61 protein-coding genes and 1 tRNA gene (1 of these 62 running past the window's edge) are annotated in these 57,671 nt (G+C 35.3%); 29 read left to right on the forward strand and 33 right to left on the reverse strand.

Going from position 1 to position 57,671, the window contains the following annotated elements; genetic code table 11:
• Positions 1-344: 344 nt before the first annotated feature.
• The gene (locus EZJ43_RS17195) at positions 345-653 is read right to left on the reverse strand and encodes a hypothetical protein (RefSeq protein ID WP_165953161.1); all 309 of its coding nucleotides are present in this window, start codon (positions 651-653) and stop codon (positions 345-347) included.
• A 578-nt stretch (positions 654-1,231) separates the two neighbouring features.
• Complete coding sequence (gene hemA / locus EZJ43_RS12395) at positions 1,232-2,461, reverse strand: glutamyl-tRNA reductase (RefSeq protein ID WP_133263039.1); 1,230 nt, start codon at positions 2,459-2,461, stop codon at positions 1,232-1,234.
• 148 nt (positions 2,462-2,609) lie between these two features.
• Here hemA and EZJ43_RS12400 point away from each other — a divergent pair, with 148 nt between their 5' ends.
• From EZJ43_RS12400 to EZJ43_RS12410, 3 genes are all read left to right on the forward strand, one after another.
• Positions 2,610-3,005, forward strand: coding sequence for a DoxX family protein (locus EZJ43_RS12400; RefSeq protein ID WP_133263040.1), 396 nt, complete (start codon positions 2,610-2,612; stop codon positions 3,003-3,005).
• Between the two features lie 346 nt (positions 3,006-3,351).
• Positions 3,352-4,179, forward strand: coding sequence for an alpha/beta hydrolase family protein (locus EZJ43_RS12405; protein ID WP_133263041.1), 828 nt, complete (start codon positions 3,352-3,354; stop codon positions 4,177-4,179).
• A gap of 102 nt (positions 4,180-4,281) precedes the next feature.
• A complete protein-coding gene (locus EZJ43_RS12410; protein WP_133263042.1) occupies positions 4,282-4,704 on the forward strand; it encodes a secondary thiamine-phosphate synthase enzyme YjbQ in 423 nt (140 codons plus the stop codon).
• 46 nt (positions 4,705-4,750) lie between these two features.
• Here EZJ43_RS12410 and ispG read toward each other — a convergent pair whose 3' ends face one another.
• The 5 genes from ispG to EZJ43_RS12435 all read right to left on the reverse strand — a co-directional run bounded on the left by ispG (position 4,751) and on the right by EZJ43_RS12435 (position 10,014).
• Positions 4,751-6,739, reverse strand: coding sequence for a (E)-4-hydroxy-3-methylbut-2-enyl-diphosphate synthase (ispG, locus tag EZJ43_RS12415; protein ID WP_133263043.1), 1,989 nt, complete (start codon positions 6,737-6,739; stop codon positions 4,751-4,753).
• A 289-nt stretch (positions 6,740-7,028) separates the two neighbouring features.
• Positions 7,029-7,631 (reverse strand): RDD family protein, encoded by a 603-nt coding sequence (locus EZJ43_RS12420; RefSeq protein ID WP_133263044.1) that lies wholly within the window; start codon positions 7,629-7,631, stop codon positions 7,029-7,031.
• A gap of 73 nt (positions 7,632-7,704) precedes the next feature.
• A complete protein-coding gene (locus EZJ43_RS12425) occupies positions 7,705-8,658 on the reverse strand; it encodes a LiaF transmembrane domain-containing protein (protein WP_133263045.1) in 954 nt (317 codons plus the stop codon).
• A 4-nt stretch (positions 8,659-8,662) separates the two neighbouring features.
• Positions 8,663-9,322, reverse strand: coding sequence for a PspC domain-containing protein (locus tag EZJ43_RS12430; RefSeq protein WP_133263046.1), 660 nt, complete (start codon positions 9,320-9,322; stop codon positions 8,663-8,665).
• Between the two features lie 2 nt (positions 9,323-9,324).
• Positions 9,325-10,014, reverse strand: a complete 690-nt coding sequence (locus tag EZJ43_RS12435) for an SDR family oxidoreductase (protein WP_133263047.1) — start codon at positions 10,012-10,014, stop codon at positions 9,325-9,327.
• A 146-nt stretch (positions 10,015-10,160) separates the two neighbouring features.
• On the opposite strand from EZJ43_RS12435, the gene EZJ43_RS12440 reads away from it, so the two are divergent.
• The 20 genes from EZJ43_RS12440 to EZJ43_RS12535 all read left to right on the forward strand — a co-directional run bounded on the left by EZJ43_RS12440 (position 10,161) and on the right by EZJ43_RS12535 (position 27,767).
• Entirely contained in the window at positions 10,161-10,895 is a 735-nt protein-coding gene (locus EZJ43_RS12440) for an MlaE family ABC transporter permease (protein ID WP_133263048.1), read from the forward strand.
• Positions 10,895-11,647, forward strand: coding sequence for an ABC transporter ATP-binding protein (locus EZJ43_RS12445; protein WP_133263049.1), 753 nt, complete (start codon positions 10,895-10,897; stop codon positions 11,645-11,647). Before EZJ43_RS12440 ends, EZJ43_RS12445 begins: the two co-directional genes overlap by 1 nt.
• 20 nt (positions 11,648-11,667) lie before the next feature.
• A complete protein-coding gene (gene vapB / locus EZJ43_RS12450) occupies positions 11,668-11,913 on the forward strand; it encodes a type II toxin-antitoxin system VapB family antitoxin (RefSeq protein ID WP_133263050.1) in 246 nt (81 codons plus the stop codon).
• Positions 11,913-12,296, forward strand: coding sequence for a type II toxin-antitoxin system VapC family toxin (locus EZJ43_RS12455; RefSeq protein WP_243718095.1), 384 nt, complete (start codon positions 11,913-11,915; stop codon positions 12,294-12,296). Before vapB ends, EZJ43_RS12455 begins: the two co-directional genes overlap by 1 nt.
• A 3-nt stretch (positions 12,297-12,299) precedes the next feature.
• Positions 12,300-13,181 (forward strand): class I SAM-dependent methyltransferase, encoded by an 882-nt coding sequence (locus tag EZJ43_RS12460; RefSeq protein WP_133263052.1) that lies wholly within the window; start codon positions 12,300-12,302, stop codon positions 13,179-13,181.
• Between the two features lie 99 nt (positions 13,182-13,280).
• Entirely contained in the window at positions 13,281-14,321 is a 1,041-nt protein-coding gene (locus EZJ43_RS12465; RefSeq protein ID WP_133263053.1) for a hypothetical protein, read from the forward strand.
• A gap of 189 nt (positions 14,322-14,510) precedes the next feature.
• Positions 14,511-16,088 carry a hydroxymethylbilane synthase gene (gene hemC, locus EZJ43_RS12470; RefSeq protein ID WP_133263054.1) on the forward strand — a complete coding sequence of 526 codons (1,578 nt, stop codon included), beginning with the start codon at positions 14,511-14,513 and terminating at the stop codon, positions 16,086-16,088.
• Positions 16,089-16,415: 327 nt separating this feature from the next.
• Complete coding sequence (hemB, locus tag EZJ43_RS12475) at positions 16,416-17,387, forward strand: porphobilinogen synthase (RefSeq protein WP_133263055.1); 972 nt, start codon at positions 16,416-16,418, stop codon at positions 17,385-17,387.
• 168 nt (positions 17,388-17,555) lie between these two features.
• Entirely contained in the window at positions 17,556-18,926 is a 1,371-nt protein-coding gene (hemL, locus tag EZJ43_RS12480; RefSeq protein WP_133263056.1) for a glutamate-1-semialdehyde 2,1-aminomutase, read from the forward strand.
• A gap of 413 nt (positions 18,927-19,339) precedes the next feature.
• Positions 19,340-20,206 carry a sensor histidine kinase gene (locus EZJ43_RS12485; protein WP_133263057.1) on the forward strand — a complete coding sequence of 289 codons (867 nt, stop codon included), beginning with the start codon at positions 19,340-19,342 and terminating at the stop codon, positions 20,204-20,206.
• Between the two features lie 8 nt (positions 20,207-20,214).
• Positions 20,215-20,919 (forward strand): response regulator transcription factor, encoded by a 705-nt coding sequence (locus tag EZJ43_RS12490; protein WP_133263058.1) that lies wholly within the window; start codon positions 20,215-20,217, stop codon positions 20,917-20,919.
• Positions 20,919-21,434 carry a hypothetical protein gene (locus tag EZJ43_RS12495; protein WP_133263059.1) on the forward strand — a complete coding sequence of 172 codons (516 nt, stop codon included), beginning with the start codon at positions 20,919-20,921 and terminating at the stop codon, positions 21,432-21,434. Before EZJ43_RS12490 ends, EZJ43_RS12495 begins: the two co-directional genes overlap by 1 nt.
• A gap of 177 nt (positions 21,435-21,611) precedes the next feature.
• Positions 21,612-22,637: a uroporphyrinogen decarboxylase gene (gene hemE / locus EZJ43_RS12500; protein WP_133263060.1), complete on the forward strand. Its 1,026-nt coding sequence runs from the start codon at positions 21,612-21,614 to the stop codon at positions 22,635-22,637.
• 94 nt (positions 22,638-22,731) lie between these two features.
• Entirely contained in the window at positions 22,732-22,911 is a 180-nt protein-coding gene (locus EZJ43_RS12505) for a hypothetical protein (protein ID WP_133263061.1), read from the forward strand.
• On the forward strand, positions 22,899-23,186 hold the full coding sequence (locus tag EZJ43_RS12510; protein WP_133263062.1) for a type II toxin-antitoxin system RelE/ParE family toxin: 288 nt from the start codon (positions 22,899-22,901) through the stop codon (positions 23,184-23,186). Before EZJ43_RS12505 ends, EZJ43_RS12510 begins: the two co-directional genes overlap by 13 nt.
• A 29-nt stretch (positions 23,187-23,215) precedes the next feature.
• Positions 23,216-23,770 (forward strand): CopD family protein, encoded by a 555-nt coding sequence (locus tag EZJ43_RS12515; protein ID WP_133263063.1) that lies wholly within the window; start codon positions 23,216-23,218, stop codon positions 23,768-23,770.
• A gap of 281 nt (positions 23,771-24,051) precedes the next feature.
• A complete protein-coding gene (locus EZJ43_RS12520) occupies positions 24,052-25,200 on the forward strand; it encodes a hypothetical protein (RefSeq protein WP_133263064.1) in 1,149 nt (382 codons plus the stop codon).
• Between the two features lie 345 nt (positions 25,201-25,545).
• Positions 25,546-26,130, forward strand: coding sequence for an RNA polymerase sigma factor (locus EZJ43_RS12525; RefSeq protein ID WP_133263065.1), 585 nt, complete (start codon positions 25,546-25,548; stop codon positions 26,128-26,130).
• The gene (locus tag EZJ43_RS12530; protein ID WP_133263066.1) at positions 26,111-26,839 is read left to right on the forward strand and encodes a hypothetical protein; all 729 of its coding nucleotides are present in this window, start codon (positions 26,111-26,113) and stop codon (positions 26,837-26,839) included. The genes EZJ43_RS12525 and EZJ43_RS12530 overlap by 20 nt, the downstream gene beginning before the upstream one ends.
• 112 nt (positions 26,840-26,951) lie before the next feature.
• Positions 26,952-27,767, forward strand: a complete 816-nt coding sequence (locus EZJ43_RS12535; RefSeq protein WP_133263067.1) for an outer membrane beta-barrel protein — start codon at positions 26,952-26,954, stop codon at positions 27,765-27,767.
• 93 nt (positions 27,768-27,860) lie between these two features.
• Here the strand turns inward: EZJ43_RS12535 and EZJ43_RS12540 are convergent, their stop codons facing one another.
• Together EZJ43_RS12540 and EZJ43_RS12545 are read right to left on the reverse strand one after the other, a co-directional pair.
• Positions 27,861-28,274: a type II toxin-antitoxin system VapC family toxin gene (locus tag EZJ43_RS12540; RefSeq protein ID WP_133263068.1), complete on the reverse strand. Its 414-nt coding sequence runs from the start codon at positions 28,272-28,274 to the stop codon at positions 27,861-27,863.
• Positions 28,267-28,548: a DUF6364 family protein gene (locus EZJ43_RS12545; protein ID WP_133263069.1), complete on the reverse strand. Its 282-nt coding sequence runs from the start codon at positions 28,546-28,548 to the stop codon at positions 28,267-28,269. The genes EZJ43_RS12540 and EZJ43_RS12545 overlap by 8 nt, the downstream gene beginning before the upstream one ends.
• Before the next feature lie 205 nt (positions 28,549-28,753).
• Here EZJ43_RS12545 and EZJ43_RS12550 point away from each other — a divergent pair, with 205 nt between their 5' ends.
• On the forward strand, positions 28,754-29,746 hold the full coding sequence (locus tag EZJ43_RS12550) for an ABC transporter ATP-binding protein (protein WP_133263070.1): 993 nt from the start codon (positions 28,754-28,756) through the stop codon (positions 29,744-29,746).
• Between the two features lie 7 nt (positions 29,747-29,753).
• Here the strand turns inward: EZJ43_RS12550 and EZJ43_RS12555 are convergent, their stop codons facing one another.
• A complete protein-coding gene (locus tag EZJ43_RS12555; protein WP_133263071.1) occupies positions 29,754-30,191 on the reverse strand; it encodes a hypothetical protein in 438 nt (145 codons plus the stop codon).
• Positions 30,192-30,324: 133 nt separating this feature from the next.
• On the opposite strand from EZJ43_RS12555, the gene EZJ43_RS12560 reads away from it, so the two are divergent.
• Positions 30,325-30,888 carry a DUF4230 domain-containing protein gene (locus EZJ43_RS12560; RefSeq protein WP_133263072.1) on the forward strand — a complete coding sequence of 188 codons (564 nt, stop codon included), beginning with the start codon at positions 30,325-30,327 and terminating at the stop codon, positions 30,886-30,888.
• A 140-nt stretch (positions 30,889-31,028) separates the two neighbouring features.
• On the opposite strand, the gene EZJ43_RS12565 is transcribed toward EZJ43_RS12560, so the two are convergent.
• The 23 genes from EZJ43_RS12565 to EZJ43_RS12675 all read right to left on the reverse strand — a co-directional run bounded on the left by EZJ43_RS12565 (position 31,029) and on the right by EZJ43_RS12675 (position 55,539).
• Positions 31,029-31,379: a cupin domain-containing protein gene (locus EZJ43_RS12565; RefSeq protein WP_133263073.1), complete on the reverse strand. Its 351-nt coding sequence runs from the start codon at positions 31,377-31,379 to the stop codon at positions 31,029-31,031.
• A gap of 132 nt (positions 31,380-31,511) precedes the next feature.
• Entirely contained in the window at positions 31,512-32,762 is a 1,251-nt protein-coding gene (gene ilvA / locus EZJ43_RS12570; RefSeq protein WP_133263074.1) for a threonine ammonia-lyase IlvA, read from the reverse strand.
• Positions 32,763-33,004: 242 nt separating this feature from the next.
• The gene (locus EZJ43_RS12575; RefSeq protein ID WP_133263075.1) at positions 33,005-34,510 is read right to left on the reverse strand and encodes a 2-isopropylmalate synthase; all 1,506 of its coding nucleotides are present in this window, start codon (positions 34,508-34,510) and stop codon (positions 33,005-33,007) included.
• Positions 34,511-34,519: 9 nt separating this feature from the next.
• Positions 34,520-35,611, reverse strand: a complete 1,092-nt coding sequence (gene leuB / locus EZJ43_RS12580) for a 3-isopropylmalate dehydrogenase (RefSeq protein WP_133263076.1) — start codon at positions 35,609-35,611, stop codon at positions 34,520-34,522.
• A gap of 4 nt (positions 35,612-35,615) precedes the next feature.
• Complete coding sequence (locus EZJ43_RS12585; protein WP_133263077.1) at positions 35,616-37,187, reverse strand: ATP-binding cassette domain-containing protein; 1,572 nt, start codon at positions 37,185-37,187, stop codon at positions 35,616-35,618.
• A 48-nt stretch (positions 37,188-37,235) separates the two neighbouring features.
• Positions 37,236-37,817 (reverse strand): 3-isopropylmalate dehydratase small subunit, encoded by a 582-nt coding sequence (gene leuD / locus EZJ43_RS12590; RefSeq protein ID WP_133263078.1) that lies wholly within the window; start codon positions 37,815-37,817, stop codon positions 37,236-37,238.
• Between the two features lie 78 nt (positions 37,818-37,895).
• Entirely contained in the window at positions 37,896-38,657 is a 762-nt protein-coding gene (locus tag EZJ43_RS12595) for a class I SAM-dependent methyltransferase (RefSeq protein WP_133263079.1), read from the reverse strand.
• An 80-nt stretch (positions 38,658-38,737) separates the two neighbouring features.
• The gene (locus EZJ43_RS12600) at positions 38,738-39,031 is read right to left on the reverse strand and encodes an antibiotic biosynthesis monooxygenase family protein (protein WP_133263080.1); all 294 of its coding nucleotides are present in this window, start codon (positions 39,029-39,031) and stop codon (positions 38,738-38,740) included.
• Between the two features lie 29 nt (positions 39,032-39,060).
• Complete coding sequence (gene leuC, locus EZJ43_RS12605; protein WP_133263244.1) at positions 39,061-40,467, reverse strand: 3-isopropylmalate dehydratase large subunit; 1,407 nt, start codon at positions 40,465-40,467, stop codon at positions 39,061-39,063.
• 115 nt (positions 40,468-40,582) lie between these two features.
• Entirely contained in the window at positions 40,583-42,064 is a 1,482-nt protein-coding gene (ilvC, locus tag EZJ43_RS12610) for a ketol-acid reductoisomerase (RefSeq protein WP_133263081.1), read from the reverse strand.
• A gap of 222 nt (positions 42,065-42,286) precedes the next feature.
• The gene (locus tag EZJ43_RS12615; RefSeq protein WP_243718087.1) at positions 42,287-42,748 is read right to left on the reverse strand and encodes a DinB family protein; all 462 of its coding nucleotides are present in this window, start codon (positions 42,746-42,748) and stop codon (positions 42,287-42,289) included.
• A 50-nt stretch (positions 42,749-42,798) separates the two neighbouring features.
• Complete coding sequence (gene ilvN, locus EZJ43_RS12620) at positions 42,799-43,437, reverse strand: acetolactate synthase small subunit (RefSeq protein WP_133263083.1); 639 nt, start codon at positions 43,435-43,437, stop codon at positions 42,799-42,801.
• A gap of 86 nt (positions 43,438-43,523) precedes the next feature.
• A complete protein-coding gene (gene ilvB / locus EZJ43_RS12625) occupies positions 43,524-45,281 on the reverse strand; it encodes a biosynthetic-type acetolactate synthase large subunit (protein ID WP_133263084.1) in 1,758 nt (585 codons plus the stop codon).
• A gap of 83 nt (positions 45,282-45,364) precedes the next feature.
• On the reverse strand, positions 45,365-45,934 hold the full coding sequence (locus tag EZJ43_RS12630) for an ORF6N domain-containing protein (protein ID WP_133263085.1): 570 nt from the start codon (positions 45,932-45,934) through the stop codon (positions 45,365-45,367).
• Between the two features lie 60 nt (positions 45,935-45,994).
• Positions 45,995-47,677, reverse strand: coding sequence for a dihydroxy-acid dehydratase (ilvD, locus tag EZJ43_RS12635; protein ID WP_133263086.1), 1,683 nt, complete (start codon positions 47,675-47,677; stop codon positions 45,995-45,997).
• Between the two features lie 92 nt (positions 47,678-47,769).
• On the reverse strand, positions 47,770-48,660 hold the full coding sequence (ilvE, locus tag EZJ43_RS12640) for a branched-chain-amino-acid transaminase (RefSeq protein WP_133263087.1): 891 nt from the start codon (positions 48,658-48,660) through the stop codon (positions 47,770-47,772).
• Positions 48,661-49,705: 1,045 nt separating this feature from the next.
• Positions 49,706-49,951, reverse strand: a complete 246-nt coding sequence (gene atpC, locus EZJ43_RS12645) for an ATP synthase F1 subunit epsilon (protein ID WP_133263088.1) — start codon at positions 49,949-49,951, stop codon at positions 49,706-49,708.
• Between the two features lie 80 nt (positions 49,952-50,031).
• On the reverse strand, positions 50,032-51,534 hold the full coding sequence (gene atpD / locus EZJ43_RS12650) for a F0F1 ATP synthase subunit beta (protein WP_133263089.1): 1,503 nt from the start codon (positions 51,532-51,534) through the stop codon (positions 50,032-50,034).
• Positions 51,535-51,733: 199 nt separating this feature from the next.
• Positions 51,734-52,246, reverse strand: a complete 513-nt coding sequence (locus EZJ43_RS12655) for a hypothetical protein (protein WP_133263090.1) — start codon at positions 52,244-52,246, stop codon at positions 51,734-51,736.
• A 168-nt stretch (positions 52,247-52,414) separates the two neighbouring features.
• Complete coding sequence (locus EZJ43_RS12660; RefSeq protein WP_133263091.1) at positions 52,415-52,864, reverse strand: hypothetical protein; 450 nt, start codon at positions 52,862-52,864, stop codon at positions 52,415-52,417.
• Between the two features lie 275 nt (positions 52,865-53,139).
• Entirely contained in the window at positions 53,140-53,592 is a 453-nt protein-coding gene (locus EZJ43_RS12665) for a hypothetical protein (protein WP_133263092.1), read from the reverse strand.
• 57 nt (positions 53,593-53,649) lie between these two features.
• Positions 53,650-54,201, reverse strand: a complete 552-nt coding sequence (locus EZJ43_RS12670) for a hypothetical protein (RefSeq protein WP_133263093.1) — start codon at positions 54,199-54,201, stop codon at positions 53,650-53,652.
• A 3-nt stretch (positions 54,202-54,204) separates the two neighbouring features.
• On the reverse strand, positions 54,205-55,539 hold the full coding sequence (locus EZJ43_RS12675; protein WP_133263094.1) for a hypothetical protein: 1,335 nt from the start codon (positions 55,537-55,539) through the stop codon (positions 54,205-54,207).
• 342 nt (positions 55,540-55,881) lie between these two features.
• Here EZJ43_RS12675 and EZJ43_RS12680 point away from each other — a divergent pair, with 342 nt between their 5' ends.
• From EZJ43_RS12680 to EZJ43_RS12695, 4 genes are all read left to right on the forward strand, one after another.
• Positions 55,882-56,796: an SDR family oxidoreductase gene (locus EZJ43_RS12680; protein ID WP_133263095.1), complete on the forward strand. Its 915-nt coding sequence runs from the start codon at positions 55,882-55,884 to the stop codon at positions 56,794-56,796.
• Between the two features lie 119 nt (positions 56,797-56,915).
• Positions 56,916-57,380, forward strand: a complete 465-nt coding sequence (locus EZJ43_RS12685) for a redoxin domain-containing protein (protein ID WP_133263096.1) — start codon at positions 56,916-56,918, stop codon at positions 57,378-57,380.
• A gap of 134 nt (positions 57,381-57,514) precedes the next feature.
• Positions 57,515-57,591 (forward strand) — tRNA-Arg (locus EZJ43_RS12690).
• Between the two features lie 74 nt (positions 57,592-57,665).
• Positions 57,666-57,671 carry the beginning of an adenylate kinase gene (locus tag EZJ43_RS12695; protein ID WP_133263097.1) on the forward strand. 564 nt of this gene lie beyond the right edge of the window, so only the first 6 of its 570 coding nucleotides appear in the window; it begins with the start codon at positions 57,666-57,668; its stop codon lies beyond the right edge, outside the window.

Here is a 57,671-nt window from a genome sequence, read left to right on the forward strand (position 1 = left end):
CCGATCCATAATTGGGGCTTGGCATTTTCACAACTTTATATTAAATTTGGTGAGCGAATACTGAAAGAAAACAGTAGCTCCTGAGAAGCATTAATTTAGATAATGACACAGTTCAAGTTACACTCCCCATGCTCCAATTACTAATTTGATTCTTTAACAAAAATTTCTTTGCCCAAAATGAAGTCATTGGATGAATCTAACCAAAGCGCAGATATTCATCCAACAACAAATTTGAAAAATCTATTTGGCCAAAATCAAAATAAATTTCTCACGAATTATCCTTTAATTTATCTAACTAATATGTAAGAAATAGAGCGGTAGTTGCCATTCGCCCTAACGGTTTTTTAGTCGGTTTTTTTCTTCCATTTATTAGATGAAATTTCAAAGCATGCCTCGAGATTTATGATGCTGTCTATTTTACAATTTTTAAATTGATCATTATCTGCCATGATTATTTTATAAGTTGTTTTATTCTCTAATACAGTAAACCAATAAAAGCCCTTATTAAAATATTTATCTATTAGTTTTCCTTTTAGTTTGATAGAACCAGGTCTTAAACTTTGCTCACTAAACGCACCACATTGATAAATTTTTTGACTGTAACATGTATAAATTAGCAATAGAAGGGAGAGTGTTAAAATTGTCTTTTTCAAATTTTTATGATTAAAATTTTAGTTAATTTATGTTTTCAAATGTATTTTAATAACATCGGCGAAAGTATAAAATCATAAGTTTTAATCTTTAGGGGCAACCGTAAGTTTATATCATTTATTTTGTTATGTAAATTTAAATCACGTAATAAAAATTACAATACATCAACTTATCTGTATGATTAAGTAGTAGTTTATCTAAATTATTGTAAAAAAAGAGTGGTATTCGTCAGATGACTACTGGTACAAAACGGGTCATCCGATTAAACGTGCAAAGCGTATATATTTATCCGTTGACTGAACGAAAATTAAAAGTATTAAGTTGCTTTGTTTAAAGTCGTCGGATGAATACTCTAATATGTGTGGGGATTTGCTCGTTGACTGAACAATGACTATGTATTCGAAATTTTATAAAAAGTAATGGATCATTTATTTATCTGCTGATAAATAAAAGTTTTTAATAGATTATTTGTTGTAATAAGGACAGGTTTAAATATTTATCTACTGATCGATCTGTATTACACGAATACTTTAGTGTGCAACGGGGCTAACCAAAGTATAACTAATTATTACCCCGATTGCTAATTTGATTCTTTAACCAAAATTTCTTTGGCCATAATCATCGGCACGCCAATACATTTTTTTTCCATGTAATTCATTACACGTTCCAAAACATCACGAGAGGCATCATCTAAATGACTAATTTCTTCTGCAAAAACAGCGTTGATTGCCTTATTTTTGATTTCTTTAATTTTCCTAGGTACTTCCCGCATTGCAATTTCGATACGGCGTTGCTTTAACACAGTAAAAAATTCTGCAATATTATTATCTATAATTTCCTCGGCGTGTACCAATTCATCGTAGCGCTCTTGTATATTTTTACGGGCAATTTCTTTTAAAGATTCTACCTCGATATAGTGAATAAGATTATTGTGCACAACAGCAGGGTCAACATCATTCGGGATGGCCAAATCAACAATAACTTTTTTTCCTGTCTCGCCGTTTAACAAACTGTTATACAACTCTTCGGTTATAATTGGCGTAGTAGAACCAGTACAAGTTATAATTACATCGAAACCATCTTTAAAAGTTGCTAATTCTTCTAAATTGTAAGCTTTTCCATTCAAATCTTTGGCTAAAACTTCAGCTTTTGATAGCGTGCGGTTAAAAATAGAAAAATTAGAATATTTATGTTTGTTTAAATATTTGGCAATATTTTGGTTAGTTTCTCCAGCGCCAATAATCAAAATACGTGAATTGCTACACATATTTAATTCTTTTAACTTGCGGTAAGCCAAAGAAACTACCGATACAGGGTTTTTTGAAATGTTGGTTTGCGTATAAACCTCTTTAGCAGTTTTAACAACCCTGTCCATAATCATACGCATATAATCACCTGTAAAACCTGCATCTCTACAGTTTTCATAAGCTTTGCGTAATTGTGCTAGAATTTGTTTTTCGCCAACAATTAAGCTCTCTAAAGAGCAAGATGTTCTCAATAAATGATTAAAAGCCTGTTCATTTTCGTAAACAGATACTTGATCAAGAAAACGTTCTAAAAATTCTTCTGGTAAACCTGTGTTTAAGGCCCTTAAAAAATTAGTAACAAACGCTTTGTCTGTTTTCTCTTTTGTGAGAAATACGAATTCTACCCGGTTACAGGTTCCAATATAAAAAATCTCGCTTACAGGAAGAAGTGATTGAATATTTTTCAGTCTATCATCCAAACTTTCGTCACAAATAACTAACTTACCTAACGATTTTAGGTCAATCTGGTGATGCGTAAAAGCTATAACTTTTAAATATTCCAATGTGCTTTGTTTGTTATCTATTATCGGGACACAAAAGTAACAATGTGGACGTGCCCCACTGTCATTAACCTGTAATTTACACTAATTTAGAACGGTTTTAAATAACCGTGAATACAACTACAATGTTTAATGTGCTATAAATAAAGTTATGAAAATTAAAACTCAAAATACCATTTTTAAGGTTTTCCTTATTATTTACAGCGTTTTTTATGTAATGGCTGGTATAAATCATTTTAGGGCCACACCTGCTTATTTAGCCATAATGCCCAGTTGGATTCCCTTTCATCTATCTATGGTGTATTTATCTGGCGTAATTGAAATTTTATTGGGTTTAGGGCTGCTATTGAGAAAAACGAGAGTATTTGCTGCTTGGTTAATTATTTTGATGCTCTTGGCATTTTTGCCGGTTCATATCGATATGATTCAGAAGGCTCCCTTTATGATGGGCGAAAAAGAAATTACGCCATTTATAGCTTGGATCCGCTTGCCAATTCAAGCCATATTGATTTTTTGGGCTTGGCTTTATACCAAGAAAGCAAAGTAGAATTTACGCCAATCCTTTTCATTTGAATAGAAATTGAAGGTGGCACTGAAATTTTTGCTTTGAAAGAAGATAATTTGTTCCTACATGTTTTTCTAACGCCCGTTTCATATTTTATATCATCCTTTTGCTGGAGAAGGGCTATCAGTTTTGAGGCGAAGAGCTATTAGTTGTTGCACTGCTTTCGGTTTTAACCGACGGTTATCTAATAAAAATGCCGTTGGCTTTAGCAAAAATGTTTAAAAGCATTTGCCTAGTAAGCTGGTTAGTTTTACTTGGCCAAACAATAAACTTCACAACAAAACGCTATTTATAAAGTCTATATTATGAATAACAATTTCTATAAATTATGATTAAGCAAAACGAATTTAGCCTTTTTGGTGCAGATGGTAAATTAATTATTGGCGATGTAACTTTTGATGAACGAAAATCAAATCTGCCAATTTTACTTTTCGTGCATGGTTTTAAAGGCTTTAAAGATTGGGGCGCACACAATTTTGTGGCAAATTACTTTGCAAGTAATGGTTATCGGTACATAAAATTTAATTTTTCGCACGGAGGCGTTCCTACCGATCACCCAACAGATGTTACTGATTTTGAGTCTTTTGCAAACAACACGATTTCTAAAGAACTATTTGATTTAAATGCAGTGCTCGATTTTATCGAAAAAGCGTACGGTAAGGAGATGCCTATAAATTTAATCGGGCACAGTAGGGGTGGTGGCGTTTCTATTGTAGAAGCTGGATTTGATTTGCGGATTAAAAAGCTGATTACTTGGAGTGCCATTTCGGATTTTAGTAGTTTATGGAAGAAAGAACAGGAGGCCGATTGGTTAAATACTGGCAAAATATATGTAACCAACGCACGTACAAAAGAGCAGATGCCATTGAATAAAACTTTGTTAGAAGATTTTCAAAATAATAAAGAAACACTAAATATTTTAAGTGCCGCAAAGCGGATTAATGTACCTTGGTTAATTATACAGGGTGATGAGGATGTGAATGTACCTTTTGAGCATGCTCAGAAATTGGCCGATGCAGACCCAAATAGTCGATTGGTTAAAATAGAAGGCGCAAATCATGTTTACGGAGCTTCGCATCCATTTATTGCAAATACATTGCCTCCATTGCTGTTTAAAGTTTGCGAGAAATGTTTGAGGTTTTTGGAAGAAGAATAATTTTATGAAATTTAAGTTTCTACAGCTTTTATTTTGATTAAATTAGGGCAATGTTTGTATTTATCGATGTTAAAAAATAACTGACTAAATTATTGATCTTACATGCAAATACTTCAAAAAAATATAAATCTTAAAGCACGAAGTAGGGGTTTTCATTTAATTACTGATGAAATTCTAAATGCTTTTCCAGAAATTAGGAATTTAAAAACGGGAATGATGCAAGTTTTCATCCAACACACTTCCGCCTCGCTTACCGTAAATGAAAATGCTGATCCAACGGTGCGTAAAGATTTCGAAATGTGGTTTAATAAAGCTGTGCCAGAAAATGATCCTGACTATGAACACGATTATGAAGAATCAGATGATATGCCGGCACATTTAAAAGCCTCATTACTTGGGGCATCGGTTTTAATTCCAATAAGCAACGGCAAACCTGCTTTTGGTACATGGCAAGGAATTTATTTATGCGAACATAGAAATTATGGCGGAAACCGAAAAGTTATAATTACGGCTTGGGGAGTTTAGTTCCTACGTTAATGAACGAAAAACGACAGACGAAAAAAGTCAAAAGCTAATTCAACTCTTTCTCCACCCAATTTCCATCACCTTTTATAATATTAATTAACTCATCTAAAGCTAAAGCTGTTTTAACATTTTTCTTAACCACTTCTTGTCCACGGTAAAGCGTAATTTTATCGGGTCCTGTACCCACATAACCGTAATCAGCATCGGCCATTTCGCCGGGCCCGTTCACAATGCAACCCATTATGCCAATTTTTAGCCCTTTTAGATGATCGGTACGTGAACGGATTAATTGTGTGGTTTCTTGCAAATCGAAAAGTGTTCGGCCACAACTCGGACAAGAAATATATTCCGTTTTGCTAATTCGAGTACGTGTTGCCTGTAAAATACCGAAACTTGTAGAAATTAACAAAGCTAAATTTTGATCTTTAGCATCTATCCAAATCCCATCTCCAAAACCATCAGTAAAAAGTGCACCAATATCTGTGGCAGCGTATAAAGTTAAGTTATCAGCATCTAAATTTTCGTAAGTTCTTTTAATGATTACTGGAATCTGTATATTTTTCTCTTGCAGCGCGATAAAAAACGCCCTTTGTTGTGCCATTCCGTGAGACGCCGAAGTTTTGAGTATTAAAATTGTTGTATTGTTAAATTTTTGAATTGCTGAGGTATCAAATTGTGTAGCATCAATTTCTACAAAATTTATAGCTTCATCTTTTACCTCGGCTGTGTCAAATTCTTCAAAAGTATAAAGTGGATGACAATTCTTTTTATCTCTTAAGCCCAACCACGTTTTATAGTTGTAAACTTGTTTTAAATTCCCTGGGAAAGAGAATGAAGGTAAATTATCGCCCATAAAAGCAATATCACAAGCTTGGTCTGCAAGGCTATATTTATCTAAACCAGCACTATAATTATAACCAACTGCACTTAAAAAATAAGGGTCTTTTAAGTTTTCTTTCGATACATCAATCATCACCACTGGGTGAAAATGACCACCAATATGCTGTACAGGATTCGTAATTCTACGACTATATTGGTAAGGTGAGTAAGTTCGAGGTTGTCCTTCGACAGGCTCAGGATGACAGATTGAAACAATGCTTTGGTCTTTCAGCTTTAAGCTTTCTGCTTTCTGGTACCGATCTGCCAAAGCTTTAGCAACTGGCGCTTCAAACTCGGGGTCTTCTGTTAACGAAACACGAATGGTATCGCCTAAACCATCTTCCAATAAAGTACCAATGCCAACAGCCGATTTTATACGACCATCTTCGCCATCGCCAGCTTCGGTAACGCCTAAATGGAGCGGATAATTCATGCCTTCATTAGTCATGGTTTCTACCAAAAGTCTGTACGCTTGTACCATAACCTGCGTGTTACTGGCTTTCATCGAAATTACCAAATTGTAGTAATTTTCTGCCTCGCACATGCGGATAAACTCCATGGCCGATTCAACCATTCCTCTCGGTGTATCGCCATAATGGCTCATTATCCTATCCGAAAGAGAACCATGATTAGTGCCAATACGCATTGCTGTGCCATATTCTTTGCAGATTTTTACTAACGGAAGAAACTTCTTGTTAATCCTTTCCAACTCTGAATTGTAAGAGTTTTGGGTATATTCTATATTTTCGAATTTCTTTTTATCGGCATAATTACCAGGATTTACACGTACTTTTTCTACAATTCTTGCGGCCATTTCTGCAGCATTTGGCGTAAAATGAATATCCGCAATTAATGGAACGTTGTATCCGCGGTTGCGAAGTTCTTTCTTAATATTGGCTAAATTTTCGGCCTCTTTAATGCTTGGCGCAGTAATACGAACATATTCACAGCCCGACTCTACCATTCTAATGGTTTGTTCCACTGTACCGATGGTGTCCATGGTGTCGGTGGTCGTCATAGATTGGATGCGGATTGGATTTAAACCACCCAAAGCGATATCTCCAATGTTTACTTCACGCGTTAAATACCTAGAATATTGCGTTAAACTATTACAATATCCTCCTTTTAATTTATGCTTTGCCGATATATTTTCCATGATAAGCAAAGATATGCTAAAGGTTTTGAATGTTATATTGTTGGATTGTTAAATTGTTTCAAAATTGTAACGCTACAATTGAATAAACCGTAGTTTTGCTATAAATTTATAGCAATTTTTTGTTATTTTGGCATGAAAATAAAGCAAAATATACAAGTTGGAATTGGGAATAAAATTCCGTTATGGATGTTAGGTCTGCTTTATTGAGTTAACAAATAGTATCTAAAAAGCAACTGCAATAAGATGATCGGTAAAAGCTGATCCTTTTAAAACCAACATCAATTTAAGTTTATACCAATCTATCTTTTATAACCAATGTATTAGTAATCATATCGTGCCAGCATTGTTTTTTTGAGTTTAAAAAGCTATAGAAATAGCCAAAACAAAATGGAAGAAATGATAGTATTTTTGTGAAATTTCTGGCTAATGATTTTTTAAATGATATTCTATTACCGATCAAATCACTAACCTTTATGCCAACAAGTCTTTTGCCTAAAGTTGCTTGTTTTATGCTTGATTCTGCTATACTGCCATATATCAGTTTTATGATGCCGATGAAAGGTAGAGGCAATAAGAAAACGATTAACCGTTGTGTCTGCGCATCGATAAAAATAAAACTCGATAAAGTAATTACCGCAACAGTGGTAAATATAATAAAGTGATCTATAACGGAAGCCAGTAATCGTAAATCGAAACCTGCAAAATATTGCGGTGCTGTTTTTTGATGGGTAAAGCCAAAAAGCTCACGCAATTCTTCAATCTCGTGAGCTTCTTTATAATCGTCCATGCCCGGTTTTCGAACAAAGGTATCGGGCGTAATGTTTAAACCTTCTAATTCGGTTAAAGTATATGGGCCTTGAGATTTGCCATTTACAACTACTGTATAATTCATAAAGTTTTACGTTCTAAATAGTAAGTTGAAGAAGTAAAGCCTTTAACCTTCTGCCCCTAAATCTTCAACCTTTTTAATATCTATTCACTTCAAAACTACTTAAACCGCCATCAAGATTTATAAAAATTTTATTTTTTGATGTCGCATAATTTGGTGTTTCTGATGTGGTTGCATTTATTTTGTCGAAGCCATCAAAGCTTTTGGATGATAATCCTGTTTTAGAAATAATCCGGCAACCAGAGTTTTTTGGAATATTAATCTCAACACTTGCCACTCCCGATTTTACATTAACGTCTGTAATTGGCAATAAATCTCCAAATTTAAGTTCTAAGCTTGCTGCGCCACCATTAAAATTAAACGTGCGAACTTTGTACTGCGATAAATCAAAATCGGCTTCGCCTGCACCCAGTTTCATGTTTATATCCCAAAGTGGAACCTTATTTAACTTTAGGTTAATGTCATTTCCGTCACTACCAAAATTCCACGAACTTTTTTTACTTGGCATTTTTAGTGTTAATACTGTAGCACTATCGGTAACCTCTTTATCTAAAGTAAATGTTGTTCCTTTTTGCTCAATGTCAGCATTAATCAAATCGTTAGTTTCGCCATTTAAGTTAAACGAAAGTCCACCGCCAGAAATATTTAAAATCACTTTCTTCGTACTATCTGCAACTGTAAAAGGCTGTTTTAAATCTACTTTTTTTAAGCTATCTTCGTCGTTCTCATCATCTTTATAAGTAATTATACTGTCTTTATGGCTACTCCACCACGACTTATTCTTTGGTTCTTGCTGCCCTTTGTAGAAGAGAAAACCCAATGCAAGTACTAAAACGCCAAGCGAAATGATACTTCCTGTTTGAGAATTGTTGCGTTTAAATAATATGTTTATTCCTGCAATTATCAAAAATACTGGCCAAAATTCCCATACATTTCTCCAGTAGAAGTTAATAACGTTAAAGTTATCCAAAAGCAACACTACGCCAATAAATAATAAAACTATTCCCCAAATTAATCTGTCTATTTTCATGTTTTTAAGCTTGAGGATTATTTAAATTTGAATCTTTTTCATTTGTATTTTCGTCCATGGTGGTGGGTTGATTGAAAGTCTCCGTTGTAGGTGGCGTATTATCGTGCAGGTTATGCCATTCCTTCCATTCGTTTTTTCTTTTCGATTTAGCGATTACACTAATACCTAGCGCAATAAAAATCACTGGCCAAAAATTTCGAAATCTAAACCAATCGGGGATAAAGTCCAACTGCTTCATCAGTAGAAAACAGCCTATCACCACCAATAGTAAACCAATGGTTGTTTTTCCAGCATCGTTAGGCTTTTTTAGGTTAAAATTTGGTTGCGTTTCAAACGGTGTTTTTGTTGCGCTATCGTTTACAGGTTGTGTCCAATTCGGGTTGCTTTGGCCACTTTCGAAAGGTGGCGTATTAAAATTATTATTTTGAAAGTATTCGTTAAACTTCGAAAACCTTGCTGCAGGATCGTTATTAACGGGCACAATAATCCACATCACAACATAAGCAATTAATCCAGCGCCTGCTAAAAACGGCACCGATATTACAAACAGCAACCTAATTATAGTTACATCAACCTGCATATATGCTGCAAGTCCGCTGGCTACACCAGCAATCATTTTATCGTGTTCGTTTCTAAAAAGTTTCTTTTCCATTGTAATATCCATTTTTAAAAATTTAGAGGTGTAATTTGTACCTCATCAACATTCACCCCTTTACTTAAATTTAAAATCGTAAATAATGTTGCTGCAATATCTTCTGGCTGTACAAATTTTTCATCTGGTATTGTTGTTCCTTCCCATGATGAAGTTTTTGTAGAACCTGGCAAAAATGCAGTAACTTTAACATTGTAAGGCGCTAGTTCCTGCCTAAGTACATCATTAAGACTTAACATAGCCGCTTTTGTTACACTATAACTTCCACCATCTTTTACAGGCGCTTTGCTGGCAATAGAACATATATTAAATATGTGCCCTTTATTCGCTTCTCGCATTTTTTTACCAAAAAACTTACTAAAATAATAAGTAGCGTTTATATTTATATTTTGCTGTTTTTCAAATGTTTCATCATCTTCATCAAGCATGCTGCCCGGTAAAAATACACCTACGTTGTTTACTAAAACATCTACAAATCCAAAACCTTTTTCGGCGATATTTATAAATTCATACACATCTTCTTTTATGGCGCAGTCTGTCGCATAAATTTGCACCTTGCTACCGCTGCTCGATAATTCATCGCGAAGCTTGGTTAGTTCTTCTAAATTTCTGGCTATAAGAACTACATCATAACCTGCTTCGCAAAGTTTAATTGTAATCGCTTTCCCAATGCCTTTGGTGGCGCCTGTAATTACTGCTTTCATTTAATTGGTGTGTTAATAATTGTAAACAAAAAACCATAATAATAATTAAAAGCGAGAATATTTTTATAATTAACAAAATGGAACAACTTTTTTGTTGTTTCTTTGTATATTAAAGATTAGTCATTTAATCAATCAAAATAATAAGAATGAACTTTACCAATTTCGGCAGATACATCCTGCTCCTAAAGTCTGTATTTAGAAAGCCGGAAAAATTTAAGATATATTTAAAAGAAATATCCAAACAAATGGATTATGTTGGCGTAGGCTCTTTGGGGCTTATAGCCATAATTTCTACTTTTATTGGGGCGGTTATGACTTTGCAAATTGCTTTCCAGTTGGTGAGTGATTTTATTCCAAAAACGATTATTGGTTCTGTTAACCGAGATTCGAGTATTTTGGAGCTTAGCCCAACCATAAGTGCCATTGTTTTGGCGGGTAAAATTGGTTCGGCAATTTCTTCTGAAATTGGTTCGATGCGGGTTACCGAACAAATTGATGCATTAGAGATTATGGGCATTAACGCCCCAGGTTATTTAATTTTACCAAAAATTATTTCGGGCATTACCATGGTGCCAATTTTGGTTATTATTTCTATGTTTTTGAGTATTACAGGTGGTTATTTAGGTGGTTCGCTATCGGGCGCGGTTACACCTGCAGAATATATGCAAGGCATTACCACCGATTTTAACCCATATACGATTGTTGTAGCTTTAGTTAAAGCATTCGTTTTCGGTTTCATTATAACATCAGTGCCTGCGTACGAAGGTTTTTATGTTCGTGGTGGTGCTTTAGAAGTTTCTCAGGCCAGTACAAGAGCGGTTGTAATTAGCTGTATATCTATTTTGGTTTGTGATTATTTAGTAACTCAACTTTTATTATAATGATTGAAGTAAAAGATATTGATAAGTCGTTCGGAGATAATGACGTTTTGATGGGGATTTCGGCAAAGTTTGAGGCTGGGGTAACCAATCTAATTATCGGCGCATCAGGTTCTGGAAAATCAACTTTGTTAAAATGCATGGTTGGCTTACAAAAACCAGATAACGGACTGGTTTCTTACGATGAAAGAGAATTTACCACAATGGATTATGGAGAGCGAATCGATATTCGTAAGGAAATCGGAATGCTTTTTCAAGGTTCGGCGTTGTTTGATAGCATGACCGTGGAGGAAAACATTATGTTTCCGCTAAATATGTTTACCGAGCAATCTAAAGAAGAAAAACTGGAGCGGGTAAATTTTTGCTTAAAGCGTGTAAATTTAGAAAATACGAATAAACTATTTCCAGCAGAGCTTTCGGGTGGCATGATGAAACGTGTAGGTATTGCCCGCGCAATTTCAATGAATCCAAAATATTTGTTCTGCGATGAGCCAAACTCGGGCTTAGACCCAAAAACATCGATTGTAATTGATGAGTTGATTAAAGAAATTACTGAGGAATATAAAACAACTACAATTGTGGTTACACACGATATGAACTCGGTTATGGGTATTGGCGATTATATTTTATTTTTGCACGAGGGTAAAAAATTCTGGGAAGGAAGTAACAAGGAAATTGCTCATACCGATATTAAAGAACTTAATGATTTTGTTTTTGCGAGCCGATTTATGAAAGCTGCGAAAGATAAATTTTAAGAAAATTAGTATATTTGATTATGACGACTGCAACAAAAAATATTATTGATAAACTAGAAACCTTACCAAAAAATATGGTAAATGAGGTTGAAAATTTCATCGATTTTTTGAAAGCGAAGCATGTCGAAAAAGCATGTAACACTGCAGAAAACAAAATAAATAGTGTTGAAGAGCCGAAAAGTTTATATGGAGCTGCAGAAGGTTTAATACTTTACATAGCTGATGATTTTAATGAGCCATTAGATGATTTAAAGGAATATATGTGATGCGTTTTTTGCTAGATACTCATATATTTCTATTTTTTATTAATGGTGATTTACAAATATCAAAGGAAACAGTTAATGTTATTAACAATCCTAAATCAGAAAAATATATTAGTGTAGTTAGTATATGGGAGATAGTTATTAAAATGAATATTGGCAAACTTAAATTAAGAGATAATATCGAATCAATTTATTATTTGCTTGAAAATTATAATATTAAAATCATTCATCCAAGAAAACGTGATTTTGAAATTTATCTAACGCTACCATTAATCCACAAAGATCCTTTTGATAGAGTAATTATCTCGCAAGCAATTGCCGATGATTTAACATTAATAACCGACGATCAATACACAAAAAACTATCCTAATTTAAAGTTATTTTAATACATGATACAATTATTGGCCCCAACCCATTGGAAAGATTATGAACTGATTGATTGTGGGGATTTTGAAAAATTAGAACGCTTCGGCACAGCGATATTAATCCGTCCGGAGCCTCAAGCGGTTTGGAAAAAAACCTTATCGGAGCAAGAGTGGAAAAAGATCGCGAATATTACCTTTAGAGGTCGTTCTGCAACTTCTGGCGAATGGGTTAAAAAAAACCAAACCATTCCTGATCGTTGGCATATCGATTATAAAAATGATGATGTGGCGATAAAACTTCGCTTGGCGTTAACTTCGTTTAAACATGTTGGGGTATTTCCGGAGCAAGCCGTAAACTGGGATTTTATATCTTCATCTATTAAAAAATTTAAAACGCCACAGCCAAAGGTCTTAAATCTTTTCGCATACACAGGCGCTGCATCATTAATTGCAAATGCAGCAGGTGCAGAAACTACGCATGTTGATTCGATAAAGCAGGTAATTACTTGGGCGAATGAAAATCAAGAGCTTTCTGGACTTAAAAATACCAGGTGGATGGTAGAAGATGCTTTGAAATTCGTGAAAAAGGAATTTAAAAGAGGTAAAAAATACAACGGTATTATTTTAGATCCGCCCGCTTATGGCCATGGTCCAAATGGCGAAAAATGGAAATTGGAAGACCATATTCAAGAAATGATGCAAGATGTGGTACAGCTTTTGGATGAAAAGGAACATTTCTTAATTCTTAATACCTATTCTTTAGGCTTTTCTTCGGTAATTGTAGAGAATTTAATTCGCACTTCGTTCCCATCAGTAGCAAATTTGGAAACAGGAGAACTTTACTTACAGGCAACTTCGGGCATTAAACTTCCGTTAGGTGTTTTTGGGAAATTCTGCAATGTATAAATGTTAATTACTTTATTTTGAACTCTCAGTTTTCTGTTCTACTTTCATAGCCTACAGATTCGGAAAAACTGGCTAAAACTTTAATCAATAAAATCATCTATGAAATTACCACAAATAGCAGGCACATTAATTCTTGGCTTCGCTGCGATTACGCTTTTCGCCAACTGCCAATCAAACGGCAAAGGAGCTGGCGCTAAAAACTCTTCAACCGATACAACTAAAAAAGAAGTTGCTGTTGAAAACACAATGAAGCCAGTTGATCACAAATTATACGATTCTTTGATGGTGAAATTGGCCAATGGAGATACCACCGGAAGATGGCCAGTTAAAAGTAATGTTTATCCACTTGCAGGTGCGATTTTGCCTTTTAAACGTGTTGTAGTTTATTACGGTAACTTACATTCAAAAAAAATGGGTGCTTTGGGCGAGTATGCGCCTAAAGAAATGTGGCAACGTTTAAATGCAGAAATTAAACATTGGGAAAAAGCAGATCCATCTACACCTGTTCAAGCAGGGTTACATTATATTGCTGCGGTAGCAAGCGGTACGCCTGGTAAAGATGGTAAATACATCAACAGGATGGCAAACAAGCAAATAGATTCGGTACTTGCAATTGCAAAAATGAGACCCGGAACTATCGTGTTTTTAGATTTGCAAGTTGCATTGAGTACTATAAAAGCAGAATTGCCACATATAGAAAAATATTTGGAATTACCTTACGTTCACTTGGGTATAGATCCAGAATTTTCTATGAAAGATGGTACTTTGCCAGGGAAAAAAATAGGGACTTATGATGCTGCAGATGTTAATTACGTAACGCAGTATTTGGCTGATATGGTTAAAAAATACAATTTGCCTCCAAAAATATTTGTGGTACATCGTTTTACTAAAAAAATGGTAACCAATTATAAAAACATAAAATTAAGACCAGAAGTACAAATTGTAATGCACATGGATGGATGGGGCGAACCAGATTTGAAATTAGGTACCTACCGTCACTTTATACAGGGTGAGCCTGTGCAATTTACAGGCTTTAAATTGTTTTATAAGAATGATTTAAAGAAAGCGCCAAACCGATTAATGACGCCAGAAGAACTGCTTAAGCTAAAGCCTAAGCCGATTTATATTCAATATCAATAAAATACGAGAAACCCCTTAAGTAATTTTGGGGTTTTTTAGTTTTTGGGTAGTGTATATTAAAATACAGCATAATGTTATTTGAGTTAGGTGTTGAAATTTCCTCTTTTTGTAACCTCACTGTCTCATTTTTAAACATTTTAGCGTTTCAACAGTATTTACATTAAATTTGCTAATCATTAAAAGCTTACAGTGAAAAAATTAACCATCGGAACCCGCGGTAGCGAACTGGCATTATGGCAAGCCAACCACATTAAAGATGAATTGGCATTGATTGGTATTGAGGCAGAGATTAAAATAATCAAAACCCAAGGCGATAAAATTCTAAATTTACGATTAGATAAGTTAGAAGGAAAAGGTTTTTTTACCAAAGAATTGGAAGAGGAACTTTTAGGCGGATCAATAGATTTAGCCGTTCATTGTCTAAAAGATTTACCTACCGCTCATCCAGAGGGATTAACTATTGCCGCAATTCCACCAAGGGAAGAGGCAACTGAATATCTGCTTATTTTGAAAGATTGTGTAGATGTAACGCAGAAACTCTCCTTAAAAAAGGGTGCAATGGTGGGTACATCATCCAACAGGAGAAAAGCACAACTTTTGGGGTTACGATCTGATTTAGAAATTGAAGATTTGCGTGGTAATGTTTTAACGCGGATACAAAAACTTAGAGACGAGAATTACGATGCGATTATGTTGGCTAAGGCTGGTATAAAACGGTTGGGTTTAGATGTAAGTGAGTTTCATGTTGAAGAATTGGAGCCTACAGAATTTGTACCCGCGCCAGCTCAAGGTGCTTTGGCGATTCAAATTAGACAAAAAGATACAGCACTTTTTGATGCTTTGCAAAATCTTCATCATACAGCTACAGCTGAAGAAGTTGGCGTAGAGCGAAAGGTATTAAGTTTATTTGAAGGTGGTTGCCACATGCCTTTAGGGTGTTTTTGTAAGAAAGAAAACGATACATTCTTGGTGTGGACATCAAAAGCAGAGACTGCAGATGATTTTCCAGAACGTTTGTTTTTAAAATCAGAAACTACTGAGGGATTAGCAGAAAAAATTGTTGCCAAATTTAATCAATCAAGAATTAAACCAGCTAAAGTTTTTATTTCTAGAGAGGTTGGCGCGCATAGTTATTTTCGCAAGGCTTTAGAGCATCAAAATATAGAGGTAGAAGGTAGATCATTAATTCGTACACTACCAATTGTAACCGTTTTAGATCAATTTATTTTAAAAAATATCGATTGGATTTTCTTTAGCAGTAGAAACTGTGTGGATTATTTTTTTAATCTAAAACCTCAATTATCTAAAAAAACAAAGTTTGCTGCCGTTGGCAGTGGATCGGAAGAGGCCTTACGTAAGTTTGGATATTTTGCAGATTTTGTAGGAAAAGGTGGTGATGTGCCTACAATTGCCGGTGAGTTTGGTAAACTTGCGTCTGCCCAAAATGTATTGTTCCCTCGAGCACAAGATTCACTACAATCTGTACAAAAAGCATTGCCAGAGGATGTTAAAGTAATTAATTTGCCTATTTACGAAACGGTGTTAATTGATGATATTGATCCGACTTTTGCAGAAGTTTTGATTTTTACCAGCCCATCAAACGTTGATGCATATTTTTCTAGCAATTTATTAGCGCCTGGCCAGAAAGTAATTGCTATCGGCAATTCTACAGGTCAAAAGTTTGAAGAAATGGGCGTTAGTTATAAATTGCCATACTCGCCTGATGAAATTGGATTAGCAGAAGCCGTTTTTGGAATAGAAATATAAGTTTTGAAAGCTGTAGGTTTTAAGTTATAGGTTTGGATGCTTTAACAAGTAAAAGACTAAAGTTGTGCCTTATTCATCCCTTTGGGAAAAGACCAAAGCGCATAGCTAATTCGCCAAACCCTGGGTTATTGGACGCTGAGGGACGTCTCCCCTTTGGAGGGGGCAAATTTTGTTTTGAAATAATGAACTATGTTTTCTAAACCCAATTGTATGAGAATTACAGATTTTGCTTTTCAAATACTAAATGCTTTTTAAATGATAAAATAGAACATCAGGTCTTGATACTTGATACTAAATACTTGCTACTATATTGTTGCTGCTAAAAATATGTTACACCGTCCGAGAAGATTACGAAAAAACCCGTTAGTTAGGGAAATGGTTGCCGAAACTCGACTATCAAAAGATATGTTTGTTTACCCATATTTTGTGGTACCGGGCACAAATGTTACACACCCAATTGATGCAATGCCGGGAGTAAATCATTATTCGGTTGATGCTTTAGTTAAAGATGTAGAGGCTGGCTTGAAAAAAGGTTTAAATAAAATTATGCTTTTTGGTGTTGGCGATGAAAAATCTGAGGATGCTAAATCGGCATATCATGATCATTCACTCGTGCCGACAGCCGTGCGCGCGCTCAAAAAAGAATTTGGCGAAGATTTATATATCGTAACTGATGTTTGCGTTTGTTCATACACCACTCACGGCCATTGTGGAATTATGGAGAGCGATTATGTTCAAAATGATAAAACAATTGATCTGATTGCCAAAATGGCTTTAACGCATGCAGAAGCGGGTGCCGATATGTTTGCGCCATCGGATATGATGGACGGTAGAATTGAAGCCATGCGAAATTTGTTGGATAAGAATGGCTTTGTAAATGCTGCAATAATGAGTCATGCGACCAAGTTTGCGTCTGCTTATTACGGTCCATTTAGAGAAGCAGCAGATTGTGCGCCAAGTAAAGGTGATAGAAAAACTTATCAAATGGATTTTAGAAATCCATCGGAAGCATTACGCGAAGCACTTTTAGATGAACAACAAGGTGCTGATGTTTTAATGGTGAAACCCGGATTAGCTTACTTGGATATTATTCATAAATTAAAACAAGAAACGAATTTGCCGATTGCTGTTTACAACGTTTCTGGTGAATATTCGATGGTTAAAGCTGCCGCCCAAAAAGGCTGGATAGACGAACAAAAAGTAGTAATGGAAACCATGCATGCCTTTGCAAGAGCAGGTGCAAGTATTATTACCACTTACCATATTAAAGATATTTTAAATCACGAATGGATGCCTTAGAAAGGTATAAGGTTAAAAGGCGGAAGGTAGAGGGTTAAAACGCCTAACCTCCTTGCCTCATGACGTCTTTCTAATAAATATATAGGTGTAAGGTAGAAGATTTGCTGGTTAAGGGTTTATATGCCCCAACCTTTTGCCTTCTACCTTCCATCCTTCAACCTTAATAAAATGTTAGATCAATTAAAGAAAATGTTTTCAGGCAACGAAGCCGATATTCCTGTAAATACGGGGAGCAAGCCTGATATTTCGAGGGTAAAATCAGCGGAATTATATGAAAAATCAAAAACATACTTTCCGGGTGGCGTTAACTCGCCAGTAAGAGCTTTTAAATCTGTTTACGGTACGCCACTTTTTATCGAAAAGGGTGATGGATGCTATATTTGGGATGCAGACGGGAATCAATTTATAGATTTTTGTGGCAGTTGGGGGCCATTAATTCTTGGACACAATAACCCTAAAATTAGAGAAAAGGTTATTGAGACTATGCAACATGGCATGAGCTTTGGCGCACCTACGGCTTTAGAAAATGAATTGGCAGAACTGATTATAAAAAATAACCGTTTTGTAGAGAAAATTCGTTTTACAAGTTCGGGTACAGAGGCGGTAATGTCGGCAATTCGGTTAGCCCGTGGTTTTACTGGCCGAGATAAGATTATTAAATTTGAAGGTTGTTACCATGGTCATAGCGATTCACTTTTAGTTAAAGCTGGCTCTGGTTTAGTTACTTTTGGAGAAACTTCTTCAGCAGGTGTTCCAAAATCTTTTGCTGAGGAAACCATTGTGATTCCCTTAAATGATACATCAGCCATTGAGCAGGCATTTGCGCAATTTAAAGATCAGGTTGCTGCGGTAATTATCGAAGGTATTCCAGCTAATAATGGTTTAATTATTCAAGATGAAGAATACATTCATTTTTTAAGGAAAATTTGTACTGAAAATAAAGCTTTATTAATTTTTGATGAGGTAATTACGGGTTTTCGGGTTGGTTTTGAAGGCGCTGCCGCTTATTATGGCGTTACGCCCGATATTGTAACTTATGGTAAAATTATAGGCGGAGGTTTGCCTGTTGGCATGTACGGTGCTTCTGCAGAAATTATGTCGAATATTTCGCCTGATGGAAGTGTTTACCAAGCAGGTACTTTGTCTGGCAATCCTGTTGCAATGGCAGCGGGTATTGCCACTTTAACCGAACTTAATAAGTCGAGTTTTTATAAAGATTTAAACCAAAAAACGAAAGAATTTACAGATAGTATTCAGCGTTTTGCTACAGCTAGAAATTATAAGTTTAAGGTGTTTACAGTAGGCTCAATTTTTTGGCTAGCTTTTACAGAGAAAGAAAAGATTCAATGTGCCGATGATATTGATGCAAGTAGCATGGAGAAATTTAAAGTGATGCATCGTGAGTTGTTAAACAGAGGAATTTATTTGGGTCCATCGGGCTATGAAGTAGGGTTTGTTTCTGCTGCGCATACCAAGATAGAGTTGGAGAAAGCAAAGCGTGCGATTTTTGAAGCGTTGGATTTGGTGTTTAAGAAGTAGGGTTGTTTTACCACCGAGCGAACAGCGTTTTTCACAGAGAACGCAGCGATTTTTATATACTTTAGACAATTAAGCATTAACTGCGTAAATTTTTAAAAAACTTTGAGGGGCAAATGCGCTCCTTTTTTAAGGAGGGGTGCCCGTAGGGCGGGGTGGTTTTATATTTTTGAAACACAAACCCTAAGTTATCTAAACCCCAGCCTGAGGCAGACAGGCGATTGTAGTGGAAATACTTTTACCAAGTTCCCTTCTAACGGATTTAGGGGTAAAAGATTGCAACGTAAAGCGGGACTGAACTGACCGACAAAGCACAGAAACCTGATTTTCAAAATAATAATGTTTCTGTAATGATACGGACCATGCCAGTAGATAAATCAAATAATTAACTTAGAGGCTCTTTATGGGTTAAGTTTATGAAAAAATCAATTATTATATTTTACGCGTTGTTATTTTATGCGCTCATTCAGCTCATATCGTGGGGTACTTTGGTGGTGAGGTTGCAACCCAGTCGGATGACTATGATTATGGGCGAAGGCGCAGTTTTCTTATTTTTACTATTTATAGGTGGCTATTTTTTGCATCAATCTTTAAAAAGTGAGGATAAATTAAGAGAGCAACAGCAAAATTTTTTGATGTCGATTACGCACGAATTGAAATCGCCTTTGGCAGCAATAAAACTTTCTATCCAAACGATTGTTAAAAGAGATTTAGATAAGGCTCGCCAAACATCATTGTTAAATAATTCTTTAAAAGATATAGAGCGATTGGATGATTTGGTTGAGAATATGTTGTTGGCTACTAAAATAGAAAACCGTTCTTACACTTTCCCGAAAGAGGAATTCAATTTTTCTGAATTGGTTTATAAGATAACAGATAGATTACAAGTGCACTCTTGTGGGAATGAACAATTGATAAATGCTCAAATTCAGCCAAATTTGCAGATAATGGGTGACAGATTTGCCTTATCGTCAGTTGTAACGAACTTGATAGAGAATGCAGTGAAGTATTCTAGTCCGTGCGACGAGATAAACGTTGTTTTGAGTGAATTAGAAGGGCATATTCACTTAAGTGTAATTGATAAAGGGCCGGGTATTTCAGATTCGGAAAAAATGTTGATATTTGATAAGTTTTACCGCGTTGGTAATGAGAATGTCAGGAAAGCGAAAGGAACAGGTTTAGGCTTGTTTATTGTGAAAGAGGTTTTACAGTACCATGATGCAGATATTACAGTAAAGGATAATTTGCCTCAAGGAAGTATTTTTGAAGTAACATTTAGTTAATCTCATTTATGTCACAAAAATTAAGAATTCTATTGGTTGAAGACGAGGATCACTTGTTAGATGCCATTAAATTAAACCTCGAGTTAGAGGGTTATAAAGTACATGCCGTTAAAGATGGCAAGACTGCGTTAAAAATATTTAAGGAAGAACGTTTTAATCTAATTGTTTTAGATGTAATGCTACCCGAAATGGATGGTTTCCAAGTTTGTGAAACGATACGTTTAGAGAATGCAGAAGTTCCGATTATGTTTTTAACAGCTAAAAATACATCAGAAGACCGTGTTTTAGGTTTGAAAAAAGGTGCTGATGATTATTTGGTTAAGCCATTTAACTTAGAAGAACTGATACTTCGTGTTGGTATTTTAGTTAAACGTAGTTTAAAGCCCGATGATTTAAAGGAGCTTAACTCTTACAAAATTGGTGATAAAACCATTTATTTCAACTCGTTTGAATTGAAGCACGATGATGGAACAGTTACCCCATTAACCAAAAAGGAAACGATGTTGTTGAAGCTTTTAATTGAGCGTAAAAACGATGCCGTATCTCGTGAACAAATTTTGGAAACAGTTTGGAATTATGACGTTTATCCATCAACCCGTACAATTGATAATTTTATTTTAACTTTTAGAAAGTATTTCGAACCAGATCAAAAAAATCCGGTTTATTTTCATTCTATTAGAGGTGTAGGTTATAAATTTACAGATATACATTAATGTACAATAATAGGGGCAGGTATGCTCTGCTTATTGCTTTCGGACTTACCGCTTTGGTTTCTGTTTATTACACACAGTACGAACTAGCTTCTATTTTAGGCTTTTTCTTTTGTTTTGTAATTTGGAGTCATTTTAAGCACAGTTCTGTTTTAATGGCGTCTAAATACTATCAAAATAACGATTTTGTAAAAGCAAGAGCGTTATTGGCCGAGGTGAGCAAGCCAGAGCAATTGGCAAAAAATAGGCGAGGTTATTATGAATTTATGCAGGGAAATATTGCCCTTAAAGATGAGAATTTTGACAAGGCAGAATATCATTTCCAATTAGCGAGTAGATATACTGTTGGGGGCAAAAACCAAAAAGCGTACGTACTAATTCATTTAGCAAATTTATCGCTAAGAAAAAAGAATAAAGAAAGAGCCGAGGCATACACTAAACTTGCAAAAGAACTTGCCGTAACTTCGAGGTCGAAAGATATTATAAATAAATTAGAGCAAGAAATAAGTAGATTATAACAGCATAATTGTCATTTTGAAATAACGAAGCATCTGTTTAGCGATAAAAAGAGGTTTCGTTTTTTTTTATTTATACCTTTGTAAAGTTAAAATATTAGAGGTTTAACTTTATTTAATTTCGATAATGATTTGGTCTTTTTTAGGCAACAATCATTAATTACACATCAATAACAAAACATGGAGAATAATTTATTTTTAGACGCAGCATTTTCAAAACAAACAGAACGACCACCCGTGTGGATGATGCGCCAAGCTGGTAGGTTTATGCCAGAATATTGGGAAATTAAAAACAAATATTCGTTTTTAGAGATGTGCAAAACTCCAGAAATTGCGGCCGACGTAACCATGTTGCCTGTTAATTTATTGGATATTGATGCAGCAATTTTATTCTGCGATATTTTAGTAACCGGCGAGGCTATGGGTGGCGATTTGAGTTTTACTCAAGGTATTGGTCCAAAATTTGCAAACCCTGTACGTACAGTTAAAGACATAGAAAACCTTAATGTTGATTGTTTGGGTGAGTTACAATATGTGGCTGATGCGATTAAAGTGATTCAACAACGCTTAAATAACAAAATACCACTTATTGGGTTTGCGGGTGCGCCGTTTACGGTAATGAGTTATTTGGTAGAAGGTGGTTCATCAAAAGATTTTAAGCTAACGAAATTGATGTTACACAATGAGCCCGAAATGGCACATCAGCTTTTGGCTAAAATTGCGAAAGTAACTGCTGCATATTTAAATTTACAGATTGAAGCCGGTGTAAATGCTGTGCAGATTTTTGATAGTTGGGCGCTCGCATTATCATGGAATGATTACCAAGAATTTTCTCACCGTTATATCCAAGAAATTATTGCTAACTTAAACAGAAAAGACATTCCAGTAATCTCTTTTTGTAAGGGAAGTTCGGTTTTTGCGCCAATTATGGCAGAAGCGAAACCTGATGTAGTTTCGGTTGATTGGAATGCGGATTTATTGAATATTAAAAATGCGCTACCAAAGGGCATTGCTGTGCAGGGAAACTTAGATCCACATATTTTATATGCCAATAAGCCAGTAATTAAAAAGGAAATTCACAGACTTTTTGAACGTATGCGTGGTACAGATGGTTTTATTTTTAATTTAGGTCATGGTATAATGCCCGATATTCCTTTCGACAATGTGAAGTATGCTATTGAGGTGGTTAAAGAGTTTAGGTATTAGAACCTCTAAGTCCCCTAAAAGAGACTTTGCGCAACGAATGCAAATTGTTATATTTGGATAGGTAATTTTACATTGTTAATCATAGATTTTACAAATGAAGAAGACAGAAATCATAGACTCATTGGATAGCATGCCAGATGAATTTTCGGCCGACGAACTGATCGAGCGAATTTTATTGCTTCAAAAAATTGATTTGGGAATGCAACAAGTTGAAGATGGAACGATCTTTTCTGAAAAAGAAGCTGAAAAAAGATTAGAAAAATGGCTAAAGTAGTCTGGACTGAAATTGCCATTGACGACTTAAGTAATATAGCTAATTTTCATAGTCAGTATTCAAATAATTTTGCTTCTGCTATAATTAGACAGTTATTTGATAAGCCAAAAGTGCTTAAGAAGATGCCTCAAATAGGCAGAGTGGTCCCCGAAAGAGCGGATGAATCGATTAGGGAATTGATCCATGGTAATTTTCGAATTATATATCATTTTGATAAAGAAAACGACACCGTAGAAATAATTACCGTTCATCATTCATCACAGAAGTTTATTTAATGAATTTAAGATTTGCATAAACTTAAATTATGATAGAAATTCTACTTCCATATTATGCTTATTTTAAAGCTGTTCACATTGTATTTGTGATTAGCTGGATGGCTGGATTGTTTTATATTTTGAGTCTTTTTATCTACCATACAGAGGCTAACGATAAGCCTGAACCCGAAAAAAGTATTCTGCAACAACAGTTTATTAAAATGGAAGCTACGTTGTGGAAAATTATTGCCACACCAGCAATGGTCATTTCGCTTTTGGCCGGAATTTGTATGCTCGATTTAAATAGAGCGCTATTACAAATGGATTGGATGTGGGTAAAACTGAGTTTCGTAGTCGGCTTACTTATTTACCATTTTATTTGTCAGAAAATAGTTAAACAGCTTAAAAATGGTCAGTTTAAAATGACAAGTTTTCAATTGCGTTTATGGCGAGAATTGGCGACTATTTTTATGATTGCAATTGTTTTTGTAGTGATCTTGAAAAATGCACTAAATTGGGTTTACGGTTTAGTAGGTATTATGGGTGTGGCTTTGGTGATTATGATTGCCGTGAAAATGTACAAAAGTTATCGTTTACGGAAATAGCTGAAGAATAAATTTTCGAGAATAAGGAGTAATATATGAAAATGCTCAACTTTGAAAGTTCATTAAAAGAAGGCAACAATTTAATCCAATAAGTTATTTTTTACAGTACAAAAATCGTCTTTCCAAGTTCGGCGTTATTAAGCATAAATTGGGTAATCATGATAAATTTATTTGTTAAAAGAATAAAATATTTTTTGATTCTGGCCAACTTATATTCAATTGTTAATACTCGGTATTTTACCAAAAAACTATCTTACATTTGGGCGATAAAATTCAAACACATGTTTACAGATTTAGGTTTAAAGAAAACTTTACTTTTTTTAGCTGCTCTTTTTATCTCTCACCTCGCTTCAGCACAATTTAACCAATCAGCATTCGAAAATAGAATTCGGCCTGATAGTAGCTTAACAAATGAGGTTCATTTAAGCTTTTACAATTTAAATTACGTTCGTAATTATGAATATACCAACGATTTTCACGATGGTTATACCATGTACGGAACGCAATTACAACCCCAAATTGTGTATTACGCTCATCCAAATTTAGCAATAACCGCAGGTGCATTTATCCGTAAAGATTTTGGTCGGAATGGAATTAGTGATGCTAAACCATTGTTTAGTTTAAAATATCATAAACGAAATTTAACTTTAATTTTCGGAAGTTTAGAAGGTGGCATTCAACATAAATATATAGAACCACTTTACGATTTTGAAAGAATTATAACCACACCAATAGAATATGGTACGCAATTATTGGTGGAACGTAAAAAATTCAATTTAGATGCTTGGATTGCTTGGCAGAAGATGATTTATCTCGGTGAAGCCGCAAAAGAAGAAATAATCGGTGGTTTATCAACCGAGAGTTTTTTAGTTAAAACTGATGATTGGAAATTGAGCATACCCGCACAGTTTTTGGCTTTTCATCAGGGCGGACAAATTGATATTTTAAAAGAAATTCCGATTAGTACCCTTTTTAATGGCGCTACAGGTTTTAAAGTACACAGAACATTTGCGGGTAATGTTAAGCGGGTTTACACCGATAATTACATAGCGGTTTATAAAGATTTTTCGCCCGATAAACGTAGGGCTTACCAAGGCGGTTTTGGCCTTTGGTTAAATGCTGGTGTAGAAAGTAAATGGGGAAGTTTAGTGGCTTCTTATTGGAAAGGAAATAATTTTATTTCGATTAAAGGGATGCCACTTTATGAATCTGTTTCGAGCAATTTATATACCAATGGATTAAAACAGAGTAGCAGAAATATCTTATCATTACGTTACGCATATCAAAATGAATTGGTTCCGAATTTGTATCTTGATGTCCGTTTCGAACCACATATAGATCTCGACCATACCGATAAACAGCTGCAGTTTAACCATTCTTTCTTTTTAACTTATAAGCAGAATTTTAAGTTGTTTAAGGTTAAGAAGTAGAGGTTGAGGTTGAGATTAAGGTTGAGGTTGAGATTAAGATTAAGGTTGAAATGAGATTGAGGATTATGCAAACTGAGGTTTAAAAAGCTGGTCTGACTTTCTAAACCCGATAAAAGTGGAAATACTTTTACCAAAGTCCCCTTTAGGGGTCTTTGGTAAAAGATTGGAACGAATAGCGGGACTGCACTTCCGAAAGAGCTAATTCCGTTCGTTTTCAAATAAAAAATCTATATTTATTTTAACTTATTCTATTGATTATCAAGAAGCAGCGAATTATTTTATTTTTTTTTATCATCACATGCAACCTTTTCTGGTAATCCGTCATCTTCTAGGTACAAACACACAATGAAATTGATGCATCCTTATACTTTAGATGATTTGATGACAGGCTGTAAAGCCGGCGACCGAAAGATGCAGGAATTGCTTTATAAGCAAACAGCGCCTAAAATGTTGGCTATTTGCATGCGTTATGCAAAGGATAGGATGGAAGCTGAAGACGTTTTACAGATGGGATATATTAAAATTTTTCAGAAAATTGAAGATTTTAGAGGCGATGGATCTTTTGAAGGCTGGATGCGAAGGATTATGGTGCACACCGCAATTGAGAGCTACCGTAAAAATTCGCGCGCGCTAAAAATTGTTGAAATTGATGCTGGTTATGAACAAATACCGGCAGATAGCGGTAATTATTTAGAGGCTTTTAGCACTTTGGGTATGAAGGATTTGATGAAGATTATACAGAAATTAGCTGATGGTTACCGAATAGTTTTTAATATGTACGTAATTGAGGGCTACACGCACAAAGAAATTGCAACAGAACTTGGTATTGCTGAAAATACGAGTAAAACTCAATTGTTTAGGGCAAGGGCAATTTTAAAACAGGAAATTATAAAAATGGAGGGATTTGGTTATGCAACCTATACAGGATAAGGATTTTGATCAGCTTTTTGAAAATGTTTTTGATGAGGCGGAGGTTGCCCCTTCGAGAGATTTATGGAGTACAATTGAAAGTGAAATTACACCAAAGAAAAAGCGAATAATTCCGATTTACTGGTTATCGGCAGCTGCTGTGTTATTAATGGTTGGCATAGGTGTTTTAATATATCAAAAACAAGTTGTTAAACCTACACGGTATGCCACTTATATTGCGCCTAAAAATGAACCGGTGGATGTGCAACAAGAAACTTCGCCATCGGTTAATGTGCCTAACGAAGTGGTAAAGGAAACTGTAAAAATTGAAGTTAAATCTGTTGCTAGGTTTGTGAATACAAAAGCAAAAGTAAAATCTGTAGCAAATGAAAAAGTGGAGGATTTAATTGATGTGCCTACAGTAATTATTGCGAAAACTAAAATCCCTGAAAGTAATGTGGAATCGAAAATTGAATATGTGATACCTAATCCAAAGGAAGTTATAGTCTTGGCATCCAATGCAAGTTCTCATGATGATAATTTAACGGTAAGTGAGCCAAAACAAAAGGGAAATAAAGGCATTCGCAATGTAGGCGATGTGGTTAACCTTATTGTAAACACGGTTGATAAAAGAAAGGACAAATTTATTCAGTTTAAAACTACTGATGATGAATCGTCATTGTCATCGATAAATATTGGGCCTTTTAAGATAGGCAGGGGAGATAGATAGGGAGTTAAGGTTGAGGACGAGGTTGAGGACGAGGGTAAGGTTGAGGTTGAGGTTGAGGACGAGGTTGAGGTTAAGAATGAAATTGAGATTTGAAAATAAACACACAAGCTATATGAAAAAACTAATTTTTACAACACTTTTGGTAAGCGGGCTTGCCAGTGTTATGGCGTTAAAAGTAAACGCCCAAACAGATTCTTTGCAGACAGATACTGTGATTATAAAGAAGAAAACAACCTACACAATCAAAATTGGCGATGGGAACTTGATTTCTAAAGGCGAGGCAAAACCAGACTCTGCAACTAAAGGCCATTTTGTAGGTGGGTTAACTTTTACCAGGGTTGATATAGGTTTTGCCAGATTAGTGGATAATGGAAGCTTCAATTTATCGCCAGCCAACCAGTTTTTAGATTATAAGGGAGGTAAAACAAGCACTTTCTCTTTCGATATTTTACAGTACGGTTACCGCTTCAATAGCAATTTCAAAATATCACTTGCAGGTGGTTTCGATTGGACTTTAATTCGATTAAGAAATAACATTACCATTCAAAAAAATCAGCCAACATTAACTTATGTTAATGAGACCATTAACTTTTCTAAGAATCGTTTCTCTAGCAGTTATGTGCACTTTCCTTTACACTTCGAATTTCGTACCAAAGAAAATAATGATGGAAAAAGATTTTACCTTGTTTTGGCGCCAGAAATTGGTTTCTTATTAAACGGAAAGGTTAAGCAAATTAGTGATGAAAACGGTAAGGACAAACAATACGATGGTTATCACTTTCAATCTGTACGTTACGGTGGTGCAGTAAGATTTGGCTATGGCGGATTGGGCTTATTTACCAAATACTATTTTAATGATATGTTTAATACGCCTGCACAGGCCGGTTTAAAAAACATGAGTTTTGGAATAACTTTCGGAATTAATTAAATTTTTCTCTCCTTCAGGAGAGATGTCCGAAAGGACAGAGAGGTATACACAAATCAGTTAAATCCTGTTTCGGTTAGGCGAAGCAGGATTTTATTATAATGTTTTAAGAAACATTTCTGGAGTTAAAACGCTAAGTTTACTTTTTTTATAATCCTTTATATTTCTTGTAATTATGATACTAATCGTGCCATAATTTTCAGCCGAAAAATTTTGCAAAGCATCTTCAAAATCGTTAAAATCAGAATCAATTGAAGCTAATACGGCATTTTTATCTGTAATTACCACATCTAAGAAAGTCAATAATTTCTTAAAGTTCTCCATTATTAATTGATGCGAAAAATGTTTTCTAATTATATAATGAGTATTAGATATTGCTAAAGCAGTTAAATATCCTTTTATTTTACCTTTTTCACATTCACTCAAAATATTTAATGAATCATCAAAAAAGGGTTTTCTTTGAAGAAGGAAGTCAATTAAGATATCAGAATCAAGTAGTATATTATTCATTATCCCAGTATTTTTGATATTTTTCTTCTCTCATTTTTTCTAATTCTTTTTTGTAATCATAATCTGCTGGCAATGTTACTTTTGGTAAATCCTTTAAAATTGATTTTAACATTGGAGAAAGCTCTTGCTCTTTTTTCACAATTTCTTCTTTTTTAGAAACGGCCTTTAAATAATTTTCAACTACAGCCGATAAACTTCTACCTTGCTTGGCAGCATAATCCTTAGCCTGTTTAATAACAGACTCATCTATCGTTAATGTCAACTTTGTATTCATACTATAAATTTAAACAAAATTTTATACACGTGCAAATTATTTAAAAACACACGTGTGATTTTGATTTAAGTCTTTTATCTCCCAATATCAAAGGTGCTTTGAATAATATATTAACTTTTTACTGATTCTTTAGTTTTTTCGTTTTGGTCTTTATTCTTTAATCCTTGTTCTTTTTGCTTTAACCTTTATCCCTTATATTTACACCGTGAGCAATACCATAATTAGTGTAAAAAATTTAACAAAGCAATACCAAGCTGAACAAGCTGGGGGCATAAAAAACGTTAGTTTTAATATAGATAGGGGTGATATCGTAGCCATTATCGGCGAAAGTGGAAGTGGAAAATCTACCTTGCTAAAATCTATTTATGGGTTATTAAAAATGGATGAAGGTGAGATTCTTTTTGATGAAGAAAGAATTAAAGGTCCTGACGAGCAATTAATTCCTGGCCATAAACAAATGAAAATGGTTACTCAAGATTTCTCGCTGAACATCTACGCTAAGGTTTACGATAATATTGCTTCACAACTGTCGAATACTGACCTTAAAAGCAAATCGGAGAAAACGCTTGCTATAATGGAACATTTGCGGATTCTTCCACTTCAAAATAAAAAAATTATAGAATTAAGTGGAGGCGAGCAACAGCGAGTTGCGATTGCAAAAGCCATGGTTGCCGATACAAAAGTTTTATTGTTAGATGAACCTTTTAGTCAGGTTGATGCTTTATTAAAAAACCAATTACGGGCTGATATAAAAAGAGTTGCTGCTGAAACTGGGGTGACAGTGATTTTGGTTTCGCATGATCCGGCTGATGGATTATTCTTGGCCGATCAGTTATTGATTTTAAGAGATGGCGAACTTTTACAGACTGGTAAACCATCAGAAATTTATCAGCGACCAAAACATATTTATACTGCCCAAATTTTAGGTAATGCAATTGTTTTAGCTAAAGCTGATGCCGAGAAAATTGGATTAAAAACGGATAAAGAAACAGTTGTCTTTTATCCCGAATGGGCAGAAATCACAAGCAATTGGAGCAGTAGAAGGTTTGAGGTGAAAGATGTTTACTACAAAGGCTTTTATGATGAATTATTGCTCGAAAGAAATGGTGTAATGGTGCGAGCACTGCAGTTGAATAGGGGAGCGCACAAAAAAAACGACCATGTTCAGCTGAACATTGGTCGTTTTTTAGAATTTTAAAACTAAATTAGGTTACATTATCAGCAGCAACAAGCGTAATTTTTACCCTGATTTTTGTAGTAGGTTTTATGGGATCTACAGTATTTTTATCAGAATTTTGAGCTTCAATTAAAATACCACCGCTATATACGGTATAACTATAAGATTGAAGATTATATACAAACGGCAATGCCGCATAACTGGTAAAATTACCGCCACTTGGATACGAAATGGCAACAATTGTTCCCTCGTTATTTAAGTGGTAACTGTTTATTTCTTTTAAGTCTATTATTTTATCAAGTTGTACAGAATACGTATTTCTATCTACTGACAACACCCAATCACTCGGTAGCACATCTACAGTAATTGTTCTGTTTGGTGTAGTCTGATTTACAATGGTTTCTTTTTTGCAAGATGCCAAACCTAGTGTGGCGATGCAAAGCATTAAGATGGTTAGTTTTTTCATAACAATTTGGTTTTAATTTGTGTGTGTTTTTTATAATGCAAAACAACTGCCAAAAAATAATTAGCAAAAAATGTGGAGTAGTTTTTGTTCAATATTGAATATTGCCTAATACAAAAAAATATACTTTTAACTTATGATCAGAAAAATATTTACAATTTTACCTTGGTTGATTTTAGTAATTGCGGGTTACTTTTTTATCTCTAAAAAGTTTAGCATTAATACTTCCGTAGAAACTAAACATCAGCTTTTAGTCGAAAAAATAGAGGCTATAGGCAAATTAGAGCTTGTTCGTTATCAAATTAGCGATGTTTTGGAACATAAAAGTAAAACCGATTTTTTGCCCGAAGCCAGTGTTTTACTAATTGTGAAAGCCGAAGCCGTTGGTTGTATAGACCTTACAAAAATTACTCGAAATGATATTGAAATAGATGTTGATACTGCTGTAGTAAATTTACCACAGCCAGAAATTTGTTATGTAAAAATCGACCATAAAAACTCACGTGTGTATGATACAAAAATGGCTTTTTTTAGAGAAGGGGAGTTAGTTGATGACGCGTATAAGGCGGCCGAAAAGCAAGTTACGGTAGAGGTTAAAAAATCGGACATTTTAGCTCAAACAAAAACAAACGCCACAAATGTTTTAAAGCCAATAATTGAAGGCTTGGGCTATAAAAATGTGAGATTGACTTTTGATTAACTGAAACCTGTCGTCACCCTGAATTTATTTCAGGGTCGTTCTTTGCATTAAGATGCTGAAATAAACGACGAAGCCCTCTTGAATACCAATAAAAAACAAATAACTATAAATGAAAAATTCAGCATGACGGATTAACAGTTCTACTTTACAAAATCCTCCCGATGTGGGTTAAACACATCAATTAAAAGGCCTGCTTCTAAACAAACCACACCATGGAATACCATTGTTGGTGCAAAAAAAACGTCACCTTCATTTAGGATTTTTTTATCGCCGCCCATGCTTACTTCAAAGCTACCTTTAGCTACATAACTCATTTGTAAGTGTGGATGATTATGAATCGTTCCAATTGAATCTTTTTCAAAAGCAACTTTTACAAGCATTAGATCGTTATCATAAGCCATAACTTTACGTTTAATGCCAGCGCCCAAATCTGCCCAATCGATATCGTTATCGGCGATTAATGTTTTGTTAGCTAAATTTTTGAAATTCATTATGTTATACATAATCAAATTAATGAAATCAGATTCTTTACTGCGTGCTGATCCAATAGCTATCGGATGACAAGGCGTGAAATTCTCTGTTTTCTCGGTGAGAAACTCTGTTTCCTCTGTGGTTAAATTTCATTAAACTAAATATTCAAACAAAGTTTGATCTTGATTCAAATCAATTACATCAAATTTAAATTCTTTCATACGTTCAACTAAGCTGAAATAGTCATCTCTATTTGAAAGTTCGATGCCCACCAAAGCTGGTCCGTTTTCTTTATTTGTTTTTTTAATAAATTCGAAACGGGTAATGTCATCTTTCGGACCTAAAACTTCGTTTACAAATAACTTTAAAGCACCCGGTCTTTGCGGAAAACGGACAATGAAATAGTGTTTTAAACCTTCAAAAAGTAAAGATTTCTCTTTAATTTCTTGCATCCGTTCTATGTCGTTATTTCCCCCACTAACCACACAGACTACAGTTTTGCCTATAATTTGGTCTTTCACCTGTTCTAAAGCAGCAACAGCCAAAGCGCCCGCAGGCTCTACCACAATGGCATCCTCATTATAAAGTTTTAAAATGGTTGTGCAAACTTGTCCTTCCGGAATTAAATATGTTGAGCTTAGCAATTCTTGGCAATATTTATAGGTAATCCACCCCATTCTTTTCACGGCCGCACCATCTACAAAACGTTCGATGTTCTCCACAGTTACGGGTCCGCCGTTTTTAAGCGCCTCGCTTAATGAGGGGGCGCCCATGGGTTCTACACCGAAAATTTTAACTGCCGGTTTTACAGTTTGCATGTAAGCACTAACGCCTGCCGCTAAACCTCCGCCACCAACAGGCACAATTATGGCATCTAATTCTGGTAAATCCTGAAAAATTTCCATTGCCACTGTGGCCTGTCCTTCAATAATTTTTTCATCATCAAATGGAGGAATAAATGTCGATGATTTTTCTTCACAATACACCAATGCTTCTTTTAAACAATCGTCGAAAGTATCGCCAACTAAAATAATTTCGATATTGTTGCCACCAAACATAATTACTTGTTTAATTTTTTGTTTTGGCGTTATTTCGGGCATAAATATTACGCCTTTAATGTTTAATTTTTTGCAAGAAAATGCAACCCCTTGTGCATGGTTACCAGCACTTGCACATACAATTCCGTTTTTTAAAGCATCGGCATTTAAAGTACTTATTTTATTGTAGGCACCGCGCAATTTGTAAGAACGTACAATTTGTAAATCCTCTCTTTTGAGATAAACGTTTGCATTGTATTTTAAAGATAAGCCTGCATTAAAATCTAATGGAGTACGTTTTACAATACCTTCCAAAGTTTTAAAAGCGCCTTCAAAATCAAAAGTATTTCCTATTGTGTCATTCATTTTTTAAGTATCAAGTAATGAGAATCAAGTATCAAGACTAGATTTTCAATATATTTTTTGAAAAACAGGTTCAGTGCCTTTCGGTTACGGCAGTCCTGCTATTCGTTACAATCTTTTTATCCTCAAAGCCCCCTTTGGGGGTTGAGGGTAAAAAGGATTTTTACTACTATCAGGTTTAGAGAAGCTAGGTCTGTGTTTCAAATATAGAAGCACCCCTCCGCTGTCTTCTTTATTCCTTCGCCTTACAAAAACTTATTAATTGCATCTAAATATGCGTTCGCAGATGCTTTTACAATATCAGTACTGAAGCCATAACCAACGTAAGCTTTTCCCTCAAACTCCACTTTCATGTTCACTTTACTTACATCATCGCTACCCGCGTGCATAGCTTGAATTGCAAATTCTTTAAGTTTAATATCCTTGCCAATAATGCTCATAATAGCATTAACTGTTGCATCAACAGGGCCGTTGCCTTCTGCTTTAGCTTCATGCTCTTCGCCATTATATTGCAACTTAATACTTGCAGTAGGCTTGTCTTCATCGCCACAAACTACGTGTAGCAAGTTTAATTTATAACCATTTTTATACGATTCAGTTTCTCCATTGCTCATTAAAAACAATAAATCATCGTCGCTAATATCTTTTTTTTCATCAGCTAAAACCAAAAACCGCTCATAAATATCATCAATATTAATTTTATCTATATCGTAATCTAAACGCTCTAAATGATGTTTTAAAGCATGTCTGCCACTTCTTGCGGTTAAAATAATATCTGCACTATTTAGGCCAACATCTTCGGGGTTAATAATTTCATAATTTTCGCGATGTTTTAAAAATCCATCTTGGTGAATACCAGAACTATGCGCAAATGCATTTTTACCAATAATTGCTTTGTTTGGCTGTACTGGCATGTGCATCATTCTGCTTACCATACCGCTAATTTCGGTAAGTTGCTTACTATTAATTGCAGTATGTAAACCTAAGCTGTGCGTTTTTAAAATCATGGCAACTTCTTCCAAAGCTGTATTGCCCGCTCGTTCGCCTATTCCGTTTATGGTACATTCAATCTGGCGAGCACCATTTAATACGCCTGCCATACTGTTTGCAGTAGCCAAACCTAAATCGTTGTGGCAATGAACAGAAATTATAGCTTGGTCGATATTTTTAACGTTTTCCTTTAAATAAAGTATTTTCGATCCGTATTGTTCCGGCATGCAATACCCATTCGTATCAGGAATATTTACTACCGTTGCACCGGCTGTAATAACTGCCTCAATCATTTGTGCTAAAAATTCATTGTCGGCTCTACCTGCATCTTCGGCATAAAATTCAATATCCTCTACAAATTGTTTCGCATACTTAACTGCATCAACGGCACGTTCTAAAATTTTCTCTCTTGTGCTGTTAAATTTGTATTTGATATGCATATCGGATGAACCAATTCCAGTATGAATACGCGGATATTTTGCGTGTTTTAACGAATCCACAGCAACATCAATATCGCCTTTAATGGCTCTGGTTAATGCACAAATGGTCGTGTTTTTAATTACTTTCGATAGTTCTACAACGCTTTGAAAATCGCCTGGACTAGAAATAGGGAAACCCGCTTCAATTACATCTACACCAAGTTGTTCAAGGGATTTTGCAATTACAATTTTTTGGTTTGTATCTAATTGGCAACCGGGAACTTGTTCTCCATCGCGTAAAGTGGTGTCGAAAATATAGACTTTATTTGGATCGTGTATCATTGTGCGTTTTTATGAATTGATTGATTTTTGTGATAAAAATTTTAAAACTAACGCACCCATTTCGGTCGTGCCTAAAACTTTATAACGTTCTGTATTTTGGTCGGCGATGTCATTTGTTCTAAAACCTTCTTTTAAAACCTCATTTATGGTATCAACCAGTAATTTAGCCTCTTCTTTTAAGCCGAAACCAATTTCTAACATCAGCGCAGCCGATAAGATAGAAGCCAAAGGATTAGCTAAATTTTTTCCTGCAATATCATGTGCAGACCCGTGAATAGGTTCGAAAAAACCTGTACTTTCACCAACAGATGCTGATGCCAACATGCCCATCGAACCGGCGATTTGCGAAGCTTCATCTGTTAAGATATCGCCGAATAGATTAGCCGTTAGCACTACATCAAATTTCTTTGGATTTTTGATGAGTTGCATGGCCGCATTATCTATGAACATGTGTTCGGTTTCCACATCAGGATATTGTTTAGCAATTTCTTGCACTGTTTCACGCCATAAGCGAGAACTCTCTAAAACATTTGCCTTATCTACCGAACATAATCTTTTATTGCGTTTTTGCGCTGCTTGATAAGCTTTGTGTGCAATTCGTTCAACTTCGTAGCGATGGTAAATCATTAAATCAGAAGCCGTATTTCTATCTTCTGATCTAAATTTTTCGCCAAAATAAACATCGCCGGTTAACTCTCTAAAAAAAAGTATATCAGTACCTCTTAAAATTTCAGGTTTGATGCTCGATGCCTCAAGAAGTTCATCAAAGAGCAATATAGGACGGAGGTTTGCAAATAAACCTAAATCTTTACGGATTTTTAGTAATCCTTGTTCGGGTCTAACTTTTAAACTTGGATCATTATCGTATTTAGCATGACCAATCGCCCCAAATAAAATTGCATCACTATTTCTTGCTTTTTCTAAGGTTTCATCAGGAAGTGGATTACCTGTAACTTCGATGGCTGCATGCCCCATTAAAGCTTCATCAAAAATGAAGTCGTGTCCAAAAATTTCAGCAATTTTTTCTAATGCTGCTTTTCCCCAAGTGGTTACTTCAGGCCCAATACCATCTCCTGGTATTACTAAAATATTTTTTCTCATTGCACTAAACGCTTTCTTGTATATTTTCAACGATTTTTACCTCGCCATTTGCTAATAATATTCTTCTTTCTAAACAACTTGGCAGTTGCGATTCAAAATGCCCAACGTATATAACCGTCATTCCGTTGCTACACAATTCATCAACCAGTTGGTTAAAATCTTGTGTTTGTTGTTGGTCTAATCCTTGGCAAGGCTCATCTAATATTAATAATTCAGGATTTTTAATAATCGTTCTTGCCAATAAAACTAAACGTTGCTTACCTAATGGAAGGGCAGTTAACAACTCGTTTTTTTGTGCGGTTAAACCGAAATATTCTACTAGTTCATCAACTTGTGTACTTTTTGTATAAGGTAACTGTTGGAATAAACCTACTGTATCGTAAAATCCCGATGCAATACTTTGCCAAACTGTGGCTTTGGCATCAAAATACCAATGAAATTCGGGCGAGATTAAGCCGATATGTTGTTTTATATCCCAAATACTTTCTCCACTTCCGCGTTTGTTGCCAAATAAATAAAGTTCATTGGCATACGATTGAGGATGATCTCCATTAATTAAACTTAATAAAGTTGATTTCCCTGAGCCATTATGCCCCTGAAGCAACCACTTTTCGCCTGCTTTAACTTCCCAATTTATGTTTTTTAATACTTGCTTTTCTCCGTAACTGATATTTACATCGATCATGGTAACCATATTTTCTGATGAATAAATAGGAGATTCTTTTAAAAAACTAGGTATTTCTCTATCGTGTTTTTCGTACTTAACGCTGTTAATTTCTTTTGTTTTTGAAACTTTTATTTGCCCATCTTTTATTTCAGCAAAACGATTTATCCTCAAAGGCAGTTCATGATCGTTGCTAATTAAAATTAGTTGTACGCCTTCGTTCGTAATTTTATCCAGCAGGATATTTAAGTTTTTGCGCGAGGTAAAATCTAACCCAGTGTAAGGCTGATCGATAATTAGCAATTGCGGTTTTAACCATAAAGCCTTAACCAGCTGTAATTTTTTATGCTCTCCACTTGATAGTTCTATTAATTGCGAACTTGCGAAAGAAGAAAAATTTAAGGCATCTAAAACGGGTTCAACTTGGTCTAAATGCAGATTTTTTTCTTTGCCATAATTTACTAATTCTGCATGAACAGTTAAAGTATCTTTAGCTTGTTGACTGGTGTAACGTTGTTGGTAGTAAAAATTTGCTACACCATCTAAGTTTTTAAATTGATACCAACTTTCTACAAATAGTACTTCTGCTGGTAAATTACTATCAGGATTGAAGTTAATTTCTACCTGACCGATTCCACTTTGCAAACCAGCTATTATTTTAGCTAATGATGTTTTTCCACTGCCACTTTCGCCTAATAAAACATAGTTTTCCCCATCATTTATAGTCCAATTCAAATCCGTTAACACCGATTTACCGCTATAGTCTAAATAAAGATTAGAAACAACAAGAACCCCTAAATCCCTGCCTGCCTGGCAAGCAGGCCCTGAAGGGGACTTTGACTTTCTATCGTTTAACCCCAAACCCCTAGAGGGGCTTTCAGTTAAATCGTTTATATTTATTGTGCTAGACATTTTTACAATTACTATTTACTTTGGGTTTTCAGTTCCTCCTTAAGGGGGTTAGGGAGTTTCAAACTCCACTATTAAATCTTTCTGCGCTAAAATGAAATCTATATCGTCATAGCCATTTATCAAACATGACTTTTTGTAAGCATTAATTTCAAAACTTTCATTTGCACCGGTTTCTAAAATCGTTATGGTTTGATTTTCTAAATCAATTTCTAACGGAGATTTAGCATCCTGCTCAATTGCTTTAAAAATTTGTGCTAAAAAACGCTCACTAACTTGAACGGGAAGTAAACCATTATTTAGTGCATTTCCTTTAAAAATATCGGCAAAGAAACTGCTAATTACCACATCAAAACCTGCATCCTGTATTGCCCATGCAGCATGTTCTCTACTGCTGCCACAACCAAAGTTTTTTCCTGCAACTAAAATTTTGCCGCTGTATGTTGGGTTATTCAACACGAAATCTAATTTTGGTTGACTGTCATTTTCATAACGCCAATCGCGAAATAAATTCTCGCCGAATCCATCACGTGTAGTTGCTTTTAAAAACCTAGCCGGAATAATCTGGTCGGTGTCTATATTTTCTATGTTTAACGGCACAACAGCCGATGTTAATTTTGTGAATTTTTTCATAGCCCTTAATCCCCTAAAGGGGAAATTTTAATCGTTAATATTTTTATGATCCCAAAAAGCCCCTTTAGGGGTTTGAGGTTATTTCTTCCAAGCCTTAATTCTCAATCTTCTATAATCTGCAGTCCACTCTCCATTTTTAAAATAGTTTGGTTTAAGTATTTCTACAGCTAAACTTTTCAGTGCTTCTGCTTCGTCTGTTTCAAGGTTTTTAAAGGCATGTTGTGCAAATTGATCTATCCAAATATACATGCCTTGTTCGCCAACTAATTTTGTTGGTCTATCAAATAACCATGCTTGCTCAACCTCAAAACCTTGCTTTTCTAATAAGCTAGTATAAGTTGAAATAGAAGGGAAGAACCAAAAATTATTGATTACCCGATCAGCAAGGCTTAAATTCTTGGCTGCAGTTGCGATAGCATCTGTAATGCTTTTTACATTTCCTTTTCCGCCAAACTCAGCAATTAATCTTCCACCAGGTTTTAAACTTTTAAACAACCCTTCAATTAATGCTGTTTGGTTTTCTATCCAATGGAACGTTGCATTGCTAAAAATTGCGTCGAACTGTTCATTATAAGGGAGTTTCGTGGCGTCAATTACTTCAAAATTCAAATCTGGGTAATTGGCATTTGCTGTCGCAACCATTTCTGCCGAAGCATCAGTTCCTAAAACATTAGCGCCACTTTCTGCAATTTGTGAAGCCAATTGACCTGTTCCACAGCCAACATCTAAAATATTTTCTCCAGCCTTAGGTGCAAGCCATTGTAAAACATCTGCACCATAATCTGATACAAATTGATGTTGTTTATCGTATAAGTTACTGTCCCAATGTATTTCTGGCATATTAACCCCCTAGCCCCCTAAAGGGGAATAAAACTGTTGTTATTAAAGTTTTAATTTTCATAATCTTACTCTTTTAAAGTTTATCCTTCAATCTCAACATAATGTTCAACTGTTGGAAAAGGATCATAAAAATGATGCAATAATTTTTTCCAATCTTGGTATGCTAACGAACCTCTAAAACCTTCAGTATGCGCTTCTAATGTTTCCCAGTTTACAAGTAATATGTATTTATCTGTTTCTTCAATACATTTTTTCAATTGATGAGAAATGTAACCATCCATCGAAGAGATAATGTTTTCGGCTTTACCAAAGGCTTTTTCAAAATCAGCTGATAAACCTGTTTTTATATTTAATATGGCTACTTCTAAAATCATATGCGGTTTTCGCTTTCGGCTTTAGTCTTTTAGCTTTCCGCTAAAAATTCCCTCACATCCGTAATTACTCCAGTTACAGCAGCAGCTGCCGCCGTTAACGGACTAGCCAATAATGTTCTAGAATTTTGTCCTTGTCGGCCTTCAAAATTTCTATTTGATGTAGAAACGCAATATTTTCCCGCAGGGATTTTATCTTCGTTCATGCCTAAACAAGCGCTACAACCCGGTTCGCGTAATTGGAAACCTGCATTTTCGAAAATTTTATCTAAACCTTCGTTTATGGCTTGTTGTTCTACCTGTTTTGATCCTGGTACAATCCATACGATAACATTATCCGCTTTGTGCTTACCTTTTACAAATGCTGCAACTTCACGTAAATCTTCAATACGAGAGTTTGTGCAACTACCAATAAATACATAATCAACTGGTTTACCAATTAACGATACATCATCATCAAAGCCCATATAATTTAGAGCTTTTTGATAAGAAAGCTGTTCTTTATCTGGTTGCGCATTTGTGGCAGGAATATTTTCTAAAATACCCATTCCCATTCCTGGGTTAGTACCGTATGTAATCATTGGCGCAATGTCAGCAGCATCAAAAGTTAAAACTTTATCAAATTTTGCATTTTGATCAGTGTAAAGCGTTTTCCAATAGGCTAGGGCTTTATCCCATTCTGCACCTGCAGGAGCAAATTCTCTGCCTTTAATATAATCGAAAGTTGTTTGATCTGGCGCAATTAAGCCACCTCTCGCACCCATTTCAATACTCATATTACAAATCGTCATTCTAGCTTCCATGCTCAAAGCTTCTATGGCCGAACCAGCATACTCGATAAAATATCCAGTACCGCCTGCAGCAGAAATTTGAGCAATGATGTATAGAATAATGTCTTTTGCTCCAACACCTTTCCCAAGTTCACCGTTCACCTCAATTTTCATGGTTTTAGGTTTCGATAACAACAAACATTGAGTTGCAAAAACCTGCTCAACTTGCGATGTTCCGATACCAAAAGCAATGGCTCCGAAAGCACCATGTGTAGAAGTGTGACTGTCGCCACAAACGATGGTGTGTCCCGGCAAGGTAATTCCCAATTCCGGACCTATTACGTGTACAATCCCTTGAAAAGGATGCCCTAAACCGTAAAGCTCAACTCCAAATTCAGCACAATTTTTAGTTAGCATATCTACTTGGTAGCGAGATAGCTCTTCTTTAATTGGTTGTAATTGGTTTAAAGTTGGAACGTTATGATCGGCAGTTGCCACCGTTTGCTTCGGACGGAAAACTGGTAATCCTCTTTTTCGCAAACCATCAAATGCCTGTGGCGAAGTTACTTCATGTATTAAGTGCGTATCGATGTATAAAATATCAGGAAATCCTTCTTCGCTCTTTACAACGTGTGCATCCCAAATTTTTTCTACTAAAGTTCTCCCCATCCCATCCTTCCCCAAAGGGGAAGGGGTAGTAACGCTCTTAGTTGGTTGTGTTAACATTTTTGATATTATTTATGTGCTATTTTGTTAAAAAGCCCCCTTTGGGGGTTGGGGGATCTTATGCCGTTTTTATCGCCTTCATTGCCGTCATTGCTTTACGCAAAGTAGCGCCAATTTGCTCCACTTCATGAGAACGAATTGCTTCGTTAATGTCGATCAGTTTTCTGTTATCAACACCGCCATCTTTACCTGTATTAAAGTTTTTTCCAACTAAATCAGTATCTACTTTTTTCATAAAATCAGCCAATAATGGTTTACAAGCTTGATCGAACAAATAACAGCCATACTCCGCGGTATCAGAAATTACTCGGTTCATTTCAAACAATTTTTTGCGGGCGATTGTATTTGCGATAAGCGGTGTTTCGTGTAACGATTCGTAATAAGCAGATTCTGGTTTGATACCCGCTTGAACCATCGTTTCGAAAGCTAATTCTACACCAGCACGAACAAAAGCAACCATTAAAGTATAATTATCGAAATATTCTTGCTCTGCAATTTTTACATCGCCAGCAGGTGTTTTTTCGAAAGCAGTTTCCCCGGTTTCGGCTCTCCATTTCAATAAGTTTTTATCGCCATTTGCCCAGTCAGTCATCATGGTGCTGCTAAATTCGCCACTCATAATATCATCTTGGTGTTTTTGGAATAACGGACGCATAATGTCTTTCAATTCTTCAGAAATTTCGAAAGCTTTAATTTTTGCTTGATTACTTAAACGATCCATCATTGCCGTAATACCACCTTGTTTCAAGGCTTCGGTAATTACTTCAACACCATACTGAACCAATTTAGAAGCATAACCTGCATCAATTCCTTTTTCTACCATTTTATCAAACGATAGGATAGAACCCGTTTGCAACAAGCCACAAAGAATGGTTTGCTCGCCCATTAAATCAGATTTTACTTCGGCAACAAAAGATGATTTTAACACACCAGCACGGTGACCACCTGTACCTACGCAATATGCTTTTGCTTGTGCCAAACCTTTACCTTGTGGGTCGTTTACTGGGTGAACTGCAATTAATGTAGGCACGCCGAAACCACGAACATATTCTGCTCTAACTTCGCTACCCGGACATTTAGGCGCCACCATAATTACGGTTAAATCTTTACGAATTTGCATACCTTCTTCAACGATATTAAAACCGTGAGAATATAATAAAGTTGCACCTTCTTTCATTAAAGGCATAATTGCATTTACAACTGCCGTGTGTTGTTTATCTGGTGTAAGGTTAACCACTACATCGGCAGTTGGAATTAATTCTTCGTAAGTGCCAACTTTAAAATTGTTTTCAGTTGCGTTCTTCCACGAATCTCTTTTGCCTTCAATAGCTTCCTTGCGTAAAGTATAGCTTACATCCAAACCACTATCTCTTAAATTTAAACCCTGATTTAAACCTTGAGCGCCACAGCCTACAACAACAATTTTTTTGCCTTTTAGTGCGCTAACGCCATCTAAAAATTCATTGCTGTCCATAAAATCGCAAACTCCAAGTTGGTTTAATTGTTCTCTAAGTGGTAACGTGTTAAAATAATTCGACATTGTTTTTATTGGTTAATTTCTATTTGTTATTTTTTATCAAATCTTAAGGTTTGATCCTTAAGCTTATCTATCTTATTAGTTTTTTGTTTTGGAAAACAGGCTTCTGTGCTATGCAGCTATTTCAGTCCCGCTTTTTGTTTCTGCCGATGAAAAATCGGCATCCACGTCAATCGGGTTTATTTTAGTCAGGTCAGTATTTTAAAACTCAACCATTCTCATCTTTTAAACTAGTTTTCTTAACGCTATCGCATATCCAAAATGCATATTATCATGGCCGATTGTGGTAATCAATATTTCATCAACAGTATTCATTTGTACTCCATAAGTTGAAGTTGAAAATGGTGTTACGTTTCCAAATTTTCCAGCTGCATAATCTGCCTCTATTTTATTGATACTTTGTATTGCCATCTCTCTCAATTCTTCAACTTCATCCGCAGTTACTGTATATGTCGGTTTTGTATCTTTTTTATAAAATTCATTAAATTCTATTGAAGAAGCATCCTGTAAAAGTCCAGTTCTAATATAACAAAGCGCTTGAGTCGTTACTACAATGTGCCCGAAATTCCAAATAATGTTGTTGTTATAATCTTCTGGAATTTTATTCAATTGCTCAATAGTTAATCCATCAATTAATTTGATAAATGCTTTTCTGGAATTAATTATAAATTCAAATGCTTGTTTCATTATGTATTGTTCTAATTTTTTTCGCTTTAAGCTTTCAACTTTCCGCTTAATTACATTGTAAAAATTTTCTCGCCTTTTTCTAAGAATTCGTTTTCTATCAACTCTTCTCCAGGTTCTTCCGCTTCAAATTCTTTTAATTTTTCATGAAAGCCAGCGCTATCCTTAATAATAGCTACGCGTGCAGAGCGTACAAATTCGATTAGCTCATAGGGTTCTAAAGCCTTAACTAGCGCATCCGTTTCTTCTCTGTGGCCCGCAACTGCGAACACCGTGTAATCTTTACGAATTGCTACCGCACTAGCACCAAATTGCCTAAGCAGTCTTTCTACCGTTACTTTCTCTGCAATTTCATCAGTCGAAACTTTGTAAAGTGCCAATTCTTGCCAAACGATCTCATCATTAGTGTTGAAATAAACTTTCAAAACCTCAATTTGCTTTTCAATTTGACGTGCAAGTTTTCTTACCACTTCATATCCCTCTTCAATTACTATATTGAAACGGTGAATACCGTCAATTTCTGAAGCAGAGCTATTGATGCTTTCTATATTAATCTTTCTTTTCGAGAAGATAATCGCAATCCTATTTAATAAACCGATACGATTTTCAGCATAAACAGTTATTGTAAATTCTTGCTTACCGTCAAAATCAACTTTATTTGTTGTATGCTGTATTGTGTTTTCAGTACTCATTTTTGCCCCTCCCAACCTCCCCAAAGGGGAGGAGTTGATAGTTTTATATTTTAATTAATTCCAAGGCCCCTTTAGGGGTTTGGCGTTTATTTTAATCTTATTTCACTTACACTCATACCTTGTGGCACCATTGGGAAAACATTGTTTTCTCTACCAACCATTACCTCCAAAAGATAAGATCCTTTATGATTAATCATCGTTTCTAAAGCCGTTTTCAAGTTTGCGCGGTCATCAACCTTACTTGCTTCTATGTAATATGATTTAGCTAATGCTACAAAATCAGGACTGGTAATGTTAACGAAAGAATATCGTTTATCGTTAAATAACTGTTGCCACTGTCTTACCATTCCTAAAAAGCGGTTATTCAAAATCAAAATTTTAACCTCTGCACCAAATTGCATAATTGTTCCCAATTCTTGAGGGGTCATTTGAAAACCACCATCGCCAATAATGGCAATAACGGTTTTGTTTGGTGCGCCGTATTTAGCGCCTATTGCTGCGGGCAAACCAAAACCCATTGTTCCTAATCCGCCAGAAGTAATGTTGCTACGTGTGTTGTTAAATTTTGCATATCGGCAAGCTACCATTTGGTGCTGACCAACATCTGTTACAATTATAGCTTCACCATCGCATATTTCGTTTATATTACGCAACACTTCGCCCATGGTCATTTCATCAGTAGTTGGGTAAAGCTCTGGTGTAATTACTTGGTCAATTTCCTGTTGATTGTATTCTTTAAATTTAGCTACCCAATCCTCATGTTTTTTAGCATCAACCAAGTTGGTTAACAGGGGTAAAGTTTCTTTACAATCGCCCCAAACGCCAACATCTGCTTTTACATTTTTGTCAATTTCGGCAGGGTCGATATCTAAATGGATTACTTTAGCTTGTTTTGCGTACTTATCTAAACGGCCAGTTACACGGTCATCAAAACGCATACCGATTGCAATTAAAACATCACATTCATTAGTTAATACGTTGGGGCCGTAATTGCCATGCATACCTAACATGCCTACATTTAAAGGGTGCGATGTTGGTAAAGAACTTTCGCCCATAATTGTCCACGCAGCCGGAATGCCACTTTTATCAATAAAAGCCTTAAATTCTTGTTCGGCAGTTCCCAAAATAACGCCTTGTCCAAATAAAACGAATGGTTTTTTCGCTTCATTAATCAGCTTTGCTGCCTGTTCTATATACTCCACCCTAACTTTTGGTTTTGGGCGGTAAGAGCGGATATGATTGCACTTTACATACTCAGGAAATTCTTCAATTTGTATCTGTGCATTTTTAGTAATGTCGATTAAAACTGGTCCTGGTCTGCCACTTTGAGCAATATGAAAAGCCTTAGCTAAAACTTCTTGTATCTCTTTTGCATCGGTTATTTGATAATTCCACTTCGTAACCGGCGTGGTAATATTAATTACGTCTGTCTCTTGAAAAGCATCAGTACCTAACAAATGAGCGAACACTTGGCCAGTTATACAAACCAAAGGCGTGCTGTCAATTTGCGCATCGGCCAAGCCAGTAACTAAATTTGTAGCACCAGGTCCACTTGTTGCAAAGCACACACCCACTTTACCGCTCGATCTTGCAAAGCCTTGCGCAGCATGAATTCCACCTTGCTCATGGCGAACCAAAATGTGCTCGAGCTTGTCTGCATAATCGTAAAGGGCATCGTAAATAGGCATAATTGCACCACCTGGATAACCGAAAATTGTCGTGACGCCCTCTTCAATTAGTCCATTTAAAAGAACCTGCGAGCCTGTTCCTTTAAAAGCTCCAACCCCCTGAAGGGAACTGGATTTAGTTTCAGTTTTTTGTACTGTGTCTTGTGCCGTTTCCATAATCTCTAATTCTATATTCGTTTTGTCGAATTTTTGACGTTTTACTTTTAATTATACTGGTTGTCTTTGTAAAGATTAACCACTTATTTTTTACCAATTTTAAATCCTATTTTCTCTCTGGTTTCCCACTTTTTTTGAGCGATTTTTTCATCTAGCAAATTATCCATTGCATCGTATAATTGATTTAATTGAATATCATGCTCTTCAATTCGCTCTTTTATTTCCTTTAAGCGTTCATTATCATCGTGTGGTTGAAGAAAAATTCTTCTAACTGCGACGAAAGCCCTCATAATTGCGATGTTCATGTTAACCGCTTTATCACTTTTTAAAATGCCACTTAGCATTGCTACGCCTTGTTCGGTAAAGGCAAATGGCGTTATTAGCGTATTCCTTTTGCTTTGGCTAATCATTACAATTTGTGATGAAGAGCCAATTTCCTCGTATGCGGTCACAATTTGTGACCGCATACTTTCCCACTCAGCAAGAGAAAGCCTAAACATAAAATCATCTGGAAAACGTTTAATATTTCTTTTTACTGCCTGATTTAACACTTTAGTCTCTACCTCATAGAGTTGAGCTAAATCAAAATCAAGCATTACTCTTTCGCCCCTTATTGTATAAATTTTACTTTCAACGCTTTGTATAATTTGCATATCGAATTTGTTTTAACGTTAGTTTATAGTCCAAGGGATGACTTGATTCCTCTTTACAGGTTAATATTCATCAGTTACACAACCATTTGCTGCATCTGATACTGTTTTTGCATATTTATATAAAACTCCTTTAGTAACTTTTAATTCTGGCTGAATATATTTTTTACGTCGTTCGGCGATAACTTCCTCGCTAACTTGCAACGTGATTACATTATTAACGGCATCTATTAAAATTGGATCATCGTCTTCTACCAAACCTATTAAACCACCTTTGTAAGCTTCTGGCGTAATGTGGCCAACAACAAAACCATGTGTGCCACCCGAGAAACGACCATCAGTAATTAGCGCTATCGATTTACCTAAACCAGCACCAATAATTAAAGATGTAGGCTTCAGCATTTCTGGCATTCCTGGTGCGCCAATAGGTCCTTCATTTTTAATCACTACCACATCGCCATGCTTAATTCTTCCAGAAGAAATTCCTACAACTAAATCTTTCTCTCCATCAAATACACGGGCAGGACCTTCAAATTTCTCACCTTCTTTACCACTAATTTTCGCAACAGATCCTTTTTCGGCTAAATTTCCGTAAAGTATTTGTAAATGTCCTGTAGCTTTAATAGGGTCGGTAAGTTTATGAATGATTTTTTGATCATAATCGATGATTGATTTCACATCAGCCAAGTTTTCTGCCATGGTTTTTCCCGTTACCGTTAAGCAGTCGCCGTGCAATAAACCTTCATCTAACATATATTTTAACACAGCAGGAATACCGCCATATTGGTGCAAATCTTGCATCAAGTATTTTCCACTTGGTTTAAAATCTGCTAAAACAGGTGTTATATCACTCATTTTTTGGAAATCGTCTTGCGTAATTTCTACACCAATCGCTTTTCCCATCGCAATAAAATGCAAAACCGCATTTGTACTTCCACCTAAAATAATAATAGAACGAATTGCATTTTCAAATGCTTTCCTAGTCATTACATCAGATGGTTTGATATCTTTTTCTAATAAAATTTTAATGTATTTACCTGCATCTAAACATTCCTGTTTTTTCTCCAAACTAATTGCCGGGTTTGATGAAGAGTAAGGCAAACTCATACCTAAAGCTTCAATTGCCGATGCCATTGTATTTGCCGTGTACATGCCACCGCATGCACCTGCACCTGGGCAAGTATGTTTGATAATGCCTTGATAATCTTCTTCTGATAAATTACCGCAAATTTTTTGTCCTAAAGCTTCAAATGCAGAAACGATATTTAGTTCTTCATCTTTGTAATGGCCTGGTGCAATTGTACCACCATAAACCATTAATGAAGGGCGATTTAACCTAGCCATTGCCATAATAGCGCCCGGCATATTTTTATCACAACCCGGAATAGCTACAATTCCATCATAGTATTGGCCACCACAAATGGTTTCGATACTATCGGCAATAACATCTCTACTTACTAAAGAATAACGCATACCGTCGGTACCATTCGCCATTCCATCACTTACGCCAATAGTATTAAAAACTAAACCTACTAAATCATTTTTCCAAACGCCAGCTTTAACGTCTTTTGCAAGATCGTTAAGGTGCATATTACAAGTGTTGCCATCATAACCCATACTTGCAATGCCAACTTGCGCTTTGCTCATATCGGCATCGGTTAATCCGATTCCGTAAAGCATGGCTTGTGCTGCAGGTTGTGTTGGGTCTTGTGTAAATGTTTTACTGTATTTATTTATTTCGCTCATTTTTAATTAAGGTTGAGGTTGAGGATAAGATTAAGGTTGAGGCTGAGAATGAGGTTAAGGTTGAGGCTGAGCCTGATACTTACTGCTTGATACTATATTATTACTTCATAATTTACTTTTTCCAGTACAAGGTTTTTATAAGCTCGTTGTATGGTGTAACCGATCGATTCTCGCCACATTGTGCGATAAACCACTTCATCAATAGATGCAATTCCAGCAACTTCGGTGGCTGTTCCGCATAAAAAGGCACTGTCTGCATTTTTTAGCTCATCAACGGTTAATTTTTTCTCAATACATTCTATATCTAACACCGTACAAAGTTCTTTTACCGTTGCTCTTGTAATGCCGGGTAAAATATTTCCTAAAGATGGTGTATATAATTTACCATCTTTTTCAATAAATATATTTGCACCCGAAGCCTCGGCTACAAAACCATTCATATCTAAAAGTAAGGCTTCATCATAACCTTTAATGTTCGCTGCAGTTGTTGCTAAAATCGAGTTTACGTAATTTCCGCTCAACTTTGCTTCCATCGGTGTCGATTTTGGATTTGGTCTTTCGTAATCAGAAATGGTTAAGTTTAACAACTTATTTCCCGAATATGCATCCCAATCCCAAGCACAAATAAAAATTGAAACGCCAACAGGTTGATTCAATTTCATGTTGGGATGGCAAAAAACTAAAGGACGGATGTAAGCATCTTTAAGCTTATTTAGTGTAAGTAATTTATATGTTTCTCTAATCAATTCTTGCTTATCCCAAGGGAAAGGAATATTTGCTAATTTACAAGAATGTTCTAACCGATCGAAATGAGCAGCGGCCTTAAAAATACGGTTGCCATTGTGTGTTTTATAAGCTCTAATTCCTTCAAACGCAGCATAACCATAGTGTAGCGATTGGCCGTAAAGATCTGTACTGCTGTCTGCAGCTTTCTCAAATCGCCCATCAAGATAAATTATGGTGTTAGCATTGTAGTACTTCATCACTTGCTTGTATTTAAAAAAAGCGTCCCGTTTGTATCGGGACGCTTTAAGTATATTTAGTTTTTTTTTATTTAAACTGCGTCCGCTTTTTGCCCCATAAAATGTTTAGAAGCAGTAGGTTAATTAAAATGACAGGAAATAACACTACGTTAATCGTTGTTAAATTGGTTGAATTATGAGTAAGTGTTTGATTTAATGGAACCATTATTTTTGTCTTCTAATAATAATCCAATTTAGTTTTTGCTTTATTAATATGCAAGAGAATTTGAAAAAAAGTTAAATAAGAATAATATTTTGCATATATAATTAATACCGATATATTATTCTTTACCTTATTCGAATTAGTAATTTAATACGGTTGAGTATAGACCGAATATCAAAACGGTATATGGTATATTTATTATGCTTGCATTGTATATTTAGTGTTTTTCTTCTTAAAAGTGGAAATTTGTTGTAAAAGTTCTAAAATTTTAACAAATTATTGGCTTGCCTTAGATAATGCTTTATCCCATTTTATACCAAGTGTTGATAAGAAAGCATAAAACTAGAACAAGCAGCCATTTTAGAGCCAACAGTATTTTTATGCTGTTTAAATTCAATAATATTTTTGGTTTTTTCTTGAAGCGCAAATTTCTGCAAAAAAATTATGTTAGTCCTGCCATTCGCTTTACTGCGTGCTCGCTACTGTCAGGGCTAGCTAACTTCAACTTGTGCAATAAACAAAATTTTTACAGCATGATTTATAGCGCAAGTGAGAAGTGAAACTTAAATAGTAGCAAGAACCAAAATTTTTAAACCCTTCCCAATAGCTATCGAAAGTAGCGATATCCTTTGATCACATTCCCCTTTTCGGGGATTGGTGGTAAAAGATTTAGCGGAAATAGGGAGGAGGTTCTCGGTTGAAATGCAGGTTTTGCTTTCCAAATAAAATTTAGTCATCCGTATAATATAGTTAATTGCTGTTATTCATCGGATGACTTATGGCGCATAAAAAAGCCTTTCCGAACTTAATCGAAAAGGCTTTTTAAATGTTTTTAAATAATTTTTAAGCGATACCTTCTGCCAATACAACAATTTTATTTTCTAGCGCTTCTACAACACCGCCTTTAATAAAAAAACGTTCTTCATCAGTTTTATTGCCTTTTATAATCACTTCACCATCTGCTAAAGTTGAAATTATAGGTGCATGATCTTTTAAAATTTGAAAAGAACCTAGCGTACCAGGAACGGTAACGGATATTACTTCGCCTTCGAAAACTTTTTTATCTGGAGTTAATATTTCTAAGTTCATTGTTTTTTAGATTTGAGATGTGAGATTTGAGATATGAGATATACATCTCGTCTCACATCTCACATCTAATGTCTCACTACTTAGTTTGCGTCTGCTAATAATTTTTTACCTTTTTCAATCGCTTCGTCAATATTTCCAACTAAGTTAAAGGCAGCTTCTGGATATTCATCCACTTCGCCATCCATAATCATGTTGAAACCTTTGATGGTATCTTTAATATCAACCAACACACCTTTTAAACCTGTAAATTGTTCAGCTACGTGGAAAGGTTGAGATAAGAAACGTTGCACACGGCGTGCTCTAGATACAACTAACTTATCCTCTTCAGATAATTCGTCCATACCCAAGATTGCGATAATATCTTGTAATTCTTTATAGCGTTGTAAAGTTTCTTTAACACGTTGTGCAGTATTATAATGTTCATCGCCTAGAACAGCAGGAGAAAGGATACGTGAAGTAGAATCCAAAGGATCTACCGCAGGATAAATTCCTAATTCAGCAATTTTACGAGAAAGTACTGTTGTTGCATCTAAGTGGGCAAATGTTGTTGCCGGTGCAGGGTCAGTTAAATCATCTGCAGGAACATATACAGCTTGTACAGATGTAATTGAACCGCGTTTTGTTGAAGTAATACGCTCTTGCATTAAACCCATTTCGGTTGCCAATGTTGGTTGGTAACCTACTGCTGATGGCATACGACCTAATAAAGCCGATACTTCAGAACCTGCTTGAGTAAAACGGAAGATGTTATCAACGAAGAAAAGGATGTCTTTTCCAGCGCCTTCGCCATCACCATCACGGAAATATTCTGCAACTGTAAGTCCTGATAAGGCTACACGAGCACGAGCACCAGGAGGTTCGTTCATTTGACCGAATACCAATGTTGCCTTAGATTCTTTTAATTTTTCAGTATCAACGGCTTTCAAATCCCATCCACCTTTTTCCATTGAGTGTAAGAATTCGTCGCCATAGTTAATTACGCCTGATTCGATAAATTCACGAAGTAAATCGTTTCCTTCACGAGTACGCTCACCAACACCTGCAAACACAGATAAACCTGCATAAGCTTTCGCGATGTTGTTAACCAACTCCATAATTAATACTGTTTTACCAACACCAGCACCACCAAATAATCCAATTTTACCACCTTTTGCATAAGGCTCTAATAAATCGATTACTTTAATACCTGTAAAAAGTACTTCAGTTTCGGTTGATAAATCTTCAAACCTTGGAGGGGTTGCATGAATAGGGCGACCGCCAGTTTTATCAACAGGGGTGATACCATCAATTGCTTCACCAACTACGTTAAATAAACGGCCTTTAATTTGATCGCCAATTGGCATTTTTATTGCTGAACCTGTATCAAGTACAGCCATTCCGCGCACCAAACCGTCAGTAGAATCCATCGAGATTGCACGTACGCGATCTTCGCCTAAATGCTGTTGAACTTCTAAAACAATTTTTTGTCCATTTTCTTTTGTTATCTCTAACGCGTCGAAAATTTTAGGTAGATGGGCATCATCAGCAAAGCTAACGTCAACCACTGGGCCGATAATTTGTGCTATTTTTCCTAAGTTAGGCATATCTGTTGTGAGTAAATTTATTACAGTCAATGAATTAAAGCAGTTTATAAGGGCTATAATTCGGTTGGCAAAGTTAAGTTTTTCTTGCTGAATTTTAAATATATATTGTAAATTTTTTTAACTGGTTAGTTTGAGGCTGTTTTAAACACAAAACACCTTAAAAGTTTATGGCTTTTAAGGTGTTAAAAATTATTTTTTACTAAAAAGTGTAGCCCAAGCCAATTCCTATTGTTAGTAATGTTTCCTTTCCGGTAAATAAAAGAAAACCCGTTCTGTACATAAAACCGCCTGTAGGCTTTTGATGCCTAAAGCCTGCTCTTATTATAAATGGAGTGTTTACAACCTCATTATTGCTAACGTACTGATAGCCATTAACGGTGAGTGTGCTAACTGATGCGCCTACTAAAGGTTTTATAAGGGTTACTCCGAGCCCAGTTTCGAAAAAGTTTTTAGATGTAGTACTTTCACTCAAAAGTATGTTTGCTTCTAACGGAACAATTATCACATTTTGATATGTTGCAAAACCAATTCGTGGTGCCACTTTTATTCCTTTTGATACTTGAAATAATCTGTCGTAATTAATAGAATAAATACCACCGTTACCCAGAAGCTCTGCATAGATGCTGTTTTTGCTTAAATCGGTATTTGGCTGTTGTTGCGCAATAGATCGGAAACTGAAAAAAATTAAGAGTGTAATTAAAATGGGTTTCATGATATTATTTGTTTAAAATTTCTTGCAGTATAAATTTAATTTAATCCTAATTAAATTAGTAACCTAACTCTCACAGCAAAACCATAATAGCGGTTTCTTGTTGCTGTTGGGTTATCTTTAATAATTACAAAAGCTTGCCAAAATTTTACTTTTGACAAGCTAATTATTTTACGGACAATTTACAGCGCGGTTGTAATCATCGTCGGTAAAAGTGTAGGTAAATTTGTAATTGTTGGTCGCTATCCTTTCATTTGAATAGCTTTTTATATCCAACGGGCTGTGACTTCCTTCAAATGGTGGCTCCCAGCATCTATTTCCGTCGAACTTCACAATAAACTTAATTCCACTATTCTTGTATGCTTCATTATCGCCGAAAGGCGACATATATTCGCTCGCTTGGACATTTTCGGACCCATCGGTGGTAATTTTTACGGTCATCGTCGCACTCGGGCCAACATTATACGTTTCAGAATTTTTAATGTAGGTAATGCTATAGGCCGTTTTATTTATAAAAACATATTCAGCTTGTTTTGAATATTCTGTAATTTTTTTACCGCAACCCGCAGTGATTATTGATATTAAAACTAATATTAAAATTTGACTTTGAATTTTTTTCATAATATATCTGTTTTTAATAACTATGTTTAATGAACTTGCCAATAATCAAATAATACGCTAAGACTACTTCTCGTTGAATTTGTACTTTGGTTATAAATGTTATTTTTCCAGTCAATAAAACTTCTTGCTCCAATTAATGCATTTGGATATAGACAATGTCATAATATCCAACATCGTCAGTTGGGAAACCATAGTATCGGTTTCTTGTTGCTGTTGGGTTATCTTTAATAATTACAAAAGCTTGCCAAAATTTTACTTTTGACAAGCTAGTTATTTTACTGGCAAATTACTTCACGGTTATAATCAGCCTCGGTAAAAGTATAGGTAAACTTTACTTTTCGTTCTCCTATTTGTCCTTCATTAACATAACTGGCGATGTTTAGAACGCTATGATCTGATGTGCGTGTTACATTCATACATTTTGCACCATCAAACTTAATCGTAAATGGTTCCAAAGCGACATCTTCGAATACAAAGGGCACGTTATAGTTATCAATATCATTACCTTTCACATCATCACCTTTAACAATTATAATACTAGAATTAGGTTTTAAGTTATACATTTCTAGTCCACTTTTATAATTTATTAAATAATTGGTGTTATTAACGAAATGAAATTCGCCAACTTTTGGCGAACCACTCTTTTTGCAAGAAAAACTAAATAATAATAAACTAAAAACCCCAAGCGTTAAAAAGCGCATCCAAGTATTGTTCTGTGCTGTTTTCATTTTGTTTTTGAAATTAAAATAAAGACGAACCGTTGAAAGGGACTGTCCTTATAAGCATTAAAAAGTATAACCTATGCTGAAGCCTGGCCAAATTTTATAGAATAAATCGTCTCCCACGCGACTTCTAGAAAAGTCATCTTGGGTTAACCTAACTAAAACACCTGCTCTATACATCAAACCTCCTTCTGGTTTTTGATGGCGATAGCCTGCTCTTACTAATGCCACTCTGCCCATTTTGTAATTACTTTGCTCTACTCCGGCATTGTTTAAAGTATAACCATCTTTTAAACTTATAAATGTCAAACCTAAACCGATTTCAGGAAAATTTTTACTTTCTGAATTTCTTGCCCAGAATCCGTTTAATTCAATTGGGATATTGATGTTACCATAATCGCGATTGCTTTTAATATGGCTTAATGGTAAATACATGACCCCAACACGTGGTGATAATTTAACGTTAGCAGAGAGTTTGATCAGCCTTTCATAATTAATAGAGTAAAAGACTGCATTACCGCCAAGTTCTACATTGATGGTGTTTTTTCTAATTAAATTTTGACTTAAAACAACAGTTGGCCAAGATAAAAGTAATAAAATATAGATAATTTTCATTTTTTAAGGTTTATGAGTGGCATAAAATTCTATTTCATCATCATTGACAACTGTTCGACTAGTCATGTCATTATTTTGGGGAGAAATGAATCCAACGGGCACAATTTTAATTGCACCCGAGATGTAAGGAGAGTTATTAGTAAGTGCAATTACTTTTACTGTATTAGGAAATCCGCTTTTTGGAAAAGGTATTGGGATATCCACGTCAATATCAGCCCATGTATCATTTTCATAAACAACATAATATATGTATGTGCCCATTTTATTATACCAATTTTTCATCGTATTCCACTCACTCCCAGCTGCTACAAAACTGGTAGGATTTCCGAAAACAGCATAATCTATATTGAGATTTTTTACTCGACCTTTTTTCACATCCCTTTTAGTAAAATCCCCTAATGAAATGGTTGAAATATATTTGATATTATAGCCTATCCAAAACTTCAGCTCAAATGGATGTACAGCATAGGTATTTGTAGATGGATTAATGCCATCCTTCCAACTCATAGACCACGTCATCTGTAGTTCATTTCCGCCTTTTATCCAAGATTCTTTATTAGCTTTAACTTTCATGTTTTTTATAAACGCAACTTGACCTATGTTATGAATGCTTGGCTCTGGTGTATCTGCACTAGTATTTTTAGGCCCTCTAGACAGTCCGCTTCTTTCGTTCAAAGTTATTGCCCAAACCCTATGTCGTTTTGCAAAACATTCATCAACAGGTATATTTTCAATTAATACACCATTTTGATCATTCGTGAAACCTAAAAATGTCTCTTGTCCAGCTATTTCCTCTCCGTCATAGCGTACAATAACTGGGTTTACAAAAGCGCGTTCTAAAGCTTTTGGAATTACCTTTAAACATGGATCAAATATTGGTGTGCCTGGTTCAACGACGTCTATGGGTTCGATAGGTACTGATTGTTGCTCTTCAAAAAATGGAATATATATTTGAGGATAAAAAGTTTGCCCATTAATTTCTAGAGGTTGAGTAAGTGCGGTTTGTAAAGCTTGTAAGTTTAATTGTTGAGCAGGGCCTCCTGTATTAATAGGCGTTGTACTCATTTGTAAGCTTGATTTTAAAGAAACTGTTGTCGAACCGATTGGTTTTATCAAATCCTTCAATAAAACATTATAATCTCCATCAAATTTTTCAGCAACCCTGCTATCAACTAATTTTCTCATTTCGGGATTTTGCGCTAATTTTGCGAGTATTTTGCCGTATTCATTTAATTTTTTATTTAAATAAATTTTCGCATCTCGTTTTGTACTAAAAGATATGGCTTTCTCGCTAACTACGATTTCTCTATCTTTTCTGCAACCGCTAGAAATTAGCAACGAAAAAATTAGGATTAATGAAAATAATTTCGCTTGGTTTGTTTGTTTTTCATACTTAAATTAATTTAGATTTTTTTTGAGATTTCTTGAGTAGAATTGCAACAAATATATTACAAATATTTGTATCTCTAAATTTATTTCGGCGGAACATTGCCTTAAGAAAATTATTAAACCATTATGGCAATATAAATATTTGATAATTAAGTTATTATATTTTTATAGTACCTTTTAAGGTGTTAAAAACTTACACTAACGGCTCAACTTATTACACGAAACGCGATTTTATTCTAAAAGTTTAATTAACTTTTTAATCTTTGCGAGTACCACTTTCAATATCACCTTATGAAAACCATTTTAGTAACGGGTAGCAACGGCCTTTTAGGGCAAAAAATAACAGAAAAAGTATTAGCAGAGGGTAGGGTTAGCCTCGTTGCAACTGCTAAAGGTATTAATCGTTATAAATCTACGGGAGGTTACAAATATGCTGAAATGGATATTTTGGATTTTGAGCAGGTGAGGAGTGTAATTGAAAGATACAATCCTGATGCGATTATCCACACGGCTGCAATGACAAATGTAGATACGAGCGAAGCGAATAAAGAACTTTGCTATACATTAAATGTAACTGCAACTGAAAATTTAGTATCGCTTTGCGCAGAAAAAAACATACATTTTATACATTTAAGTACCGATTTTATATTTGATGGCGAAAACGGACCTTACAGAGAAGACGATGAGGCTAACCCATTAAGTTATTATGGAGAAACGAAGTTGCTTGCCGAAATGGCAGTAAAATCATCTCACGCGAAATGGGCGATATTTAGAACGATTTTAGTTTACGGTATAACGAGCGATATGAGTAGAAGCAATATTGTGTTGTGGGCAAAAGGAGCTTTAGAAAAAGGATTGCCTGTAAATGTGGTAAACGACCAATACCGAATGCCAACACTTGCCGAAGATTTAGCGGAAGCATGTATATTAGCTGTTGAGAAAAATGCTAGCGGTATTTATCACATCTCTGGTAAAAATTACATGAGTATTGCAGAAATTGTGCGAAAAGTTGCCGATTATTGGTCATTAAATCAATCATTTATTACTGAAATAAATTCAGCCACTTTAAATCAAAGTGCTAAAAGACCAATTAAAACTGGTTTTGTACTGGCTAAAGCGATAAAAGATCTGGATTATAAGCCCCACAGTTTTGAAGAGGGTTTGGCGGTTTTGGATAGACAGATGAAGAAAGTATCGAGTATTTAGTATCAAGTATCAAAATTGGATTCATAAAGATTTTGATTCCGTTGCCTTGTTAAGGCATAGATGTGTCATTGCTAATATACAAACGGCGACTTAACGAAAAACAAATAAAACAAAAAAATATGTCATTACAAGTAGGCGATCAAGCGCCAAATTTTAAGCTTTTTAGCTCGGAGTTAAAAGAAGTTTCTTTAGCAGATTTTGCAGGACAGAATGTAATTATTCATTTTTTTCCAATGTCTTTTACAGGTACATGTACCGAGCAGTTGTGTGCAATGAGAGATAATTTTAGCTTTTACGAAGGCGTAAATGCTCAGGTTTTGGGTATTTCTGTAGATTCTCCTTTTACACTGGCTAAATATAAAGCAACCGAAAACTATCAATTTCCATTATTATCTGATTTTAACAAGGAAACTTCGCAAGCTTACGGTGCTTTCTATGATGAATTTGTGTATGGAATGAAGGGTGTTTCAAAAAGAGCCGCATTTGTTGTAGATGCCGACGGTAAAATCACTTATGCGCAGGTCTTAGAAAATGCTGGCGATTTGCCTGATTTTAAGGCGATTGACGATGTTGTAAAAGCTTAAAACAAGTTTTCTAAAAATTAGATTGCATTTTATTTGAAATAAAATTGCGTATTTAAATCTCAAATCTTACTTTTGCAATCCGTTAACACGGGATATTTTTATGAATAGTCCAATATTATTAATAAAAATAGTTTGCATTTGTAGCTCAATTGGATAGAGCATCTCACTACGGATGAGAAGGTTTGGGGTTCGAATCCCTACAAGTGCACCAATTTAAGATGAAGCCTTGTTGCCCATAGGCGACAAGGCTTTTTTTATTTTTTCAAAATAACCTAAACCACCTTAATGCTA

Origin of the sequence: Pedobacter changchengzhani (assembly GCF_004354365.1) — a bacterium.
GTDB classification, from domain to species: Bacteria; Bacteroidota; Bacteroidia; order Sphingobacteriales; family Sphingobacteriaceae; genus Pedobacter; species Pedobacter changchengzhani.

Coding starts and splice junctions, on each gene's coding strand:
- EZJ43_RS12485 (WP_133263057.1), top strand. CDS start 19,340: ATGAAAAAATCAATTATTATATTTTACGCGTTGTTATTTTATGCGCTC.
- ilvN (WP_133263083.1), bottom strand. CDS start 43,437: ATGAGTACTGAAAACACAATACAGCATACAACAAATAAAGTTGATTTT.
- EZJ43_RS12440 (WP_133263048.1), top strand. CDS start 10,161: ATGAACTTTACCAATTTCGGCAGATACATCCTGCTCCTAAAGTCTGTA.
- EZJ43_RS12505 (WP_133263061.1), top strand. CDS start 22,732: ATGAAGAAGACAGAAATCATAGACTCATTGGATAGCATGCCAGATGAA.
- EZJ43_RS12405 (WP_133263041.1), top strand. CDS start 3,352: ATGATTAAGCAAAACGAATTTAGCCTTTTTGGTGCAGATGGTAAATTA.
- vapB (WP_133263050.1), top strand. CDS start 11,668: ATGACGACTGCAACAAAAAATATTATTGATAAACTAGAAACCTTACCA.
- EZJ43_RS12530 (WP_133263066.1), top strand. CDS start 26,111: ATGCAACCTATACAGGATAAGGATTTTGATCAGCTTTTTGAAAATGTT.
- ilvB (WP_133263084.1), bottom strand. CDS start 45,281: ATGGAAACGGCACAAGACACAGTACAAAAAACTGAAACTAAATCCAGT.
- EZJ43_RS12655 (WP_133263090.1), bottom strand. CDS start 52,246: ATGAAACCCATTTTAATTACACTCTTAATTTTTTTCAGTTTCCGATCT.
- leuC (WP_133263244.1), bottom strand. CDS start 40,467: ATGGGGAGAACTTTAGTAGAAAAAATTTGGGATGCACACGTTGTAAAG.
- EZJ43_RS12490 (WP_133263058.1), top strand. CDS start 20,215: ATGTCACAAAAATTAAGAATTCTATTGGTTGAAGACGAGGATCACTTG.
- EZJ43_RS12555 (WP_133263071.1), bottom strand. CDS start 30,191: ATGAAAAAACTAACCATCTTAATGCTTTGCATCGCCACACTAGGTTTG.
- EZJ43_RS12630 (WP_133263085.1), bottom strand. CDS start 45,934: ATGCAAATTATACAAAGCGTTGAAAGTAAAATTTATACAATAAGGGGC.
- EZJ43_RS12445 (WP_133263049.1), top strand. CDS start 10,895: ATGATTGAAGTAAAAGATATTGATAAGTCGTTCGGAGATAATGACGTT.
- EZJ43_RS12545 (WP_133263069.1), bottom strand. CDS start 28,548: ATGAATACAAAGTTGACATTAACGATAGATGAGTCTGTTATTAAACAG.
- EZJ43_RS12525 (WP_133263065.1), top strand. CDS start 25,546: ATGAAATTGATGCATCCTTATACTTTAGATGATTTGATGACAGGCTGT.
- ilvA (WP_133263074.1), bottom strand. CDS start 32,762: ATGAATGACACAATAGGAAATACTTTTGATTTTGAAGGCGCTTTTAAA.
- hemE (WP_133263060.1), top strand. CDS start 21,612: ATGGAGAATAATTTATTTTTAGACGCAGCATTTTCAAAACAAACAGAA.
- ilvD (WP_133263086.1), bottom strand. CDS start 47,677: ATGAGCGAAATAAATAAATACAGTAAAACATTTACACAAGACCCAACA.
- EZJ43_RS12595 (WP_133263079.1), bottom strand. CDS start 38,657: ATGCCAGAAATACATTGGGACAGTAACTTATACGATAAACAACATCAA.
- leuD (WP_133263078.1), bottom strand. CDS start 37,817: ATGAAAAAATTCACAAAATTAACATCGGCTGTTGTGCCGTTAAACATA.
- EZJ43_RS12410 (WP_133263042.1), top strand. CDS start 4,282: ATGCAAATACTTCAAAAAAATATAAATCTTAAAGCACGAAGTAGGGGT.
- EZJ43_RS12460 (WP_133263052.1), top strand. CDS start 12,300: ATGATACAATTATTGGCCCCAACCCATTGGAAAGATTATGAACTGATT.
- atpC (WP_133263088.1), bottom strand. CDS start 49,951: ATGAACTTAGAAATATTAACTCCAGATAAAAAAGTTTTCGAAGGCGAA.
- atpD (WP_133263089.1), bottom strand. CDS start 51,534: ATGCCTAACTTAGGAAAAATAGCACAAATTATCGGCCCAGTGGTTGAC.
- EZJ43_RS12400 (WP_133263040.1), top strand. CDS start 2,610: ATGAAAATTAAAACTCAAAATACCATTTTTAAGGTTTTCCTTATTATT.
- EZJ43_RS12540 (WP_133263068.1), bottom strand. CDS start 28,274: ATGAATAATATACTACTTGATTCTGATATCTTAATTGACTTCCTTCTT.
- EZJ43_RS12665 (WP_133263092.1), bottom strand. CDS start 53,592: ATGAAAACAGCACAGAACAATACTTGGATGCGCTTTTTAACGCTTGGG.
- EZJ43_RS12430 (WP_133263046.1), bottom strand. CDS start 9,322: ATGGATATTACAATGGAAAAGAAACTTTTTAGAAACGAACACGATAAA.
- EZJ43_RS12535 (WP_133263067.1), top strand. CDS start 26,952: ATGAAAAAACTAATTTTTACAACACTTTTGGTAAGCGGGCTTGCCAGT.
- EZJ43_RS12495 (WP_133263059.1), top strand. CDS start 20,919: ATGTACAATAATAGGGGCAGGTATGCTCTGCTTATTGCTTTCGGACTT.
- hemB (WP_133263055.1), top strand. CDS start 16,416: ATGTTACACCGTCCGAGAAGATTACGAAAAAACCCGTTAGTTAGGGAA.
- EZJ43_RS12565 (WP_133263073.1), bottom strand. CDS start 31,379: ATGAATTTCAAAAATTTAGCTAACAAAACATTAATCGCCGATAACGAT.
- leuB (WP_133263076.1), bottom strand. CDS start 35,611: ATGAGAAAAAATATTTTAGTAATACCAGGAGATGGTATTGGGCCTGAA.
- ilvE (WP_133263087.1), bottom strand. CDS start 48,660: ATGAAGTACTACAATGCTAACACCATAATTTATCTTGATGGGCGATTT.
- EZJ43_RS12560 (WP_133263072.1), top strand. CDS start 30,325: ATGATCAGAAAAATATTTACAATTTTACCTTGGTTGATTTTAGTAATT.
- EZJ43_RS12420 (WP_133263044.1), bottom strand. CDS start 7,631: ATGAATTATACAGTAGTTGTAAATGGCAAATCTCAAGGCCCATATACT.
- EZJ43_RS12425 (WP_133263045.1), bottom strand. CDS start 8,658: ATGAAAATAGACAGATTAATTTGGGGAATAGTTTTATTATTTATTGGC.
- EZJ43_RS12465 (WP_133263053.1), top strand. CDS start 13,281: ATGAAATTACCACAAATAGCAGGCACATTAATTCTTGGCTTCGCTGCG.
- EZJ43_RS12575 (WP_133263075.1), bottom strand. CDS start 34,510: ATGATACACGATCCAAATAAAGTCTATATTTTCGACACCACTTTACGC.
- EZJ43_RS12615 (WP_243718087.1), bottom strand. CDS start 42,748: ATGAAACAAGCATTTGAATTTATAATTAATTCCAGAAAAGCATTTATC.
- ilvC (WP_133263081.1), bottom strand. CDS start 42,064: ATGTCGAATTATTTTAACACGTTACCACTTAGAGAACAATTAAACCAA.
- EZJ43_RS12510 (WP_133263062.1), top strand. CDS start 22,899: ATGGCTAAAGTAGTCTGGACTGAAATTGCCATTGACGACTTAAGTAAT.
- EZJ43_RS12680 (WP_133263095.1), top strand. CDS start 55,882: ATGAAAACCATTTTAGTAACGGGTAGCAACGGCCTTTTAGGGCAAAAA.
- EZJ43_RS12685 (WP_133263096.1), top strand. CDS start 56,916: ATGTCATTACAAGTAGGCGATCAAGCGCCAAATTTTAAGCTTTTTAGC.
- EZJ43_RS12670 (WP_133263093.1), bottom strand. CDS start 54,201: ATGAAAATTATCTATATTTTATTACTTTTATCTTGGCCAACTGTTGTT.
- EZJ43_RS12515 (WP_133263063.1), top strand. CDS start 23,216: ATGATAGAAATTCTACTTCCATATTATGCTTATTTTAAAGCTGTTCAC.
- EZJ43_RS12435 (WP_133263047.1), bottom strand. CDS start 10,014: ATGAAAGCAGTAATTACAGGCGCCACCAAAGGCATTGGGAAAGCGATT.
- EZJ43_RS12455 (WP_243718095.1), top strand. CDS start 11,913: ATGCGTTTTTTGCTAGATACTCATATATTTCTATTTTTTATTAATGGT.
- ispG (WP_133263043.1), bottom strand. CDS start 6,739: ATGGAAAATATATCGGCAAAGCATAAATTAAAAGGAGGATATTGTAAT.
- EZJ43_RS12600 (WP_133263080.1), bottom strand. CDS start 39,031: ATGATTTTAGAAGTAGCCATATTAAATATAAAAACAGGTTTATCAGCT.
- EZJ43_RS12660 (WP_133263091.1), bottom strand. CDS start 52,864: ATGAAAAAAATTCAAAGTCAAATTTTAATATTAGTTTTAATATCAATA.
- hemL (WP_133263056.1), top strand. CDS start 17,556: ATGTTAGATCAATTAAAGAAAATGTTTTCAGGCAACGAAGCCGATATT.
- EZJ43_RS12520 (WP_133263064.1), top strand. CDS start 24,052: ATGTTTACAGATTTAGGTTTAAAGAAAACTTTACTTTTTTTAGCTGCT.
- EZJ43_RS12585 (WP_133263077.1), bottom strand. CDS start 37,187: ATGTCTAGCACAATAAATATAAACGATTTAACTGAAAGCCCCTCTAGG.